Genomic DNA, 55825 nt, shown 5'->3' with positions numbered 1-55825 from the left:
GCTCGATCTTCCAGTTCATTCATGCCGATGGGGTAAAGACCTGTCAGCTTGTCGTCGGCATGACGCAGCTTGCCCCCGGTTCCGTCTGGAACACCATGCCATGCCATGTGCATGACCGGCGCATGGAGGCCTATCTCTATTTCGACCTGCCGGAGGCGGCGCGGGTGGTTCACCTCATGGGCGAGCCGGACGAAACGCGCCATCTCGTCATGCGCAACGAGGAGGCGGTGCTGTCGCCGGGATGGTCGATCCATTCGGGCGCCGGCACCTCCAACTACGCCTTCATCTGGGCGATGGCCGGCGATAATGTCGACTATACCGATGTCGACCTGGTGGCGATGGAGGAGCTCAAGTGAGCGATCTCTCGGCCTTCAGCCTTGCCGGCAAGCGCATCCTCGTCACCGGCGCCAATACCGGCATCGGCCAGGGCATCGCCGTGTCGATCGCCCGCGCAGGCGGCGCGGTCGTCGGCGTCGGCCGGTCGGCGATGGACGAGACGGCGGAGAAGATTGCGGCTGTCGGCGGCCGCTTCGAGGCGGTCCGCTGCGACCTTGGTGATGATGCAGCTGCCCAGGCGATGCTTGACCGCGTCTGGGACGGCACCGGACCGCTCGATGGCCTGGTCAACAATGCGGGCATCATCCGGCGTGCCGATGCGGTCGACCTGACCGAAGCCGACTGGGATGACGTCTTGGGCGTCAATCTGAAGACGGTGTTCTTCCTCAGCCAGAGTTTTGCCAGGCGCGTGCTTGCCGAATCTGGACGGCGTGGCAAGATCGTCAACATCGCTTCGGTGCTGAGCTTTCAGGGCGGCATTCGCGTCGCCTCCTACACCGCCTCCAAACACGGCGTGCTCGGCATCACCCGCCTGCTGGCATGTGAATGGGCGGCAAAGGGCATCAATGTCAACGGCATTGCGCCGGGCTATATCGAGACCAACAACACCGAGGCGCTGCGCACCGATCCCGACCGCAGCGCTTCGATCCTGGCGCGCATTCCGGCCGGCCGCTGGGGCGCGCCGGAAGACATCGGCGACGCAGCCGTCTTCCTGCTGGCGCCAGCGTCCAACTACATGCACGGCGCGGTGGTGCCGGTGGACGGCGGCTGGCTGGCACGATGAACAACAAAAGGTGAGAGTTTGGCGATGACCGGAACCAAAATCTTCTCGCATGCCGGCGAGGCTGCGTGGACGCCGACGCCGGATGGCAACCGCAGGCGCGTGCTCCTGCACACGGATGAGCTGATGATGGTCGAATTCGGTTTCGACAAGGGTGGCGTCGGCGCGCTGCACTCGCACCCGCACGTCCAGGCGAGCTATGTCGCCGAAGGCCGCTTCGAAGTCACCATCGACGGCAGGACCGAAATCCTGGAAGCCGGAAGCAGCTTCATCGTCCCGTCCAACCTTGTCCATGGCGTCAAGGCGCTGGAGGCGGGACGGCTGGTCGACAGCTTTACGCCGCACCGCGCCGATTTCCTCGACTGAGCTGCGGGCCTGAAGATCAGGTAGCCGGTTCTCGGAACAAAAAACCCGCGCCTCCGGAGAGACGCGGGCGTGTTGCCTGGGCGCTTGTGGCGCCGCGGTACTCAAAACATCACCGCAGAACCTGAACCTGCCAAATGATGGTGAAGATAGGATTAACCGCTCCGAAGCGGTGCGATATTCACAGCCAAGGCGAATAGGGGCTGGAACGACGGCCTCATATCGGCCAATGAGAGAGAAGTTCGCCTCAGGCGGTGCCGCGGACAGGACCAGAGGGGTCGATAAATGTTCGAATCTGCTGTCCAGGCAATCACCTGGCGATTCGCCGCGGCATTTCGGCAGGTCGTATCCCCGAAAGTTCTGTAATGCAGGTAGCAGCGAGCATCCCTGCAGAGGATTCCAAACGGCGCGTCCTCAGGGATGTATTCGGCTTCGATGATTTTCGTCTCGGCCAGGCGGCCGTGATGGAGGCGCTGCTGGCCGGGCATCATGTGCTGGCCGTCATGCCGACCGGCGCCGGCAAATCGCTCTGCTACCAGGTCCCGGCGCTGGTGCTGGGCGGGCTCACCATTGTCGTTTCGCCGCTGGTGGCCCTGATGCAGGATCAGGTCGCCGCATTGCGCCTTGCCGGCGTGGCGGCCGATACGATCAATTCCTCGCTCGACCGCGATGCCAATGTCGCTGCATGGCGCCGTGTCGCGGCAGGCCAGACGCGCCTGCTCTATCTTGCACCGGAGCGGCTAATGACGGTGCGAATGCTCGAGGCTTTGACCAAGCTCGATGTCCGGCTGATCGCCATCGACGAGGCACATTGCATCTCCCAATGGGGACCGGCGTTCCGGCGCGAATACGAAGAATTGTCGAGACTACGTGATATCTTCCCGAAAGTGCCGATCATTGCGTTGACGGCGACGGCGGACGAGACGACGCGCACCGACATTGCCGCGCAACTGTTCGACGGGCGCGTCGATACCGTGGTGCTCGGCTTCGACCGGCCGAACATCAAACTAGGCATCGAGCCCAAGCAGGACAGCAAGCGCCAACTGCTCGGCTTCGTGCAGCGCCATGCGGGCCGCAGCGGGATCGTCTATTGCCTGTCACGCAAAAAGACCGAAGAGATGGCGGCGTTCCTCGAGCGGAACGGCGTACGCGCGCTGGCCTATCATGCCGGCATGAGCAAGGACGCGCGTGAAGCGAATCAAAACGCTTTCATGACCTTGTCCGGCGTGGTGATGGTGGCGACCATCGCCTTCGGCATGGGGATCGACAAGCCGGACGTCGCCTATGTCTTCCACACCGACCTGCCGGGCAGCTTGGAGGCCTATTATCAGGAAATCGGGCGGGCGGGCCGCGACGGGCGGGCGGCCGAGGCACATATGCTGTTCGGTCTCGGCGATATACGCATGCGCCGGCTTTTCATCGAAGACGAGGATGCGCCGGCTGAGCACAAAAGGCGCGCGCATGGCCGGCTCGAAACGCTGATCGGTTATTGCGAGACGACGCAGTGCCGGCGTCAGATCCTGCTTGGCTATTTCGGCGAAAACGCCTCGCCTTGCGGCAATTGCGACAACTGCCTTGATCAGGCGCCGCATGCGGATGGCGAGGCGGAGGCGCGGATCATCCTGGCGGCGATCGCACAGACCGGCGAGCGCTTCGGCGTCGCCCATGTCGTCGATGTCCTGCTCGGCCATGAGACCGAGAAGGTCCTGGACAGGAACCACCACAGGCTTGCCAGCTTCGGCACCGGTGTCGCGCATAAAAGGAGTTTCTTGCTGTCGCTGCTCCGCCAACTCGTCGCGGGAGGGTTCCTGACATTGGACTCAGCCGGCCATGGCGGCCTCGCCATTGCCGAGAAGGGCCGTGCGCTGGCTCGGGGCGAGGCCTCATTCCGGTATCGCGTGGACGCGCGCCAGTCATCGCGAGGCAAGATACGCAACATACAGGATACCGCAGCAGGCACGCAAGGTCTGGATTCGGTGCTGCTGGCCGCGCTCAAGGCTGTACGGCTGCGTCTTGCCCGGGAACGCCAGGTGCCGGCCTTCGTGATCTTTTCGGATCGTACACTGATCGATATGGCCGAACGCTGCCCGCGTGATCTGGACGCCTTCGCCGCGGTCAACGGCGTCGGCGCCGCCAAGCTCAAGGATTTCGGCGAGATATTCCTCGGCGCGATCGCTGCGCATCAATCCGGTGTGTCGGCGTGAGGGTAGCCAAAAATCAAACTCGCAATTGCGCGACACTGTAACAGGTTAGTTTGCCAGGCAGCATTTCTTTGCTTTCTTGCCGCTTCCACAGGGACACGGATCATTGCGTCCGACATGGCGCCAAGGATTTGTGACCGGCGCTGTCAATCTCGATAACTCGTCGAGCCAAGTTTGTTCCGGCAAGGGCGATTGCCAATCTTCCTCGCCAAAATACTCAAGGTGGCTGGTCCATTCCAACGCTTCAAGCACGTCGTCGATATAGCCGAGAGCGGCGCGCTCGAATCGATCGATGTCGTTTGGGCTTTGCTCGGCGGCCAGGAGATCGTCTTCGAAATCGCGGCGGTCGATTACCCCTTCGGGGATGCGGCCGTCGTTCCATGCGCTGTGAACAAGTGACGCCAGATCGCGCAAGCCAAGCAGGGCGATCGCCCCCAGCCAGGCGATCCAGGCGAAATCGTCGTCATCGGCCAGCCTCTCGGTGTGGAACCGCTCGAGAAAATCTCGCATTCGGTCACGCTCGATGCGGCCTTCCCAGGTCAGGAAGGTCGCTGCGCCCAAAACTGCATCGCGGACGAATTCATCGACGGAGCGGTCGCTGATCAAGCTGAACAAAGCGCCGGCGTCGCCATCAAATACGCCGGCGACGATACGCGCCATGCTCTCGGTCACCACGTCGCCGAGCAGGTCATCGAGGTCGCGTCCCGGCCGGCGCAGCAGGCGCAACAAGGGCCCGAACGTTCTAGTGTCGCGAGCGCCGCCCAGAATGTAGATGCCTCGCAAGAGCAGCATCTGATCATCCCGCGACAGAGCCTCTCCTTCGGCCGCTCTTGTGACGACGGCACGCAGCGCGGGAGCCGATTCTTCAATCCTCGCTATGCAGTGAATGATTGCGACATCCGGCAATTGCTGCTCGTTTGCCACGGCATGTAGTTGATCTTCTATCGGACCGAGATCGAAGCCGGGCTTGCCCCGGCCAAGGACGGAGTCCAGTTCTTCCTTCTTCATGGCATCCTCGCTGCCGTTCGCGCTTGCCAAATCTACGACAGGCCGGCTGCCTTTCAACAGTTCATCCGCACAAACGGCAAATTCCTGTGCAGAAAGTGCCAGACGGGGCGAGTTCGATCTCGACACAGCTCTATCCTGAACTGACCTGTGGGACGAGGATCGGCCAGCAGCCAAGCAAGCATGAGCGAATATCAATACTACGAGTTTCGGGCGGTCGACCGCCCACTCAGCGAAGCGGATCGCCGGGACTTGCGCGATGTGTCGACGCGGGCGCGGATTACGGCCACGAGCTTCACGAATTTCTACGAGTGGGGCGACTTCAAAGGCGATCCGGTCGCGTTGATGCGGCGTTGGTTCGATCTTCATCTCTATTTGGCGAATTGGGGCACCCACCGGCTGATGATCCGGTTTCCAGCGCGATTAATCGACCGGCAGCGTCTCGAGGGATTCCTGCATGCGGTCGATTGCCTCGAGATCAGCACGTCCGGCGAGAACCTGATCGTCGATATCCTGTGCGAAGAACTGGAACCTGCGGACGATTGGGATAATTGGGACGACGACTCGCACTGGCTCGAAGCACTGGCGCCGCTGCGCGCCGACGTGCTCGGCGGCGATCTGAGGCTTTTCTACCTGCTGTGGCTGAAGGCGGCCGAGATCGGTTCCGTCAAGCCGGACGAGGCGGAGCCTTTGCCGGGGATCGGCCCGATGACGCCCGCGCTCGACGCTTTCGCGCGCTTCTTTCAGCTCGACGCCGACCTCGTCGCTGCGGCGGCCGAGCGTCCCGCCGGCACGACAATGGAATTGTCGCCGGATATGGTCCGGCGTTCAGTCGGCGCCTTGTCCGATCATGAAAAGACGACGCTGCTCGTTCGTCTCGTCGACGGCGATCGGCATGTTGAAAACGAGCTTCGGGCGTTCGTCCGGAATCGCTCGATGTTGAAAGTCTCTGTTGGAAGCCCCATGGCCACTGTTCCCCGCTCGGCCGGCGAACTGCGAGCCCGTGCCGAGGCGATCCGTCAGGCCCGCGAGCGCGCGCAGGAGGAGCAACGAGAGGCTGAAAGAAAACGGCAGGCGGCGGAAGAGGCGCGCGCCCGCCGTATTCGGCTCGATGCGCTCTCGCGGCGCGGCGAAAGCGTCTGGCGTGAGGTGGAGAGCGAGATCGAACGCCGCAACCCTCCCGGCTACGATGAGGCCGCCAGCCTTCTGCTCGACCTCAAGGCAATCGCCGAGGAATGTGGCACGACCCACGATTTTGCTCGCAGGCTGCAGGCGATCCGCGTTCGGCATATCCATAAGAGGCGTTTTATCGAACGGCTAAGAGACGATTAGCACCGGCTTCGTCTCGCCGCGGCAATCGCAGCCTCCTGCTGCCGCAAGCGCTCGATCTTCGCACTCTGGCGGGCAGCCACGGTCGAGGCGACACGCTGCCCTCCCAACAGCCAGCCCGGAATGTTGGTGTGGACGACTTTGCCACGAGCGATGGCTGTCGCCGACATTTCGTCGGCGACCGCGCCTATCGCCACGTTGAGCTCGACGCAACTCATCTTGTCGTATTTCGCAGCATCAAAGGATGCCGGCAAAGGCGATGCGCAACTTCCGACAAACATGAGGCTGCATATCAGAGGCGTGGCCGTGGAGATCGCCTTCATTCCCTTATCAAGCACGTTGATGCCGGACGGGCGGATTTTCGGAGGGTTCTCGATTTAGGGCCGCGAAGCGCTCGCGAGGTTCCGCGTAACTGAAGCATGTGACCTCTACAATACTCTGTGCTGACCGACCTGTTTGTCTTCAAAGAATTCCGAGAGAGCCGCTGCCGTCTTGTCGGGGTGCTCTTCCGGGAAAAAGTGCCCGCCTTGGACAGCGCGTCCTGCCACTCTGTCGGCCCATTTCCTCCAGATGGCCAGCGGCCCGCCTTCTTGCGCATACCAGTTCTCCAGGGCGCCTTCGCCACTCCATAGCGCCAGTAGCGGACAGTCGATGCGACGACCGTTTGCGTGGTCCAACGCGTCATGTTCACGATCGATCGTCGCAGCGGCGCGATACTCTTCGCAGATGGCATGAATATGCGCGGGATCGCGAAGCGCATCAACATAGGCGTTCCTGACCTCTTTGGAGACCATTTTCGCTGACGATCCCCACTGCGTTATTGCATCGTCGACGACAGCATCGGGAGCCGCGCCGATCAGACGCTCCGGTAGGGGCTCCGGCTGGGCAAGAAGGTTCCAGGGCCAGAAGCCAAGCGCCAGTCTGGCATCCGCCCGATCCCATGTTGCGGCGGTGGGGATGATGTCGAGGACGGCGATTTTGAGCACTTTGTCGGGATGGTCCAGCGCCAGGCGATAGGCAACCCGCCCGCCACGATCATGCCCGGCAACCATGAACCGCTCAAAACCCACTTGCTTCATGGCCTGAACCATGTCGCCGGCCATGGCGCGTTTGGCGTATGGGCTATGATCGGCAGAGGAAATCGGACATCCGCTTTGCCCATAGCCTCGAAGGTCGGCGGCGACCACCGTGAAGCGGAGCGCCAAGGCTGCGGCGATATCCCTCCACATCAGATGCGTTTCTGGAAAACCGTGAAGAAGCAGCAGCGGCGGACCGGTGCCTCCGACCCTTGCGAAAATCGTCGTATCGTCCAGTCGTAGGCTGGTGGCTCTGAAACCTGCAAACACCGTCAGCCTCCTCCGCGCCCTTAGGAAAGCTCCCTAAGGGCGCTAACGGCCGCCTGGGGCGAAAACCCCGGCCGCGATGGCCAGGGTTCAAGCCGGCCAGTTGCTAGAATCGAAACCAGACCCAAACGCGCCTGCGGAAGCACCGCCTGCGCCGATAGCCATTTCGCCAGTAAACGCGACAGACCCTTCTCCAAGCGCGCCGGCGGCGCCGGCGCGGCCGGTGCCACCGGCGATGATAGACTGGTTGCAACTCTGCTTGAGTTTCGTCGTCGTCGAAGGTCTCGACATCCGGCGCCTCGAGTTCATCGAGAATGCCGCTTCTGGCAGTTGGAACGCCGGCCACTGCGTTGATTGGCCGAACTGTGCTTGCAAGGGCCGCGGCCCCGGCAATGCCAAACATTCCTGTCAAAAATAGCCGCCGATCCATGGAAACCTCCCAGTCTTCAACCAGCGATAGAACAAGCTAACTATGGGGAGATAGCGCAGTCGGTGCAAACGCCTAGTGCCGCACGGCGATTAGCGGTGGTCCGGTCGGCCGGAGGGTGTTGCCTCGTCCTCGAAGTGGGATGGCTACCTCGATCGACAAACACCCGGAGCTTTCTGAATGGATGACGGGCCGAAAACAATGAAGATCGAATGACGTCTACGCCATAGCCACGCAATTTCACGCTACTCGCGGTGCAAGGAGGCTTGACTGCCATCCTACCAGAAGGTAGGTAAAAGCATGAGCAACTTGTCTACCACCTCTGATGCCATCCTGGCTTGTGCACGTTCACTGATCGTCGCTGGCGGCTATAACGGTTTCAGTTATGCCGACATTGCTGAAGTGGTCGGGATCCGTAAGGCGAGCATCCATCACCATTTCCCAAGCAAGGTCGATCTGGTTCGGACGCTGGTTGCGCAGTATCGCGAAGAAACTGAAGCGGGGATGGCAAATGTCGAACTTCACGAATCCGATCCGCTCGAACAGTTGCGGATCTATGCCGGGTATTGGGAAGCCTGCATCGCGAACGCCAGCGCCCCGTTTTGTATCTGCGCGCTGTTGGCAAGCGAGCTCCCCGTGCTGCCCGAGGAAGTTGGCCTTGAGGTCCGGGCGCATTTCCGCTCGCTGTCGGCTTGGCTGACATCGGTGATGGAGCGCGGTGCGCGGCACGGCCAATTTCGACTGATGAGTACCCCTCGTGCCGAGGCTGAAGCGTTCATGGCGACCGTTCACGGCGCGATGCTTTCGGCACGGGCCTATGGCGATCCGAAGATATTCGCCGTCGTGACGGGCCCGCTCCTGGAGCGGCTCCGCGCTTCCCCCCGGATACGAGCCTAGATCTCAACTAACCATACTAGCAATCACTCTGCGACGTTCGTCGAGAGTCCCTACCTACTAGTCGAAAGGACGATCCAATGACGGTTCACAGTGGCGATCTTTCCCGCGCCAGCCAGGAACAATGGCTCAAGCTCTATTACTTCGCTCGGACGGCGTTCTCGGCTGTCTGGGTGGCGGCTGCCTTTACGATGGGACAGCATTCCGGGGTGGTCGCGGCGGTGTTACTCGTGGCTTATCCTGCATGGGATGCCTTGGCCAATTTTGTCGACGCATCGCGCAGCGGAGGATTGGGACAGAATCGCACCCAGACCATCAACGTCGTGGTCAGTGTGGCGACAACGCTCGCGGTCGTTTTTGCGCTGAAGATGAGCATGAATTGGGTGCTGGGCGTGTTCGGCCTATGGGCGATCCTGTCCGGCCTGCTTCAACTCGGCACCGCCGTCCGCCGTTGGAAGAGCTCTGGTGCGCAGTGGGCGATGGTCCTGAGCGGAGGGCAATCGGCACTGGCAGGCACGTTTTTCATCGCGCAGGCGCGGATGCCGATGCCGCCATCGATCTCCAACGTGGCCGGCTATGCCGCAGTAGGCGCCCTCTACTTCCTTGTTTCGGCGGTGTGGCTGAGCGTGAGCCAATTGCGGCGGAAGGCTGCATAGGCCCGCGATCTTAAGCCATTACCGGCGCGATGAGAGATGCTGTTACCTATGGGTCCGGAATGGACCATTCCGAAGTGGCGGAGAGGGAGGGATTCGAACCCCCGATGGGCTTGCACCCATGCCGCATTTCGAGTGCGGTGCATTCGACCACTCTGCCACCTCTCCGCGGTCATGGTCCGCCGTTGCCGGCGCGGCGCACTAGATAACGGCTGGACAGGCAGGTTACAAGGGCCAATCTGCCCCGGCACCGCAGCTTCTGTCCGTGCTTCCTTGAGGCTCCGGTGGCCGTTGCTCGATATTTGCAAGGACTGGGCTCAACCCGTTCGCAGCTTGCCCGCGGCGCTTGCCTTGACTCAAGCCGAACCTTCGGTTAGGGACAGCGCGCAATCGGCGTGGAGGGATCTTCCGCGCCGCTTGTTTTTTGAACCCGCAGACTGACAAAAAGACGGCCGAACCGCCTGTGGCGGTTCATCAAGGCCGACCGAACAGCGAAAGGCAAAAAATGTTCGCAGTCATCAAAACGGGCGGCAAGCAGTATCGCGTTGCCGCCAACGATCTCCTGAAGATCGAAAAACTCGAAGCCAATGTCGGCGACATCGTCGAGATCGGTAATGTGCTCGCGCATGGCGAAGGCGAAAACGTCACGTTCGGCGCGCCGTTCGTGGATGGTGCGATGGTCACCGCCGAAGTCGTCGAGCAAGGCAAGAACCGCACCGTCATCGCCTTCAAGAAGCGCCGCCGGCAGAATTCGCGCCGCAAGATCGGCCATCGCCAGCTTTTGACCACCGTCAGGATTGCCGAAATCCTGCTGGGTGGCGCCAAGCCGGCGAAGAAGGCCGCCGCCAAGACCGAAGCGAAGGCCGAAGTTGCAGCCAAGACCGAGGCGAAGGCTGAAGCCGCGCCGAAGGCAGCAGCGAAGGCAGAGGCTGCGCCGAAGAAGGAAGCCAAAGCCGAGACGACCGAGGACAAGGCTGCCGAAGCCGCCGCGCCGTTGTTCAAGGCGCCGAAGGGCGAGCCGGACGACCTGACCGTGATCAAGGGCATCGGCCCGGTCGCCGCCGGCCAGCTCAACGAACAGGGCATCACCACCTTTGCCCAGATCGCCAAGCTGTCCGACAAGGACGTCGCCAAGATCGACGAGCACATGCCGTTCAGCGCCGACCAGATCAAGGACTGGCGCGAGCAGGCCAAGGAATTGGCGAAGAAGTAGAACGAACCGGCGCAATCGGCGCCGGATCGGACTTGAAACGGAACGCGAACGCGTTCATAAGATCGTTTAGGCGCCTCGCGGCGCATCGGAGTAGTTAGATGGCACACAAGAAAGCTGGCGGATCGTCGCGCAATGGTCGCGACTCCCATTCCAAGCGGCTCGGCGTGAAGAAGTTCGGTGGCGAAGCCGTGATTCCGGGCAACATCATCATTCGTCAGCGTGGCACGACGTGGCATCCCGGCACCAATGTCGGCATTGGCACGGACCACACGCTGTTTGCGCTCGAAGCTGGCGCAGTCACCTTCAACAAAAAAGCCAATGGCCGAACCTACGTATCGGTGAACCCGATGACGAAGGCAGCGGAGTAGCCGGTTCCGCACGAGAACACCGGCACCCATCTCGGGACCGGTGTCTGGCCAAGCCAGGAAATGGATCAGGGGAGATGGGTTTCCATCTCCCTTTTTTCTTGCCTGGAGGACTGACATGGTTGCCGAAGCGGAAGCGACAGACGACGAAAGTTACACGATAGATTGCCCGGTGCTCGCGACCGAGCGGCTGGTCATGCGTGCCCCGCGTGAAAGCGACATCGAGCAATTGGTGGCGCTCGCCGACAACCGCCATGTCGCGGAAATGCTGGCTCGCATGCCGCATCCCTATGGCGAGGCGGAGGCACGCGCTTTCCTGGCCATGACGGCATCGCGCCGGGCCGGAATCGCCTATGCGTTGACGCTGGCCGGCACCGAGACCTTCGTCGGCTGTGCCGGGCTCAACACTACGGATCGTGGGCTGGAGCTCGGCTACTGGATCGGCGAGCCGTACTGGAAACGCGGCTACGCGACGGAAGCAGCGCACGCACTGGTCGATCTTGCCTTCCAGAGAACCACGATCCAGGTGCTGCACGCCTCGACCCGGGTTATCAATCCGGCCTCGCGCCGGGTCATCCACAAATGCGGCTTCCAGTATGCCGGCCAGGGCATGCTGAACTCGATCGTTGCCGGTCAGGTGCCGGTCGAGCGCTACCGCCTCGATCGCAAGACCTGGACCAGCCTGCGGAACTGGGTGCATTTTTGATGGATGCGGCTCACGTCATCTCGAGCCAGACCGGCAAGTGGTCCGAACCGGCCGCTTGCCGGTCGACCCACAGGCGCCTCAGCGATTTGGCAAGCGAGGCGCTGGTGAAGACGTAGTCGATGCGCTTGTAGCGGCTGGTATCGCCCGGCCGCTTGGGGTCGACCCAGGTGACGAGATCGGCGCCGGCGGCGCCGAGGCGCGTGGCGGCATCGACGGCGAGGTCAGCGGTCACCGGCATGCCGAATTCATGGTCAGCCTGGCCGGCGAGTTCGACATGTTCCGGCGATCCGGCCAGCATGTTGAAGTCGCCCATGACGACGAAGGCTTCGGGACAAGGCAGGTCCGGCAAGCCGATCTCGGCGACGCCGGAGAGCCCGCCGCCCTCGAGCGGGTATTTCAACAGGCGCTGGCGCAGAAAGCGGATCTGGCTCAGCCGTTCAACCGGGCTGCGGTGGTCGAGATGGGTGGAATAGAAGCGGATCGGACCAAGCGGCGTTTCGATCAGCGCCTCCAGCGCGCCGCGCTGGAAGTTCATCGCCTCGACACTGCGGCTGCGCGGCAAAAGGAGATTGCGCGACAGATGGATCGGCGTCCTCGACAGCACCATGTTGCCGAGCTGGAAGGTGGTCGTGATGGCACGGCCGTTCTCCAGGCGCGAGCCGGCGTCGGCCTCGAAATTGCTGCCGTAGACGACGAAATAGTCGGGCAGCGCCTCGCCGAGCTCGGCCACCATGTCGCGGCCGCCATTCTTCGGGTTGGCGCGGGTGACCTCCTGCAGCGCGATCACGTCGGCGCCGCGCACGGCATCGGCGATACGGCCGACATCATAGCGGGCGTCGAGGCCGACGCCGTAGTGGATATTGTAAGTTACCAGCTTCATTCCGACATCTCGCGCTTGGAAGCCGAGGATCGATTTATGGCAAGGGTCAACCAAATGGTACGCGTCCAGAGCTACGCGCGACGTTACAGTAGCAAAAACGGCCCTCGCCCTTCGACCCGCCTTGGTTTAGAGCAATCCCGCAAAGCCAATAGCAGAAACCATACAATCCGATGAAATTTCTCGATCAAGCCAAGGTCTACATCCGCTCCGGCGACGGCGGCGCCGGTTCGGTGTCGTTCCGGCGCGAAAAGTTCATCGAGTTCGGCGGCCCGGACGGCGGCGACGGCGGTCGCGGCGGCGATGTATGGGTCGAGGCGGTCGATGGGCTGAACACGCTGATCGACTATCGTTACCAGCAGCATTTCAAGGCCAAGACCGGGACGCACGGCATGGGCCGCAACATGACCGGCGCCAAGGGTGCCGACGTAACGCTGAAAGTGCCGGCCGGAACACAGGTCTTTGCCGAGGACAATGAGACGCTGATCTGCGATCTGACGGTCGTCGGCCAGCGCTTTCTGTTGGCCAAGGGCGGCAATGGCGGTTTCGGCAACCAGCACTTCAAGACCTCGACCAACCAGGCGCCGCGCCGCGCCAATCCCGGACTGCCGGGCGAAGAGCTCAACATCTGGCTCAGGCTGAAGCTGATCGCCGATGCCGGCCTTGTCGGGCTGCCCAACGCCGGCAAGTCGACCTTCCTGGCGGCGGTCACCGCGGCCAAGCCGAAGATCGCCGACTATCCCTTCACCACGCTGCATCCGGGCCTTGGCGTGGCCCGCATCGACGGTCGCGAATTCGTCATTGCCGATATTCCGGGCCTGATCGAAGGCGCGCATGAAGGTGTCGGCATCGGCGACCGCTTCCTTGGCCATGTCGAGCGCACGCGTGTCCTTCTGCATCTTGTCTCGGCGCAGGAAGAAAATCCGACCAATGCCTACAAGACCGTGCGTGCCGAGCTCGAAGCCTACGGCAATGGGCTGACCGACAAGGTCGAAATCGTCGCGCTTTCCCAGGTCGACATACTCGATGCCGACGCACGCAAGAAAAAGACCGCCTCGCTGAAACGTGCCGCCGGCCGCGCGCCGATGCTGCTTTCGGCGGTCACCGGCGAAGGCGTCGAGGCGGTGTTGCGCGCGCTGATCGCTGTGGTGGCCGATGCACGCGAGGCTGTCGCTGCGCCGGTCGAGACGCGCTGGAACACATAGCCATGGCCGCGCAATCGCTGAAAAATTATCGGCGCATTGCCGTCAAGATCGGCTCGGCGCTGCTTGTCGACCGCACGACGGGCCTGAAGCGCGACTGGCTGGCCTCGCTTGCGGACGACATCGCCGTGCTGGCCAATGGCGGCGCCGAAATTCTCGTCGTGTCTTCGGGCGCGATTGCACTTGGCCGCACCATTCTCGGCCTCGGCAAGCGGGCGCTGAAGCTCGAGGAGAGTCAGGCGGCGGCCGCCGTCGGGCAAATCGCGCTGGCCGGCGCCTGGTCGGATGCGCTCGGCAAGAATGGCTTGAAATCGGGCCAGATCCTGCTGACGCTCGGCGACACCGAAGAGCGCCGCCGCTATCTCAACGCGCGGGCGACGATTTCGACACTGCTCAAGATGAAGGCGGTGCCGGTCATCAACGAGAACGATACGGTGGCCACCTCCGAAATCCGCTATGGCGACAACGACCGGCTGGCGGCGCGCGTCGCCACCATGATGGGCGCCGACCTTTTGGTGCTGCTCTCCGACGTTGACGGGCTCTACACGGCACCGCCGGCGCGTGACCCGCAAGCTCGATTCATTCAGGTCGTCGACCGCATCACCCCCGACATCGAAGCGATGGCGGGTGCCGCTGCTTCGGAATTGTCGCGCGGCGGCATGCGCACCAAGCTCGACGCCGGCAAGATCGCGACCGCCGCCGGCACCGCCATGATCATCACATCGGGCACGCGGCTGTCGCCGCTGCTGGCAATCGAGCGCGGCGAGCGTGCCACCTTCTTCCGGCCGAGCGCCAATCCGGTCAAGGGCTACAAGACCTGGATCGCCGGGCAGCTCGAACCGGCCGGCCGGCTGACCGTCGATGCCGGCGCCATCGGCGCGCTGCTCTCCGGCAAGTCGCTGCTGCCGGCCGGGGTCAAACTGGTCAGCGGCAATTTTGCGCGTGGCGACACGGTGGCGATCCTGTCGCCCGAGGGCCGCGAGATCGCGCGCGGGCTGGTTGCCTATGATGCCGCTGATGCCGTAAGGATCGCTGGCCTGAAGACGGCCGAGATCGAAACCGTGCTCGGCTACGAGGCGCGTTCGGCGATGATCCACCGCGACGATCTTGTGGTGAGCCATGCCGGTGGCGAGCAAGTAGTCGGTGACCAGGTTACATAGCGGAGGATGAGCCATGCTGACGCTGCATGAAAAATCCCGGGATGATACCGTGGCGCTGATGGCCGATATCGGCCGCCGCGCGCGTGCCGCGGCCCGCCCGCTGGCCATAGCTGCGGCCGAGCGCAAGCACGCGGCGCTGATCGGCATGGCTCAGGCGATCCTTCGGCATGAGCAGGACATCCTCGACGCCAATGCCATCGACATCAGAAATGGCAGGGAGGCTGGCCTATCGGCAGCGTCGATGGATCGGCTGAAGCTCGATCCCGCCCGCATCCGCGCCATGGCAGACGGTATCAGCGAGATCGCCGGGTTACGCGATCCGGTCGGCGATGTCATTGCCGCATGGGACCGGCCGAACGGGTTGCATATCGAACGGGTGCGCACGCCGCTCGGCGTCGTCGGCGTCATCTATGAGAGCCGGCCTAACGTGACCGCCGATGCCGGCGCGCTCTGCCTCAAGGCGGGCAATCCGGTGATCCTGCGCGGCGGCTCGGATTCGGCGAATTCTTCCGCCGCTATCCATGCCTGCCTGGTCGAGGGGCTGAAGGCAGCCGGGCTGCCGGAGGATGCCATACAATTGGTGCCGACCACCGATCGCGCCGCCGTCGGCGAAATGCTGAAAGGACTTTCCGGCAATCTCGAGGTCATCATTCCGCGCGGCGGCCGCAGCCTGGTCGAGCGTGTGCAGAACGAGGCACGGGTGCCGGTCTTCGCGCATCTCGAGGGCATCTGCCATCTCTATATCGACCGATCGGCCGATCTCGACATGGCGGTCAAGATCGCGGTCAATGCCAAGATGCGGCGCACCGGGGTGTGCGGTGCTGCCGAGACGCTGCTGGTCGACCGTGCCGCCGCCGGCACGCACCTGGTGCCGATCCTCGAGGCCTTGCGGGCGGCAGGCTGCGAGATCCATGCCGATGCCGAGGCGCTGAGGCTTTATGCCGATGCCCAGCCCGCGACCGATGCAGACTGGGTGACCGAGTATCTCGATGCCATCATTGCGGTGAAGCTGGTCGACGGCATTGGCGGCGCCATCGAGCATATCGAGACGTTTTCCTCGCATCACACCGAGGCGATCATCGCCGAGGACGCCACAGCGGTCGACCGGTTCTTCAACGAGGTCGATTCGGCGATTCTTCTGCACAACGCCTCGACCCAGTTTGCCGATGGCGGTGAGTTCGGCATGGGCGCCGAGATCGGCATCGCCACCGGCAAGATGCATGCACGCGGGCCGGTCGGCGTCGAGCAACTGACCTCGTTCAAATATCGCGTGCGCGGGTCGGGACAGGTGAGGCCTTGAAACTGTTCTCAGTCAGAGCCTGAGACGTGCGCCCAGCCACCCCCCTCTGTCCTGCCGGACCCGGCCCTTCGCTGTCGCTCCGGGCGTTCGTCGTTCGGAAAGCCAAGCAATTGGCTTTCCGTCCGCTACGCGGACCACGCCTCACCCCCCTCAGGGGGGGAGATTGGCTGTCATTTCTGATTTCGCCAATCGGCGGCGTTGCAAGATTTGCGCCTGCGATGAAGCTGACAATCTCCCCCCTTGAGGAGGAGACGCCCGGCGCGGCAGAGGGGGGTGCTTGACGCATGCTTGCCTTGTCCGAACATGCCATATCCTCCCGCTATCTCAAGATGCCGCATGCCGGGAAAGGCGTGGCGGTCGGGCTGTTCGGCGGTTCGTTCAACCCGCCGCATGCCGGCCATGCGCTGGTCGCCGAGATCGCACTCAGACGCCTTGCGCTCGATCAGCTGTGGTGGATGGTGACGCCCGGCAATCCGCTCAAGAATGCCGGAGACCTGGCGCCGCTGGCCGAGCGGCTGCAGCTATCCGAAAAGATCGCGAAGAACCCGAAGATCAAGGTCACCGCATTCGAGGCGGCCCACCGCGTCCGCTTCACCGCCGACACGCTGGCGCTGGTCAAGGCGCGTAACCCGGGCGTCGATTTTGTCTGGATCATGGGCGCCGACTCGCTTCGCGACTTCCACCGCTGGCAGCGCTGGCGCCGCATCGTGATGACGTTTCCGATCGCGGTGGTCGACCGGCCAGGTGCGACGCTGTCGTTCCTGTCGTCGGTGGTCGCCAAGACCTTCGACTATGCCCGCGTCGACGAAGGCGACGCACCGCGGCTCGCCCGCATGACGGCGCCGGCCTGGACCTTCATCCACGGCCCGCGTTCGTCGCTGTCGTCGAGCGCGATCCGCAAGGTGGCAAAGGGATAGGAGTCTCCTTTTCCCCCTGTGGGTCCCCTTGTGGGAGAAGGTGGCCGAGCGAAGCTCGGTCGGATGAGGGTTGCTGGAATGATCGCTATCTTGAAGAACTAAGCACTTAAAATCCCTCGGTCTTTTTACGCTGCATTTCTTCCAGCACCCCTCATCCGTCTCGGCGCTACGCGCCGATCCACCTTCTCCCACAAGGGGAGAAGGTAAGTCCGGTGATGTCGCTTTTGCCGCTGCCTTGACCTGCTTGATGGGCGATCCTCGGTCATGACGATTCTCGAGCGCGACCAGGACAAGAACGGTCTAGGGCAGCCGGCGCCGTCGATCGCCATTGCCAGCATCCTTTTGTCGATGGCGCTGATCGCCGTCGGCAATGGGCTGATGTTCGCCTATATCCCAGTCCGGCTCGGCGCCGAGGGCTTCGATCCGACATGGGCGGGGCTGATCGTCACCGGCCTTTCGGCTGGCGGCCTCGCCGGCTGCATCCTGACGGGGCCGCTGGTGCGGCGTGTCGGCCATGCCCGCGTGTTCATGGTGCTGTCGGCGCTGATCGTGCTGTCCAACGCCGCCGTCGGCGCCGGGCCGCACCCATTGCCATGGATCGCTGCACGGGCACTCTACGGCTTTGCCATATGCGGCCTGTTCATTGTCGCGCAGAGCTGGCTGAACGATGTCGTCGCCAACGCCATCCGCGGCCGGGTCATGGCTATCTTCTACGTTGCCTATGTCGCCGGACTGGGCGTCGGCTACTCGACGCTGGCGTTGATCGATATCCGCGCGGCCGACGCGCCGCTGATCGGCATTGCCTTCACCGCGCTGTCGATCCTTCCCGTCGGGCTGACGCGGCTTGCGCAGCCGCCGGCGCCGCAAGCGGCGTCCGTGGCGCTTGGCCGCGCCTGGCGGATCTCCCCGGTCGGCGTTGCCGGTATGCTTGCCGTCGGCGGCCTGTCGATGACGATCTCGGGTTTTGCGCCGATCCATGCCACGGCCAAGGGCTACAGCCAGGCCGACGTCGCCTTGCTGCTTTCGGCAATGCCGGTCGGCACGCTGATCCTGCAGATTCCGCTCGGCTGGATTTCCGACCGCACCGACCGGCGCTTTGTGCTGATCGCGGCGTCGGCGCTTGCCGCCGCGGCGGGCCTGTTTGCCCTCGGTTTCGACGGCGGCGCGCTGGCGGCGCTGCTCGTCATCTATGTGGTCTGGGACGGCGCCTCGGAATCGATCTATTCGCTTGCCAGCGCCCATGCCGGCGACCGCGCCGGCAAGGACGACATGGTGGCGTTGTCGAGCTCGCTTTTGTTTGCCTGGTCGCTATCCGGCTTCGTCGTACCCGGCATTGTGACCGGACTTTCCGCCGTCTACGGCACGCAGGCCTTCATCTATGTGGCAATCGTCATTGCCACCACCTACTGCCTGTTCGTTCTCTGGCGCGTCGTCATGGTCCGGCCGGTGCCCGCCACCGAGACCGGCAGTTTCGCGCCAATGACGGCGCAGGCGCCGTTGCCTGTCGATCTCGCCTTCGCGCCCGAAGATCAGCGCGGGCGCGGAGAGCTTTGAGGGCCATCTGCCGGCCGGGTTCAAATGCTCTATTGCTGCGTGGCTGAGGCCTCCGGCTGCGGCACTTGCGGCGCCGGTGCCGGGATTGAAAGGCCTTCGGCATCGAACGCTTGCTTGACGCTCTTGGTGAGGTCGATCTGGGCGGCGAAGAAATCGGCAGCCGCCGTCCAGTAGCGCAAGGTGATGGCGACGGTGCTGTCGCCGACGGTCGCGACAAAGGCGATCGGCGCCGGCTGCCGCCTGACGCGCCGGTCGGCGGCGGCGACACCGAGCATGGTCTTCTGCGCAAAATCGATGTCGTTCCAGGAGCCGATGCTGAGCGTGATGTCGCCGCGGCGCACACCGTTGCGGGTGAAATTGCGGACCGGCTGGTTCCACAGGGTCGAGTTGGGTGCAAGCACGTAGACGCCTTCGACCGTCCTCAGCGTTGTGGCAAACAGCCCGATCTCCTCGACGGTGCCGGATATCGCGCCGACTTCGACATATTCGCCGATGCGGAACGGCCGCAGCGCCAGGAGCATGATGCCGGCGGCAATGTTCTGCAGCGTGCCTTGCAGCGCCAGGCCGATGGCCAGGCCGGCGGCACCGATAGCGGCAATGATCGAAGCCGTCTGCACGCCGAACTGGCCGAGAACCATGATCACGACCAGTCCCAGGATGGCGTAGCGGACGACCTGCGAGAAGAAATGGCGGAGCGTTTCGTCGAAGCCGCTGATATGGCCGAGGCCGGCATAGATCGAACGCTCGGCGAGGCCGGCGACGATGTAGCCGATGACCAGCAGGATGACGGCGCCGACCGCCGAAAGCGAGTAGGAGACGATCAGCGTGCTGAGTTGCGCCAGGCCGGATTGCACGGTGAGGAGGGCGTTCTGGGGATCGATCGGCATGTCGGGATTCCGGTTCGTGGATGAGCCGATAACCGCTGCGGGGCGAGGCGGTTCCGATTTTCTGGCCCGAAAAGCCGGATATTCGGCCGCTGCCGGGTGCCTGCTTGCGAGCGGTGTCTTGAAACTGCAACCTAACTCTGCCTATCTAAGCAGTGTCACCTGATTTCAGAGGTGATTTGGTTGTTCTTGCTGCGAAAGGAAATACACTGAGAACAGCACTGCGGAAGAAGGCCGACATCGTGCCTTCGCCGGCCGGGATCAGCGTAAACGACGCCGTGTCCCGCGCCATCAAGACAGTCCTTGCCAGTCTGGAAGACTCCAAGGCCGAAAACATCGTCTCAATCGATATTCAGGGGAAATCGAGCCTCGGCGACTACATGGTCGTCGCATCGGGCCGATCGCACCGTCATGTCTCGGCTGTTGCCGATCATCTCCTCAAGGCGCTGAAGGATGCCGGGCTCGGCACGGCGCGCGTCGAGGGGCTGGCTGGCGCCGACTGGGTCCTGATCGATTCGGGCGACATCATCGTCCATGTCTTCCGTCCCGAGGTCCGCGACTTCTACAATCTCGAAAAGATGTGGCAGGCGCCCGATCTCGAGGAGGAGACCCTCCACTGAGCCGTATTCGTCTTGATGTATGTCGTTGTTCGACATGCATCAGCGGCTCTTCGAGGCAGGGATGAAGATTACGGTTCATGCCGTGGGCCGAATGAAAGCCGGCCCCGAGAAGCAGTTGGCCGACCGCTATTTCGAGCGTTTTGCCAGGAGCGGTCCTGCCGTAGGCTTCGAATTCGCCGGGATCGTCGAGATTGCGGAAGGTCGCGCGCAGACGGCCAATGAGCGCCGGCGCGAGGAAGGCCAGAAGCTGCAGACGCACTTGCAACCGGGCACGGCGCTGATGCTGCTGGATGAGCGCGGCAAGAACCTTTCCTCCGAGGATTTCGCCGGCCGCATAGGTTCGCTGCGCGATGGCGGGCGCAAGGCGCTGGTGATCGCCATTGGCGGCGCCGACGGCCATGACCAGTCACTGCGCGACCTGGCTGATCTGACGGTGTCGCTCGGCGCGCTGACCTGGCCGCATCAGCTGGTCCGCGTGATGCTGGGCGAGCAGCTTTACCGGGCGGCCACGATCCTTTCCGGTCACCCCTACCATCGTTCATGAAGTCGGCTCCGTCGGCGAATTGATGCCAGCCGCCCGGATTTTTGCCCCAATGCTCATCGACAGTTTGGGCTCATGGGGTTTGCGGATGGCGGCCGGGGCTCGAACATGGTTGATGGTTCGTTAACGAAGCCGCGCATAGAGTTAGGCTTCAATGTCTGAAGACCGGAAATCACGAATGGGCTCCTGGCGCGTGCGCTACGGCATCGCCGTGGCGACGATCGCGCTTTCGCTCGGCGTCGCGCGGGCCGAGAACACGCTCGACCTGGCGCCCGACCCGGACCAGAGCCGCGCCGAATACGAAAAAGTATCGAAAGAGATCACGCTGTCGTCCGAGCGGCTGGCCAAGCTCGCCGCCGACATAGCGGCTGTCAAGAAGGACCACGCCTCGATCACCGCGGCGCTGATCCAGTCGGCGATGACCGAGCAGAAGCTCGGCCAGGACATCGAGGACATTGGCGGCAAGCTGGAAGGGCTGAAGGCGCAGGAGCAGAAGATCCGCGCCTCACTGGCCGCCAGACGCGACGTTCTGGCCGAAGTGCTCGGCGCGCTGCAGCGCATGGGGCTCAATCCGCCGCCGGCGATCCTGGTCAAGCCGGAGGACGCATTGTCGTCGGTGCGCAGCGCCATCCTGCTCGGTGCCGTGGTGCCGGAACTGCGCCAGCAGACCGACATGTTGCTGGCCGACCTCAAGGAGCAGTCGCGGGTGACGGCCTCGATCGAGGCCGAACGGGCGCGGCTGACGGCAGCTGTCGGCGAGCAGGCGGCGGAAAAAAAGCGGCTCGGCATGCTGCTCGAAGCCAAGCAGAAGCTCGCCGCCGATACGCAAACCGCGCTGGCCGCCGAAAAGCAGCGGTCCGCGACGCTGGCGGCCAAGGCCGGCAGCCTGAAAGAACTGATCGCCTCGCTCGAGGCCGACAGAGCCCGCAAGGCGGCGGATGCGGCCAAGGCAGCCGAGCAAAAGACGGCCGACGCCGACAAGGGCCCGGCATCGGCTGCGGCGCCGACGGAATTGGCCTCGCTGCCGGTGCCGGAGAGCAACAGGCTCACCGCTGCCGCGCCGTTTTCCGCGCTTCAAGGGCAGATCGCGCTGCCGGTCACCGGCAGGATCAAGCGGCGCTTCGGCGCCAACGATGGTAACGGCGCGGTGATGCTCGGTGACATGGTTGCGACACAATCGGGAGCCATCGTCACAGCGCCGGCGGATGGAAATGTGCTTTATGCGGGGCCTTTCCGCTCTTACGGTCAACTCTTGATCCTGAATGCGGGTGACGGCTATCATGTCGTCCTGGCGGGGATGAGCAGAATCAGCGTCGCGTCTGGCCAGTCGGTGCTCGCAGGTGAGCCGGTCGGCGCGATGGGAGAGGCCCGGGTGGCGAGCACCTCGGCATCGAAGAATGGAAATGCCACGCCGGAGCTCTATGTCGAGTTCCGCAAGGATGGAAAACCCGTCGATCCGGCCCCATGGTGGGCGGACCGTTTTTCTGGAAGGACGTGAATGATGCGGAAACTGTCGCTTCTGTTTGCCGGTGCGCTGATGGGTGCATCGGCGATGAGCCTGGTCTATGGCGCGCCCGGCTCGACAGCGAAGGCTGCGGGCTCCGAGACCTATAAGCAACTGGCGATCTTCGGCGATATCTTCGAACGGGTACGGGCGAATTATGTGACGCCGCCCGACGACAAGTCGCTGGTTGAAAATGCCATCAACGGCATGCTGTCGTCGCTCGACCCACACTCCTCCTACATGAATGCCGAAGAAGCGCAGGACATGCGCGTGCAGACCAAGGGCGAATTCGGCGGCCTCGGCATCGAGGTCACCATGGAGAACGACCTGGTCAAGGTGATCACGCCGATCGACGATACGCCGGCCGCCAAGGCAGGCGTGCTCGCCGGCGACTATATCGCCAAGATCGACGGCGAGGAGGTCCGCGGCCTGACGCTCAACGACGCTGTCGAGAAGATGCGCGGGCTGGTCAATACGCCGATCAAGCTCACCATCCTGCGCCAGGGCGCCGACAAGCCGATCGAACTGACCGTCGTGCGCGATATCATCAAGGTCAAGGCGGTCAAGTTCCGGGTCGAAAACGACATCGGCTACATGAAGATCACCTCCTTTACCGAAAAAACCTATGACGACCTCGAGAATGCCATCGACACCATCAAGAAGCAGGTGCCGAACGACAAGCTCAAGGGCTACGTGCTCGACCTGCGCCTCAATCCGGGCGGTTTGCTCGACCAGGCGGTGAGCGTGTCGGATGCCTTCCTCGACCGTGGCGAGATCGTCTCGACGCGCGGCCGCGACCCGAAGGACGTCACCCGCTTCGACGCGCGGGCCGGCGACGACATCGGCGGCAAGCCGCTGATCGTGCTCGTCAATGGCGGCTCGGCCAGCGCATCGGAAATCGTTGCCGGCGCGCTGCAGGATCTGCGCCGCGCCACCGTGGTCGGCACGCAGTCCTTCGGCAAGGGTTCGGTGCAGACCATCATTCCGCTCGGCGAGAACGGGGCACTGCGGTTGACGACGGCGCTCTATTACACGCCGTCCGGCAAGTCGATCCAGGGCAAGGGCATCACGCCCGACATCAAGGTCGACCAGCCGCTGCCGGCGGAACTGCAGGGCAGGGACCTGACGCGCGGCGAATCGGACCTCAAGGGCCATATCAAGGGCGCCGACGAAAGCACGACCGGTTCGGGCTCGGCCGCCTATGTGCCGCCGGAACCCAAGGACGATTTGCAGCTCATCTATGCCGAGCAACTGCTGCGCGGCCAGAAGACCGATCCGGCGTTCCCGCCGAATCCGCAAAAGGCCGTGTTGAACCAGTAAGGGCGGGCAAGCCGGGCCAAACAGGTCTGGCTGCCTGAGCGAAGCGATGCGATGCTGCCGGGGCCGCGAGGCTCCGGCAGTTTGATTCGGGGGCCGCGGCCGGCATGCTGCGCGTCCAGTGAAGCAAGGGGACGCGCCGACATTTTGGATTTTGCGCCTCCGGAGAAGGTTTACTTCGGGGATGCACGCCGGGGGGTGCGGGCTTGGCTGATATCGGCAAGGACATAGAACGACCTCTCGGACAGGCGATCCGGCTGCCGCGCTCAGGCAGCGGGATCAGCGCCGGTGCGGTCGCGGCCGCGCTTGTCGTGCTGTCCGTGGTCGGCGTCTCCAGCGCCATCGCCTTGCGAGACAAGCCGTTCCGGAAGCTGCAAGAAGTAGCCGTTTCGACGCCGAAGACGCCGGCGGCGGATACCGCCGCCGCGCCCGCCAAGGCGACGCCCGAAATGGCTGCGCCAAGCAACGCAAGTGGGGCCAACGTAAGCGGGCCGAAGATGGGCGGTCCGCAGATCATCCATGTCCAGACCGAGGGGGGCGACGGTCCACCCGAGGCCATAGTCATCCGCGACCCTTCGACGATCGGCCAGAACCTCAGGATCGCGCACATTCCCGACAAGGCGCTGGTCGAGGCCAGCGAAACCGGTCCGTTGCCGATCCGCGCCGCCGACGGCAGGCGCCCGTTCGATGTCTATGCGCGGCCGTGGTCCGGGGCTCGCGGTGCACGCGTCGCGCTCGTCATCGGCGGGCTTGCCGTGTCGCAGACCGGCACGCAGGCAGCCATCGCCAAGCTGCCGGCGGAGGTGACGCTGGCTTTCGCGCCGCAAGGCAACAGTATCGGCCGCTGGATGCAGGTGGCGCGGCAGAGCGGCCATGAGGTCATCATGCAGGTACCGCTTGAGCCGTTCGACTATCCGAACGTCAATCCCGGCCGTAACACGCTGACCGTGGCTGCAACGCCGGACGAGAATTTGAAGAATTTACGCTGGGCGCTGTCGCGAACGACCAACTACACCGGCGTCATGAACTATATGGGCGCCCGCTTTTCGGCCGACGCGACGGCGATGGGGCCGTTGATGGCCGAGCTTGGCAAGCGTGGTCTGGCCTATGTCGACGACGGTTCGTCGGCGCGCAGCCTGGCACCCGAACTGGCGCTGAAGGACGGCGTGCCGTTCGTCGGCGGCGATACGGCGATCGATGCGGTGCAGGACCGCGGCGCCATATTGAAGAAACTGGATGGGCTGGAAGCGACGGCACGGGCGAAAGGGTTTGCCGTCGGCATCGGCTCGGCTTTCGACCTGACGGTGGATACCGTGTCTTCCTGGGTGACCGAGGCCAAGAAGCGTGGCATCGAGATCGTGCCGGTTTCGGCGGTGGCCATAGATCCGGAAAAAGGCCGAGATGGCAAAGAACAAGCTCGTTGACCCCGAGACGCTGCCCTACCGGCCCTGCGTAGGAGTGATGGTCCTCAATGAGGCCGGCCTGGTCTGGGTCGGCCGTCGCATTGCCGAGCCGGACAGCGAATTCGCTGGAACGACGCAGCTCTGGCAGATGCCGCAGGGCGGCATCGATGATGGCGAGGAGCCGCTGCCCGCGGCGGCGCGTGAACTTTACGAAGAGACCGGCATGCGCTCGGTGTCGCTGCTGGCCGAGGCGCCGCACTGGATCAAATACGACCTGCCGGCGCATCTGGTCGGCGTCGCCTTCAAGGGACGATATCGCGGCCAGACGCAGAAATGGTTTGCCTTCCGTTTCCACGGCGACGAAAGCGAGATCGCGATCAATCCGCCGCCGGGTGGCCACAAGGCCGAGTTCGACCGGTGGGCGTGGCGGCCGATGCTGGAATTGCCGGGCCTGATCGTGCCGTTCAAGCGCAAGGTCTACGAAGACGTGGTGGCGGCGTTCCGGCACCTGGTGGCGTAGCCGCCGGCCTTCCGTTAAAACAGGTCGGCATGAACGACATCTCCAGCAAATCTCTTCCGCCGACCGTCACCCTGGGCGAACCGATCAGCGAAGCCGCGGCAGGGGCGATCCTGACCATCGATCTCGGCGCCGTCCGTGAGAACTACCGGCGGCTGAAGGCGCGGCTGGGCGGCGTCGGCTGTGCTGGAGTGGTCAAGGCCGACGGCTATGGGATTGGCGCGGCGCCGGTGGCGGCGGCGCTGATGGGTGAGGGCTGTAATACCTTCTTTGTTGCGCATTTGGCCGGCGGCATCTTGCTGCGCAAGGCGCTCGGCTCAGACCCGGCCATTTATGTGCTGAACGGCATTCCGCCGGGTGCGGAAACGGAAGCGGTTGCGGCAGGGCTTTGCACCGTACTCAACAGCGCCAGCCAACTCGCGGCATGGCGCGAGATGGCCGGGCGGGTGGACCGTAAGTTGCCGGCCGCCCTCCAGGTCGACAGCGGCATGTCGCGGCTCGGCATGACGCCATCCGAGGTGAAGGCAGTCGCGCAGGATCCGCAGGCTTTCGACGGTGTCGAACTGACGTTCGTGATGAGCCATCTCGCCTGCGCCGATGAACCCGAGCAGCCGGCCAACGAGCGGCAGCGGCTGGAATTCGAACGGCTGCGCCGGATGCTGCCGGAAGCGCCGGCTTCCTTTGCCAATTCATCAGGCATTTTTCTCGGGCAGCGCTATCACTACGACCTCGTTCGTCCGGGTGCCGCTCTCTATGGCGTCAATCCGACGCCGGCGAAGGACAATCCGATGCTGCCGGTGGTGCGATTGCAAGCCAAGGTCATCCAGACGCGGATATTGGAGGCCGGCGCCGGTGTCGGCTACGGTCACACTTTCCACACCAAGGCTCCGCTTGCCGCGGCGACGATTTCGCTCGGCTATGGCGATGGCTGGCATCGACGCGCCGCTTCCTCCGCCTGGCTCGAAAATGTGCGGCTGCCCTTCGTCGGCCGGGTTTCGATGGATTCGATCATCCTCGACATTTCCGCATTGCCGCCCGGCAGGCTGAAGGCCGGCGACCTCGTCGAACTCATTGGACCGTCGTCGCAGACGGTGGACCAGGTAGCCGGCCAAGCCGGCACCATCGGCTATGAGGTCTTGACCAGCCTCGGCCACCGTTTCCACCGGCGCTATGTGAATGGCTAGGACGCAAGGTTGTTGTCCTCACGCATGTCTTTTCCCTAAGCATCGGCACTTGGCTGACGCCACAGAATCCGGCAGACATGAGGCGGCGATGATCCCGGTCTCGAATCCCGACGAGATGCCGCCGCGGAGAACCAACGATGAAGATCTTCGTGCTGGGCGGCGGCGTGATCGGGGTCACCACCGCCTATTTTCTTGCCGAGGCCGGTCATCAGGTGACGGTGATCGATCGCCAGAAAGGCCCGGCGCTGGAAACCAGCTTTGCCAATGCCGGCGAGATCTCGCCCGGCTATGCCTCGCCCTGGGCCGGGCCCGGCGTTCCGCTGAAGGCCATCAAATGGCTTTTGATGAAGCACGGTCCACTGGTGGTGCGACCGGCCCTCGATCCGCATATGTGGATGTGGCTGGTCAAGATGCTGCGCAATTGCACGGCTGAACGCTACGCGCTGAACAAGGCGCGCATGGTGCCGCTGGCCGAGTACAGCCGCGACACGCTGAAGGCGCTGCGCGAGGCGACCGGCATCGCCTATGACGAGCGCGCCAAGGGCACGCTGCAGCTCTTCCGAACGCAAAAGCAGATCGACGGCGTCGGCGGCGATGTCGAGGTGCTGAAGGCCTATGGCGTCCCCTACGAGGTCCTCGACCCCGACGGCTGCATTGCGGCCGAGCCTGGGCTGGCCGGCGTGCGCGAAAAATTCGTCGGTGGCCTGCGGTTGCCCGGCGACGAAACCGGCGACTGCAAGATGTTCACCGACAGGCTTGCCAAGCTTTGCGCGGTACGCGGCGTCACCTTCGAATACGACACGGAGATACGGCGCGTCGTCAAGAAGCGCGATCGCATCACCAACGTCAGCACCAGCAAGGGCTGGATGGTCGCTGATGCCTATGTGATGGCGATGGGCAGCTATTCGGCACGGTTCATGCGCATGCTGAAGCGGCCCATCCCGGTCTACCCGGTCAAGGGCTATTCGATCACCCTGCCGATCAAGGACGCCGCCGCCGCACCGGTCTCGACCGTGATGGACGAGAGCTACAAAGTAGCGATCACCCGGCTCGGCGACCGTATCCGGGTCGGCGGCACGGCGGAGATTTCCGGCTTCGACCTGCGGCTGCACGAATCGCGGCGGCGCACGCTCGAACATTCGGTCGGCGACCTGTTTCCGGGCAGCGGCGACATGCGATCGGCGACCTTCTGGTGCGGGCTGCGGCCGATGACACCCGACGGGCCGCCGCTGATCGGCCGCACCGATTTCTCCAATCTCTATCTCAACACCGGCCATGGCACACTCGGCTGGACCATGGCCTGCGGCTCGGCCAAAGTTCTGGCCGACATCATCTCCAGCCGGGTGCCGGACATCGACGTCGGCGATCTCGGGCCCGGACGATACGCCAAGTAAGACGCCCACCAGCTAAGACAGCCAGCGGCCGGCAGGCTCACGCAAACAAACCCCTGTCCCGTTCGACGGCCTTGGTAATGAAGCTCGCGACGACCTGGACGCGGCGCAGCGGCCTGACCGATTCATGATAGACCAGCCAGTAGGCGCGGCGTATGGGTGCGACGATATCGAGAGGCACCAGCTCCGGCATCGAGCGGGCAACGAAGGTGTGCAGGACGCCGATGCCGGCGCCGGAACGCACTGCTTCGGCCTGGCCGAGCGCGGAGGAAATAGCGAAGCTGGTGCGCCAGTCGGGGCTGAATTCGGCCGCGTAGTCGAGCGAGCGACTGACGATCAGGTCCGGCACGTAGCCGATCAGCGTATGCTGGCCTAGCTCGGCGGCGGTTCCGGGCAGGCCATGGGTGTCGGCGTAGGCCCGCGACGCGAACAGGCCGAGCGTGTAGTCGACCAGCTTTCCCGCCACCAGGCGGCCTTCCGTCGGCCGTTCGACGGTGATGGCAATGTCGGCCTCGCGCCGGGACAAAGAGAAGGAGCGTGGCACCGGCACCAGCTGGATGGTGAGCTCACGGTGCAGAGCGGTCAGCGCGCCGAGGCGCCTGGCCAGGAAGGCGACGCCAAAGCCATCCGGCGCGCCGATGCGCACGGTGCCCGAGACGTCGTCGCCTTCGCCTGAAACGGTCGAGCGCGCGGCGATCATGTCGCCCTCCATGCGTTCGGCAATCTCGAGGAAACGCTCGCCCGCCGGCGTCAGCTCGCTGCCGGTGGTAAGCCGGCGAAACAGTTTTGTCCTGAGCGCATCCTCGAGGGCGGCAATGCGGCGCGAGACGGTCGCGTGATTAAGCTCCAGCCGCCTGGCGGCGCCGAGGATCTGGCCGGCCCGCGCTACGGCAAGGAAGATACGGGCATCATCCCAGTTCATGAGGGTGGTCCTGGCGATAACGATCAAAACCGCGTTCCTTCGCGCCCCCCTCTGTCCTGCCGGACATCTCCCCCTCAAGGGGGGAGATTGGCAGTTTCGCCGCAGGCGTCTTTCTTGCCGCGGTGAAGATTTCCGAAGGCGGGCGTGACAGCCAATCTCCCCCCTTGAGGGGGAGATGTCCGGCAGGACAGAGGGGGGCGGTGAAGGAACTCAATCTCAATCCTTGCTGCTGGGGACCTGCATTCTTCCTATTTGCGAGAATTGATGCTCTGCCGTCAACCGCTATCTATTCTCCGCACAACGGTTGCGTTTTCGCTCGCGTTGCCATCGCTCCCGCAAAGGCGGACAATGCCTCATCACGAACCAGGGAGAGAGACCATGATCGAATACGGTCATTTCATCGGCGGCAAGCGCGTCGCCGGAACCAGCGGCCGCAAGCAGGACGTCATGCAGCCGATGGACGGCACGGTGCGCGGCACGGTGGCGCTGGCTTCGCAGGCGGAATTGCGCGCGGCGGTCGAAAACGCCAAGGCCGCACAGCCCGGCTGGGCGGCGACCAATCCGCAGCGACGCGTACGCGTCCTGATGCGGTTCCTCGAGCTGGTCGCCAAGGAGTATGACGCGCTGGCCGAGATATTGGCGCGCGAACACGGCAAGACCATCGCCGACGCCAAGGGCGACATCCAGCGCGGCCTCGAAGTGGTCGAGGTCTGCATCGGTGCGCCGCATATGATGAAGGGCGAGTTCACCGATGGCGCCGGCCCCGGCATCGACGTCTATTCGATGCGCCAGCCGCTCGGCGTGGTCGCCGGCATCACGCCGTTCAATTTTCCGGCGATGATCCCGTTGTGGAAGATCGCGCCGGCCATCGCCTGCGGCAATGCCTACATCCTCAAGCCGTCGGAGCGCGATCCGGGCGTGCCGATGCGGATTGCCGAACTGTTCATCGAGGCCGGTCTGCCGGCGGGCATCCTCAATGTCGTCAACGGCGACAAGGAAGTGGTCGACGCCATCCTCGACGATCCCGACATCAAGGCCATCGGTTTCGTAGGCTCGACACCGATCGCCCAGTACATCTATTCGCGCGGCTGCGCGGCCGGCAAGCGCGTGCAGTGCTTCGGCGGCGCCAAGAATCACATGATCATCATGCCGGATGCCGACATGGACCAGACCGTCGACGCGCTGATCGGCGCCGGCTACGGCTCGGCCGGCGAGCGCTGCATGGCGATCTCGGTGGCCGTCCCGGTCGGCAACGACACCGCCAACCGGCTGATGGAAAGACTGGTGCCGCGCGTCGAGAGCCTGAAGGTCGGTCCGTCGACGGATTCTTCCGCCGATTTCGGCCCGCTGGTCACGGCGCAGGCGCTGGAGCGGGTCAAGTCCTATGTCGACACCGGCGTCAAGGAAGGCGCCAAGCTGGTCGTCGACGGCCGCGGCTTTTCCATGCAGGGCTACGAGAACGGCTACTATATGGGCGGCTGCCTGTTCGACAATGTGACCGCCGACATGCGCATCTACAAGGAAGAGATCTTCGGGCCGGTGCTCTCGGTCGTTCGCGCACCGACCTACGAGAACGCCATCAAGCTCGCCAACGAGCACGAGATGGGCAATGGCGTCGCCATCTTCACCCGCGACGGCGACGCGGCGCGCGACTTCGCCTCGCGGGTTCAGGTCGGCATGGTCGGCATCAACGTGCCGATCCCGGTGCCGATCGCCTACTACACCTTCGGCGGCTGGAAGGCGTCCTCCTTCGGCGACCTCAACCAGCACGGGCCGGACGCGTTCCGCTTCTACACCAAGACCAAGACGGTGACGTCGCGCTGGCCGTCCGGTGTGAAGGACGGTGCCGAGTTCGTCATCCCGACGATGAACTGATCCAGATCGCAAACACTGAACGAGGCCTGGGCTCGGACCCGGGCCTTTTCGTTTGAACGTTAATGTGATGGAACCAAGAAGGCAGCAATCTTCTTAGGTTGCAGTCCTGCCGCGAAGGAGACGCTGGCAGATCAACCAACGGCGCTGGTGACGGCTCCGGGGGAAATGTCCGGCGCAAAGGAGGTGTCAGATGACACGTCTCATGGCGACTATAGCTTGCGCTGCGATGGCCCTTTCCGCCGTCCCGGCAATGGCTGCCGAGCAATGCGCGGCTCGCGCCGATATGGTCAAGGCGCTCGGCGAGAAGTTTCATGAAAACCCGAGCGCGGTCGGCGTCGTCAATCCGAATGTGGTGCTTGAAGTCTTCGTTTCCGACAAGGGCACCTGGACCATCCTCGCCAGCGACACAAAAGGTCAAAGCTGCGTGATTTCAGTCGGCGAAGGCTGGGAAAGCGCGATGACGACAGCGGCGCTGCCAGGCATCTGAACGATTTATCACGGGTCTGCGCGCCTCGGCATGGCCGCGCGGCCTGTGGCCCATTCTTTCGGCGACAACCGTAAAACGGATCTGCAGGCGCCCGCTTGGGCGCCTGCTTGCGCTTTTCCATTGCCGATACCATATATCGAGAACATAATGGGAACATCTGGAATCGTTCCCACCAATGGCAGACCGGAACACAGAAAGGAACGACGCGATGATGATGACGTCGGAACCGGCCTGGATCGCTCCGGCAAAATGAGGCAATCAAACCCCTCCTTTGCCGGAACGTGATGGCAAAGGAGGTGCCCTATGGCACGCAAATCGCTGTTGAGATGGGTGAAAACCCTGGTTTTTGCTGGCGCATTGGCGGTGGGTACGAACACCGCAGGCGCGCAATATCAATACTGCGTTGAACATGGCGAGATCGTCGCCCATTTGAGCGAGAAGTTCCAGGAAAGGCAGTTTGCTTTGGGGCTGATCGGTCATGAGGCGGTCATGGAAGTCTTTGTCGCCGAGACCGGAACCTGGACCATCGTCGTCACCGATATCGCTGGCAGAAGCTGCATCGTCGCGGCCGGCGACAATTGGGAAAACGTGATGGCCCTGCCCGGCCAGGGCGCATGACGAAATGGCAGGCTCAGCGCGTAGCAGCCGCCTCGGCATGGCCGCGCAAAAGCGCCATCAGCCGCTTGGCGTCCTTGGCCGCGGCCTCTTCGTCGCCGGCGAGGATCGAACGGATCAGCGCGACATGATGCTCGGCCGATTCGGCCAATCCGGTATCGGCCTTGTAGCGGAACCAGAAGCGACGGCTGTGGGTTTGCAAGGGTGCCGCCAGGCGCGCGGCGAACGGGTTGTCGGCAGCCAGCGCCAGCGCCTCGTCGAGCGCCTTGTCGGCCTGGATGAAGTAGAACACATTTTCCGAAATCACTGCCTTTTGCATGACAAGGGCAGCGTCATGGAACAGGTCGGCGGCCTCGCGGGTAACGAAGCGGGCGGCCGAGCGGGCAAGCACCACCTCGACGCCACGGCGGGCGTCGAGGACACGCAGCCAGTCGCCGGGGTGGAGCGGCGCGATGGCGATGCCGGCGCGCGGCCGGACCTCGAGCAGCCCCTCCCAGGCCAGCCGCTGGATTGCTTCGCGAACCGGGGTGCGGCCGAGGCCGAGCCTGTCGATCAGCGCCCCCTCGGTGATGAAGCTCGCCGGCGCCAGTTCGAGAGTTACGATCATGTGCTCGAGCCTGCGGTAGGCCTTCGCGGTCGCCGGCTCGGAGCCCGGTCTGTCATATACCAATGCGACTTCTCCTGATATATTGTTGATATATCATATCAGATTCAATGTTGACAGCCGGCTTCTTAAGAAATATACGGCTGATATATCAGATGGAGTGATCGACATGTGGGCCGGAGTCTTCCCCGCCGTTACGACCAAATTCACCAAGGACGACGGCCTCGACCATGCCGAGATGGAGCGCTGCTTTGCGCTGCAGATGGAGGCCGGCTGTGACGGCATCATCGTCTGCGGGTCGCTCGGCGAAGGCCCGATGCTGTCGCACGACGAGAAGATCGCGGTGCTGAAGACCGCGCAGAAGATCGCCGGCAAGAAACCGGTGCTGTTGACGGTCAACGAGGCCGGTACACGCGAGGCGGCGGCGATCGCGCGCCGCGCTGCCAAGGCAGGCGCCAACGGTTTGATGGTGGTGCCGAGTCCGATCTACCATACCAATGCCGAAGAGACGGTCGCGGCACTCAGCGCCGCCGCCGCGGCCGGCGACCTGCCGGTGATGATCTACTCCAACCGGCTTGCCTACCGCGTCGACGTCACCGTCGACCAGATGGAGGAGTTGGCGAAGGACCAACGCTTCGTCGCCATAAAAGAGTCCTCCGACGACATCCGCCGCTCGACCGAGATCATCAACCGCCTCGGCGACCGCTACGATTTGTTCACCGGCGTAGACAATCTCGCCTTCGAGGCGCTGTCGGTCGGCGCCATCGGCTGGGTGGCGGGCCTGGTCACCGCGTTCCCGCGCGAGACCGTCGCCATCTACCAACTGATGAGACAGGGCCGCCGCGAGGAGGCGTTGAAGATCTACCGCTGGTTCCGGCCGCTGCTCGACCTCGACGTCTCGACCTATCTGGTGCAGAACATCAAGCTCGCCGAAGTGTTGGCGATCAACACCAACGACCGCGTGCGCATGCCGCGCCAGCCATTGTCGGGCGAGCGGCGCAAGGCAGTCGAAAAGATCGTCAGGGATGCGCTGGCGGTGCGGCCAGAGCTGCCGACATTCTGATCCAGTCGCTTTGAAGGCATTTGCAGATGTGCAGCGCGGCGCATGGCAATGAATGATAATGCTACGCTCGATGTCGCCATCATTGGTGGCGGCATCATCGGCATCTGCGCCGCCGCCTTTCTGGCAGAGGCGGGCCAAAATGTCACGATCTTCGATCGGACGGGGATCTGTGAGGAAACCAGCTCCGGCAATGCCGCTGCCTTTGCCTTCTCCGATGTGCTGCCGCTCGCCCACAAGGGCATGATCAAGCAGTTGCCGAAATGGCTCGCCGACCCGCTCGGCCCGCTCAGCATCCCACCCGCGTATCTGCCGAAGCTGCTGCCCTGGCTGGTCCGCTTCTGGCGCGCCGGCCGAAGCGACCGCTATGAAGCCGGCCTTGCCGCGCAGGCCGCGATGATGAAGCTCGCCGAGGCGGAATGGATGGGCTTGCTCGACCGTTCCGGCACACGGCCGATGCTGCATGAGGACGGCTCGCTCGAACTCTACGACAGCGAGGCCGAGTTCAAGGCCTCGCTGACCGGCTGGGCGGCAAGGCAGCGCTTCGGCATCGGCTTCAGCCATGTCGACGGGAGCGCTCTCACAGCCCTGCAGCCCGGTCTGTCGCCGCGCTTCGTCAAGGGAACGTTCGTGCCGGGGTGGAAAACCGTTGCCGATCCCAAACTGCTTGGAAAGGCCTTGTGGGCCTATGCCGAGAGGTTGGGCGCCGGGTTCGAAAGGGCCCGGATCGAGCGTGTCAAGGCGGGACAGGACGGCGCGATCTTGACCACGGCCGACGGCACGCGGCGACGGGCGAAGCACGTCGTCATCGCTGCCGGGGCCTGGTCGCATCTGCTGGCGAGACATCTCGGCGACGGAATCCCGCTGGAGACCGAGCGTGGCTACAACACGACGTTGCCGAAGACTGCCTTCGACGTAAAGCGGCAATTGATCTTCTCCGGGCATGGCTTCGTCATCACGCCGCTCGAGACGGGCCTGCGCGTCGGCGGCGCGGTCGAACTCGGCGGCCTTGAGAGGCCGCCCAATTATGCGCGCTCGAAAGCGCTGCTCGAAAAGGCGCAGAAATTCCTGCCGGGACTGGATCCGGCCAATGGACGCGAATGGATGGGGTTCCGGCCGTCGCTGCCGGATTCGCTGCCGGTGATCGGGCGGTCGCAACAAACGCCGTCGGTGGTGTATGGTTTCGGCCACGGTCACCTCGGCCTGACCCAGGCTGCGGCGACCGGGCGCTTGATCCGCGAGCTCGTTCTCGGGCAGAATCCATCGCTCGATCTCGGCCCGTTCAGCCCGCAACGGTTTTGAGTTCGAAGACATTCAGTTGGGAGCCGGCATGGCCAAGAATTCCTTCTTCTGCATAGACGGCCACACCTGCGGCAATCCGGTGCGGCTGGTCGCCGGCGGTGGGCCTTTGCTCAAGGGCTCAACGATGATGGAGCGGCGAGCGCATTTCCTGGCCGAATATGACTGGATCCGCACCGGGCTGATGTTCGAGCCGCGCGGCCATGACGTGATGTCCGGCTCGATCCTCTATCCGCCGACGCGTGAAGATTGCGACATCGCCATCCTGTTCATCGAAACCTCGGGCTGCTTGCCGATGTGCGGCCACGGCACCATCGGCACGGTAACTTTTGCCGTCGAGCATGGGCTGATCAAGCCGAAGACACCGGGCGTGCTCAGGCTGGATACGCCGGCGGGCGTGGTCGTAGCGGAGTACAGCCAAGTCGGCGACTATGTCGAGGAGGTGCGCATCACCAATGTGCCTTCCTTCCTCTATGCCGAGGCACTGACGGTCGAATGCCCCGGGCTCGGCGAGATCAGCGTCGATGTCGCCTATGGCGGCAATTTCTACGCCATCGTCGAACCGCAAAAGACCTATCGCGACATGGCCGACCATTCGGCCGGCGAACTGATCGCCTGGAGCCCGGTGGTGCGGCAGCGGCTCAACGAAAAATATACCTTCGTGCATCCGGAGAATCCCGGCATCAATACGCTGTCGCACATATTGTGGACCGGCGCGCCGACCAACCCGCAAGCCGATGCCCGCAACGCCGTCTTCTACGGCGACAAGGCAATCGACCGGTCGCCCTGCGGCACCGGCACCTCGGCGCGTATGGCGCAGCTTCACGCCAAGGGCAAGCTTGGGGTTGGCGACGACTTCGTCCACGAATCGATCATTGGTTCGCTGTTCAAGGGCAGGGTCGAGGAAGAGGTCACCGTCGCCGGCAAGCCGGCAATCATTCCCTCGATCGGCGGCTGGGCACGAATGACCGGATTGAACACGATCTTCATCGACGACCGCGACCCGTTCGCGCACGGCTTCGTCGTCAAATAGAAAAAACACTGACGCAAGGGAAAGAGAGAGCGCAAGCGGATTGACGTCAACGGCGCAACGATCCCGCTCATCAACTTATTTTGACGGCGATTTCTTCGAAATGGAGCGCATGCTGCGATTGAATCGTCAAAGACATTGCGTTAGGCCAATGGTAGGGTCCGCGATGGTCCAGGGGGCGGACGGGAACAAAACGGGCAATCGAACGGCGTGCGGCGAAAACACGCATAATGATCGAAAAATCACGTTGCAATCCGGGCTCGAAACTTTACGACTAGGGGAAATACGAAAAGGAATGCGTCTGCATGGGCGACATTCCAGGGGAGCCACGACAGCATGCAGTATTTTGTCCAGCAGCTTATCAATGGGCTGACGCTGGGATCGATCTATGGGCTGATCGCGATCGGCTATACGATGGTCTACGGCATCATCGGCATGATCAATTTCGCCCATGGCGACATTTTCATGATCGGCGCTTTCACCGCGCTCATCGTTTTCCTTATCCTCGGTGCGTTGTTCTATTCGCTGCCGATCGTCGTTGCGCTGCTGATCATGATGATCGTCGCGATGCTGCTGACCAGCCTGTATAATTGGACGATCGAGAAGGTGGCCTACCGGCCTTTGCGCGGTTCATTCCGGCTGGCGCCGCTGATCACCGCGATTGGCATGTCGATTGCGCTGTCCAATTTCGTCCAGGTGACCCAAGGGCCGCGCAACAAGCCGGTCCCGCCAATGGTGTCCAAGGTCTACAACATCGAAGGCATCAGCGTCTCGCTGAAGCAGATCATCATCGTCCTGGTCACCATAGTCCTGCTGGCGCTGTTCTGGTACCTGGTCAACAAGACCTCGCTCGGTCGGGCGCAGCGCGCCTGCGAGCAGGACCGCAAGATGGCCGCACTGCTTGGCATCGACGTCGACCGCACCATCTCGATCACCTTCATCATGGGCGCCGCCCTTGCCGCCGTCGCCGGCACGTTGTTCCTGATGTACTACGGTGTGGTGGTGTTTTCCGACGGCTTTACGCCCGGTGTGAAGGCATTTACTGCCGCGGTGCTCGGCGGCATCGGCTCACTGCCCGGCGCCGTGCTCGGCGGGCTGATGATTGGCTTCATCGAAAGCATGTGGTCGGCTTATTTCTCGATCGATTACAAGGACGTCGCCGCCTTTTCCATCCTGGCGATCGTGCTGATCTTCCTGCCTTCCGGCATTCTCGGCCGGCCAGAAGTCGAAAAGGTCTGAGATCATGGCGGTTACCGTGTCTCCGGAAAGCACCGTCGTCGCCACCCCGGTCCAGCGCGCTTTTCGCGAAGCGCTCTATGCCGGCGCCATCTCGCTTGGCCTGTTCGTGCTGTTCATCGGCCTGAAGACCGACCAGAACATCTCCAACGAACTGATCCTGGTGCAGCGCTGGGGCTTGCTCGCCGGCGTCGTGATCGCCACCATGGCCGGACGCTTCCTTTACGTCGCCTATGGCCAACCCTTCCTGGCGAACCAGAAGATCGTCGACGTCGCCACCGGCCTGCTGCCGGTCAGCCTGGCTTCGCGATTCTTCCGCTTTCCCGCGTTCATCGTGGCGCTCGCCGTCGCCGTTATTCTGCTCGCGCTCAGCGGCTTTCTGACCGACGCCTTAGGGCCGGAACTTTCCGATTTCGTGCGGTTCGTGCGGGCGCTTGCAATCATCTATGCGCTGGCCTGGCTGATTTATCATTTCCGGGCCTTCATTCATGCTCATTTCTCGGCATTGGGCATAACTGCACTGGCGCTCTACCCGATCGTGGTGGTGTTGGTGCTGGCGCTATATGCCGGGTCGATGGCCGCCGGTTTCCAGGGCTCGCTGAAATATGTCGACAATTACGGCATCCAGATCCTGATCTACGTGATGCTGGCCTGGGGGCTGAATATCGTTATCGGCTTGGCCGGCCTGCTCGATCTCGGCTATGTCGCCTTCTACGCCGTCGGTGCCTACGCCTATGCGCTGCTCGGCACGCATTTCGGCCTCTCCTTCTGGATCCTGCTGCCCGCCGCCGGCCTGATGGCTGCGTTTTGGGGGGTGATGCTAGGCTTCCCGGTGCTGCGCTTGCGCGGTGACTATCTGGCGATCGTGACGCTCGCCTTCGGCGAAATCATAAGGCTGGTGATCATCAACTGGCGCGAGGTGACCAACGGCTCGGCCGGCATTTCCGGCATCCCGAAGGTGTCTTTCTTCGGCCTGATGTCGTTCAACGTCTCCGATCCGAACTACATCTCGAAGGTGCTCGGCATCGCCCAATCGGGTGCCTACTACAAGATATTCCTCTACTATTTGATCCTCGGGCTCTGCCTGCTGACGGCCTTCGTCACCGTGAGGCTCAGGCGGATGCCGGTCGGCCGTGCCTGGGAAGCGCTGCGCGAGGACGAGATCGCCTGCCGTTCGCTCGGCATCAACACCACCACCACCAAGCTCACCGCCTTTGCCACGGGCGCGATGTTCGGCGGCTTCGCTGGCTCGTTCTTTGCCGCGCGGCAAGGCTTCGTCAGCCCGGAATCCTTCGTCTTCCTGGAATCGGCGATCATCCTCGCCATCGTCGTGCTTGGCGGCATGGGCTCGCTGGTCGGCATTGCCGTCGCCGCCATGGTGATGATCGGCGGCACCGAAGTCCTGCGCGAACTGGATTTCCTCAAGACCGGCCTCAGGTGGGGCAACACTACGGTCATACCCGGTTTCGGGTCCGGCTTCACGCCGGAACTGTACCGCATGCTGCTGTTCGGCATGGCGATGGTCATCGTCATGCTGTGGAAGCCGCGCGGCTTCGTCGGCAGCCGCGAGCCGACAGCTTTCCTCAAGGTGCGCAGGGCGGTGTCTGGGTCCTTCACCAAGGAGGGACACGGCTGATGAACGCGAGCCCCTCCGTGAACAATGCCATCCTGCAGGTCGAGCATTTGTCGATGAAGTTCGGCGGTCTCGTCGCCATCGGCGACCTTTCCTTCCAGGCCAAGCGCGGCGAGATCACCGCCCTGATCGGTCCCAACGGCGCCGGCAAGACCACCGTGTTCAATTGCATCACCGGTTTCTACAAGCCGTCGGAAGGCATGATCACGCTCAACCGGCGCGACGGCTCCACGTTCCTGCTTGAACGCTTGCCGAACCATGAGATCCCGGCGCGCGCCAAGGTGGCGCGCACCTTCCAGAACATCCGCCTGTTCTCGGGCATGACGCTACTGGAGAACCTTCTGGTCGCTCAGCACAACAAGCTGATGAAGGCCTCCGGTTACACCATTCTCGGCCTGTTCGGCTACAGCGGCTACAGACAGGCTTCGGCGGAATCGGTTGAACTGGCCGAGCACTGGCTGGAGAAGGCCGACCTTGTCGACCGCGCCGACGATCCGGCCGGCGATCTGCCCTATGGCGCGCAGCGGCGGCTCGAAATCGCTCGCGCCATGTGCACCGGGCCTGAGCTTCTGTGCCTCGACGAGCCGGCCGCTGGTCTCAATCCGAAAGAATCGGCGGGGCTCAATGCGCTGCTGATGGACATCAAGGACAACACCGGCACGTCGATCCTTTTGATCGAGCACGACATGGCGGTGGTGATGCAGATTTCCGATCACGTCGTGGTGCTCGAATACGGGCGCAAAATCTCGGACGGCAACCCGCAATCGGTGCGGACCGACCCGCGCGTCATCGCCGCTTATCTTGGCGTCGACGACGAGGAGGTCGAGACGGTGCTCACCGAAGTCGGCGACGAAGATGTCATCGAGCAATTGGATACGGGCCCGGATGCCGCCCACGGCCCAGGCACATCGGCTTCGTATCTCGCCGGACCGGTTGCCGACACGGTCGGCCACAGCGAGGGCGAGCGCGTCACCGTGTCGAAAGGTGCCTCGAAAGCCGGGCAGTTCGATGCGAGGTCGAGTGCAGCAGCAAGCAAGGCGGCAGCGCAGGCCAAAGCCAAACCGACGGCGAAATCTTCTGCCGCGAAATCCTCTGCAGCAAAGCCGGCCACCAAGGCTCCGGTGAAGCCGAAGACGCCGCGCGTCTCCAATCGGCGCGGAGGGCGTAAATGATGGCCGGTACAACGCTGCTCGATATCAAGGGCGTCCAGACCTACTACGGCAACATCAGGGCGCTGAACGGCGTCGATGTCACGGTCAAGCAAGGTGAGATCGTAGCGCTGATCGGTGCCAACGGCGCCGGCAAGTCGACGCTGATGATGACCATCTTCGGTGCTCCCCGCGCCCGCGCGGGTACCATCACATTCGCCGGTACCGACATCACCCAACTGCCGACCCACGAGATCGCGCGCATGCGCATCGCCCAGTCGCCGGAAGGGCGCCGCATTTTCCCGCGCATGACGGTGATGGAAAACCTGCAAATGGGCGCCAGCCTCGACAACCTCGAGCATTATGACGAGGACGTCGAGAAGGTGTTCACGCTGTTTCCACGCCTGAAGGAACGCATTGCCCAGCGTGGCGGCACGCTGTCCGGCGGCGAGCAGCAGATGCTGTCGATCGGGCGCGCGCTGATGGCGCGGCCGAAGCTGCTTTTGCTCGACGAGCCGTCGCTCGGCCTGGCGCCGCTGATCGTCAAGCAGATATTCGACGCAATCCGCGAGTTGAACCGGACTCAAGGCCTGACCGTGTTCCTGGTCGAGCAGAACGCCTTCGGCGCGCTGAAGCTCGCCACGCGCGGCTATGTCATGGTCAACGGCAATGTGACGATGAGCGGCACCGGCAAGGAGTTGCTCGCCAATCCGGAAGTGCGCGCCGCCTATCTCGAAGGCGGCCATCACTGAGTTTCAGGAGACATCAATCATGCAGGGCATTCTCTATGAGGAACCCTCGATCTGGCAGTTCTTCTTCGTCACCTGCCTGCTCGGCGGCTGGGCGGCGTGGATGACGGGGAAGGCGTGTGCGCAGACGTGGCGCAGCTTCGCCCAGTTGTTCGCCTTCATGCTGGGGCTCGGCATCGGCATAAGGTTCATTCATCACGCGCTGTTCGGCGGAACGATGTTCTCGCTGCATTACTACATCGTCGATACCATTGTGCTGATGATCTTGGGCTTCATCGGCTACCAATACACGCGCACCAACCAGATGGTAACGCAGTATAATTGGCTTTACGAAAGAGCCTCTCTTTTGAGCTGGAAACCAAAAGGTTGACATTTATCATTAACGGCGTTTCAGGGATGAATCGGCGTGACAAGTGCCTGAAAATCGGCAAAGTACTCTTTCTGCGAGCAAGAGTGGGCATCGCATGAAAGCAACATCCACGCCCACTCGGTAAATGGGAGCGTTTCAATGAAAAAGTCACTTTTGTCTGCCGTCGCCCTGACCGCGCTTGTCGCGTTCAGCGGCAACGCGTGGGCTGACATCCTGATCGGCGTCGCCGGTCCGATCACCGGTCCGAACGCAGCGTTCGGCGCCCAGCTTCAGAAGGGTGCCGAACAGGCAGTCGCCGATATCAATGCGGCGGGCGGCGTTCTTGGCCAGCAGCTCAAGCTTGAAGTCGGCGACGACGTCTCCGATCCCAAGCAAGGCATCTCGGTCGCCAACAAGTTCGTCGCCGACGGCGTCAAGTACGTCGATGGCCACTTCAACTCCGGCGTCTCGATCCCGGCGTCGGAAGTCTACGCCGAGAACGGCATCCTTGAGATCACGCCGGCCGCGACCAATCCGAAGTTGACGGAACGTGGCATGTGGAACACCTTCCGCACCTGCGGACGCGACGATCAGCAGGGCAAGGTCGCTGGCGACTATCTCGCCGCGAACTTTAAGGATGCCAAGATCGCTGTCATCCATGACAAGACGCCTTATGGCCAGGGCCTCGCCGACGAAACCAAGAAGGCGCTCGCAGCCAACGGCGTGACTGAGGCCATGTATGAAGGCATCAATGTCGGCGACAAAGATTTCTCGGCCCTCATCGCCAAGATGAAGGACGCGGGCGTCTCGGTCGTCTACTATGGCGGCCTGCACACCGAAGCCGGCCTGATCATACGCCAGCTCGCTGACCAGGGCCTCAAGGCAACCTTCATGTCCGGCGACGGCATCGTGTCGAACGAATTGGCCTCCATCGCCGGCGACGCCGTCGAGGGCACGCTGATGACGTTCGCTCCGGATCCGCGCAAGAATCCGAACGCCAAGGAACTCGTCGAGAAGTTCCGTGCGGCCGGCTTCGAGCCCGAGGCCTATACCCTCTATTCCTACGCAGCGATGGAAATCATCGCGGCCGCCATCACCAAGACCGGTTCAGCCGATGACGCTCAGAAGGTAGCCGAGACCATCAAGTCGGCCGGCCCCTGGAAGACCGCGATCGGCGAGATCGGCTACGACGCGAAGGGCGATATCACCCGTCCTGACTACGTCATGTACACCTGGAAGAAGGGTGACGACGGCAAGTACACCTATGTCGAGAACGCACCCGGCAAATAACCGGACGTTGCTACATGAGAATGCCCGGCGCCTCGCGCCGGGCATTTTTTATGAGAGTTCCCGAAAGCCTGGATCGGAACTGCCCAGGCGTTCTTCGGATCGACACGCAATGTGTCAGCGCGATAGATCAAATTAAATCGGTTTAATCCTCTTTTCGATTTTGTTTGCACTGCAGCATTTTCGCGCTAATCATGTCCGGCAGTCCCCTTCCCCGCGTCCGGAGCCCTGTCCTTGGCAATCTCGAAGATCCTTGTCGCCAACCGCTCCGAAATAGCCATCCGCGTCTTCCGCGCGGCAAACGAGCTCGGCCTCAAAACCGTGGCGATCTGGGCAGAGGAGGACAAATACTCCCTGCATCGCTTCAAGGCCGACGAAAGCTACCAGGTCGGGCGCGGGCCGCATTTGGCCAGGGATATGGGGCCGATCGAAAGCTATCTGTCGATCGAGGAGGTTATCCGCGTCGCCAGGCTATCGGGCGCCGATGCCATCCATCCAGGGTACGGCCTGCTGTCGGAAAGCCCGGAATTCGCCGAAGCCTGCGCCAAGGCCGGCATCATCTTCATCGGGCCAAAGCCGGATACGATGCGCAGGCTGGGCAACAAGGTCGCCGCCCGCAATCTCGCAATCGAAGTCGGTGTGCCGGTAATTCCCGCTACCGATCCCTTGCCGGACGACATGGCGGCGGTAAAGGAACTCGCCAAGACGATCGGCTACCCCGTGATGCTCAAGGCGTCCTGGGGCGGCGGCGGCCGCGGCATGCGCGCCATCCGCTCCGAGGCCGATCTCGCGCGCGAGGTGATGGAAGGCAAGCGTGAGGCGAAGGCGGCTTTCGGCAAGGACGAAGTCTATCTCGAAAAGCTGATCGAGCGCGCGCGCCATGTCGAGGTGCAGGTGCTGGGCGACACACATGGCAACGCCGTGCACCTGTTCGAGCGCGATTGTTCGATCCAGCGCCGCAACCAGAAAGTGGTCGAGCGGGCGCCGGCGCCCTACCTCGAAATGTCACAGCGCGAGGAGCTTTGCGGCTACGCGCTGAGGATCGCGCGCGAGACCAGCTATATCGGCGCCGGCACAGTCGAGTTCCTGCAGGATGCCGATACCGAAAAATTCTATTTCATCGAGGTCAATCCGCGCATCCAGGTCGAGCACACCGTCACCGAACAGGTGACCGGCATCGACATCGTCAAGGCGCAGATCCACATCCTCGACGGCTTTGCCATCGGCACGGCGGAATCGGGCGTGCCGGCGCAAAAGGACATCAGGCTGAACGGCCACGCGCTGCAGTGCCGCATCACTACCGAAGATCCCGAGCATAATTTCATCCCGGACTATGGCCGCATCACCGCCTATCGCGGCGCCACCGGCTTCGGCATCCGCCTCGACGGCGGCACCGCTTATTCGGGCGCGGTCATCACCCGCTTCTACGACCCGCTGCTGGAGAAGGTGACGGCATGGGCGCCGACGCCGGCCGAGACCATTGCCCGCATGAACCGGGCGCTGCGCGAGTTCCGCATCCGCGGCGTGGCGACCAACCTCACGTTCCTCGAGGCGATCATCAATCACTCGAGCTTCGCCGACAATTCCTACACCACCAAGTTCATCGACACGACGCCGGAACTGTTCGCCAGTGTGAAGCGGCAGGACCGCGCGACCAAGCTGCTCAACTACCTTGCCGACGTTTCGGTCAATGGTCATCCCGAGACGCGCGGCCGGCCGCAGCCAAAGGCCGATGCGGCGCCACCGGTGGTGCCATATCTCAACGGCAATGTGCCTCAAGGCAGCAAGCAGAAGCTCGACGTGCTCGGGCCGGAGAAATTCGCCGCGTGGATGCGCGAGCAAAAAGAGGTGCTGGTCACCGACACGACAATGCGCGACGGGCATCAGTCGCTGCTCGCCACAAGGGTACGCACCTATGACATCGCCGGCATTGCCGGCACTTATGCGCGCGCGCTGCCACAGCTTTTGTCGCTCGAATGCTGGGGCGGCGCCACATTCGACGTCGCCATGCGCTTTCTCACCGAAGACCCATGGGAGCGGCTGTCGCTGGTGCGCGAGGCAGCACCCAACCTTGTGCTGCAGATGCTCCTGCGCGGTGCCAACGGCGTTGGCTATACCAACTATCCCGACAACGTCGTCCAGCATTTCGTCCGCCAGGCCGCTGCCGGCGGCATCGACCTGTTCCGCGTCTTCGACTGCCTGAACTGGGTCGAGAACATGCGCGTCGCCATGGATGCGGTCGGCGCCGAGGGCAGACTGATCGAAGCGGCGATCTGTTATACCGGCGACATACTCGATCCGGCGCGGGCCAAATACGATCTGAAATACTATGTCGGCCTGGCCAGGGAATTGCAGGCGGCAGGCGCCCATATCATCGCCGTCAAGGACATGGCTGGGCTTCTAAAGCCGAGCGCTGCCCGCGTGCTGTTCAAGGCGCTGCGCGAGGCGACGGACCTGCCGATCCACTTCCACACCCACGACACATCCGGCCTGTCGGCGGCAACCGTGCTGGCGGCGGTCGAGAGCGGCGTCGACGCCATCGACGCGGCGATGGATTCGCTATCCGGCAACACCTCGCAGCCGTGCCTCGGTTCGATCGTGGAGGCGCTGAAGGGCACCGAGCGCGATCCGGGCCTCGACCCGCAGTGGATCAGGAACATCTCGTTCTACTGGGAGGCGGTGCGCAACCAGTATTCAGCCTTCGAAAGCGACCTGAAGGGGCCGGCATCGGAGGTCTATCTGCACGAAATGCCGGGCGGTCAGTTCACCAACCTCAAGGAACAGGCGCGCTCGCTCGGGCTGGAGACACGCTGGCACGAAGTGGCGCAGACCTATCACGACGTCAATCTGATGTTCGGCGACATCGTCAAGGTGACGCCGTCGTCCAAGGTCGTCGGCGACATGGCGCTGATGATGGTGAGCCAGGACCTGACCGTCGCCGACGTCGAGAATCCGGCGAGGGACATCGCCTTCCCGGATTCGGTGGTGTCGATGTTGCGCGGCGATCTCGGCCAGTCGCCGGGCGGCTGGCCAAAGCCATTGCAGAAGAAGGTGCTGAAGGGCGAAAAGCCGATCACGGTGCGGCCGGGTTCGCTGCTCAAACCGGCGGACCTCAAGGCCAGTCGCACGGAGGTCGAGGAAAAGCTCGAGCGCAAGCTCAGTGAGTTCGAGTTCGCGTCGTGGCTGATGTATCCGAAGGTGTTTTCCGATTTTGCCGCCGCGCAGGAGACCTACGGGCCGGTCAGCGTGCTGCCGACGCCGACCTATTTCTACGGCATGAAGCCGGAAGACGAGATTTTCGTCGACATCGAAAAAGGCAAGACGCTGGTGGTGCGCTGCCTTGCCATGGGCGATGTCGACGAAAAAGGCATGGTCACCGTGTTCTTCGAGCTCAACGGGCAGCCGCGCCGGGTGAAGGTGCCGGACCGGGCGCATGGCGCCTCCGCCGCCAAGGCACGGCGCAAGGCGGAGCCGGGCAATGAGGCGCATGTCGGCGCGCCGATGCCTGGCGTCGTCTCGGCGCTTTCGGTGGCTGCCGGCCAGCCGGTGAAGGCGGGTGACGTGCTGCTGTCGATCGAAGCGATGAAGATGGAAACGGCGCTGCATGCCGAACGCGACGGCACCATAGCCGAGGTGCTGGTCAAGGCCGGCGACCAGATCGATGCCAAGGATCTGCTGATCGCGTTCGGGTGAAATAGGCCGGCATCAGACAGCCTTGTCGGCGCCTGGCAGCAACCCTTCATGCCGCATCGATAGCACCTTGACCCGCCGCGCCCGGTCGGGCATCGAACCGCTGCAATTCGCCGCTCGGGTCACCCCGAGTCGCGGTGAGAAAACGACGCGGAGAGAAGACTATGGCCGACGACATCATCGAGACCAGCCAGACTGTTGCCGCCGGCCAGCTGCGCGCCTTCATCGAACGCATCGAGCGGCTCGAGGAAGAGAAAAAGACGATTGCCGACGACATCAAGGAAGTGTTCGCAGAGGCCAAGGGCACCGGCTTCGACACCAAGGCGATGCGGTCGATTATCCGGCTGCGCAAGAAGGACCAGGCCGAGCGGCAGGAAGAGGAATCCATCCTCGATCTGTACAAGGCTGCGCTCGGCATGGTGTAAAGGCCGGCCTCGGCGCCGGAGACGATCGCGGGAGAAGCGGTTCTGACCATGGATTCCAGCCATGAGCGAATTCGATTTTGGCGCCCGCCGCGCCTCTGAATTCCGCCAACGCAGCTTCTGGACGCTGTTCGCGGAACGGCATCCGGATGAAAGGGCTCTGCTGGCGAGGCGCGGACCGTGGTTCTGGCAGCGTGGGCTGCCCGATTTCGCATTGGTCCTTTCCATGTACGTCGCGCCTGCGCAGAATCATGTCGGCGTCTTCTTCGGCCGCAACGAGAAGTTCGGTGCCACGCAAGCCTGGTCGCGGTTGAAGCCGTTCCAGCCGGCCATCGAAGACAGGCTGAAGCTCAGGCCAGAACAAAGTTGCGACGGCCTCGGCATCAATTCGATGTGGCGGGTGAATTGTCTTGCCGAAGACAATTGGCCGGCGATGACCGACTGGCTGGTGACGGAAGCCTCGCGTTTCGAGCGCGCGATTGCCGAAGTTCTGGGTCGGGAATAAAGCAGGGTTTCCAGACGCAATCCTTAGAATCGCTCTGGTGAGCAGAGCGAGGGAGCCGGTCGATCGATGACGATCATGTCGCGCGTTGCCGCCTTCTTCCGCTCACGCTGGTTCGGCGGCGTGCCGCTCGATCGGCTGTTCTGGCGCGACCTGGTCGTTGTCGGCACAGCGATCAACGTCGCGTCGTCGGTGGCGGCACTCATTCTGCTCGGGCTGAAGCTGCCGCTTGCGCTAGTCCTGGCGGTGCATTTCGCGCCGGTGCCCTACAATATCTTCCTGACCTTTGCCGTTTGGCGAACTGCCGGAAAATCGAGTGGCGTCATGGCCTCGCTGATGACGCTTGGCGCCACGTTGTGGCTGATCCTGGTGGTTGTGGCCTGACGATCAGGCGGCCGGATCGAATTTGAGCGCCACGCCGTTGATGCAATAGCGCAGACCGGTCGGCGGCGGGCCGTCGTCGAAGACATGGCCGAGATGGCTGCCGCAGCGGGCGCAATGGCACTCGGTGCGGACCATGCCATAGCTGCGGTCGACGGTGGTCTCGAGCGAACCCGGCACTGGGTCGTTGAAGCTCGGCCAACCGGTGCCGCTCTCGAATTTCAGCTTGGATTCAAACAAGGGCTGGTCGCAGCCGACGCAGGAGAAGGTGCCGGCGCGCTTCTCGTGCAGCAGGGCGCAGCTTCCCGGCCGCTCGGTGCCGTGGTTGCGCATCACCGCATATTGCTCGGGCGTCAGCCGGGCGCGCCATTCGGCATCGGTGCGGGTAACGGGGTAGGTGTGGCTGTCCATTTTTTCCTCTTAGCTTATCTCGCTATTTGGGTTGCCTTCCCAACTTCGCCTGAAATAGGCATTTGTTACGGCGTTTGCCCGTATTTCCTATCCCGTTGCAAAGAATTCCTCAGGCGATGGCCGCGAGATAGCGCGCAACCGATGCTGAAAATGCCGCCTTTGCATCTCCGATGACGTTCTGGTTCCACCATGCGCCGTAGATATGGTCGAACGCGAAAGGCTCCAGCGCGGCCTTGATGCCGTGCACCTTCGTCGCGTTGAGCGGGATATAGTTCGGATAGCTGTACATGAAGCTGACATGACGGCGGGTCGGCGTCACCTGCAGGATGTCGCCGGCCAGGATGGCATTGCCGGCATCGCGCTTCCAGTGCAGCACCTGGCCACCGGCAAAGTGGCCGCCGCAGCGGATGAGCGTCAGCGACGGGTTTATGGCGCGCATCTCGCCCTCCCAACTGATGATTGCCGGATGCGGCCGCATGATCCACTGACGATCATCGGCGTGCAGATAAATCGGCACGCCGCCAAACGCCGCGCTCCATTCGACCATTGCCGAATAATAATGGCAGTGCGAAATGGCGATGGCGGCCAGGCCGCCCCGGCGGTTGATCTCCGCCACCGCCTCGTCGCTTACCATTGAGATGCAGTCCCACAGCACATTGCCGTGCGGCGTTTGCGCCAGCAATGCGCGCTGGCCGATGGCGAAGCGCGGCTCGATGCCGAAGGCGAGCACGCCGGCATCATCCTTGATCACGAGCCGATGCCCGGCGGCGAGCTCTTCCGGCGTGGTCCAGGCCTGGCCCTCCCAGCGCACATATTGCCGCTCGTCCTCGCAGATCGGGCAATGTCGCGGCGGCGTCGCTGTCGCCGCGAACTGGACACCGCATTGCAGGCAAAGGAAACAGGTCGACCGTCCTGTTTTGCGTGGATCCATTCAGTGCTTCCTTGAAAGTTGCTTCGTCGCGGCTTCGAGGCCGGCGAGCGTCAGCGGAAACATGCGGCCGCCAAAGATATCGCGGATCATGGCAATCGAATGGGTATAGCCCCAGTTCTTCGCGTCTTCCGGATTGAGCCAAATGGCGTTCGGCCATTGCTGCAGCAGCCTGTCGAGCCAGACGGCACCGGCCTCCTTGTTCCAATGCTCGACCGAGCCGCCGGGTTGGGCGATCTCATAGGGGCTCATCGAGGCGTCGCCGACGACGATCACCTTGTAGTCGGGGCCATATTTATGGAGGAGATCGAAGGTCGGAATCACCTCGGCATGGCGGCGGCGATTGTCCTTCCACACGCCTTCGTAGAGGCAGTTGTGGAAATAGAAATATTCGAGCTGGCGGAACTCGGCGCGGGCGGCCGAAAACAGCTCCTCGACGCTCCTGACATGGTCGTCCATCGAGCCGCCGACATCGAAGAACATCAGCAGCTTCACGGCATTGCGACGTTCGGGTTGTGTCTTAACGTCAAGATAACCGTGCTCGGCGGTGGCGTGGATGGTGCCGGGCAGGTCGAACTCCTCTTCGGCGCCTTCGCGCATCCAGCGGCGCAAGCGCTTCAGCGCGACCTTGATGTTGCGGGTGCCGAGTTCGACGGCATCGTCGAAATTCCTGAACTCGCGCCTGTCCCAGATTTTTACCGCGCGGCGGTTGCGGCTCTCGTGCTGGCCGATGCGCACGCCTTCGGGATTGTAGCCATAGGCGCCGAAGGGCGAGGTGCCGCCGGTGCCGATCCATTTCGAACCACCCTGATGTCGGCCCTTCTGCTCCTCCAGCCGCTTCTTCAGCGTCTCCATCAACTTTTCGAAGCCGCCCAGCGCCTCGATCAGCTTCTTCTCCTCATCGGTCAGGTGCTTTTCGGCGAGCCTCCGCAGCCATTCCTCCGGGATGTTTGCGACATCGACCGGGTTTTTGCCAGCCTGCGCCTCGACACCTTTGAAGATGTGCGAAAAGACCTGGTCGAAGCGGTCGATGTGGCGCTCGTCCTTCACCAGAGCGGCGCGGGCGAGATAGTAAAAGCCCTCGACATCATAGTCGACCAGCCCGGCTTCCAGCCCCTCCAGCAGCGACAGATATTCGCGGAGCGAGACCGGAACCCGCGCTGCCTTCAGTTCGAGGAAGAAGGGGATGAACATCTCACCGTCTACAGCAGATCGTACTCGATGAAGCCGGTCCTGCGCGCCACGTGGTCGTAGAGCTTGCGTGCGGTGGTGTTGGTCTCGTGGGTCATCCAGTAGACGTTCTTGACACCGATCTTGCCGGCTTCCTGTTTGACCGCTTCGATCAGGGCGGCGCCGACGCCCTTGCCGCGCACATCGGGGTCGGCGAACAGGTCCTGCAGATAACAGTTGTTTATCTGCGACCAGCAGGAGCGGTGGTAGAGATAGTGCGTCAGGCCGACGGCCTTGCCGTCGAGGGTGGCGATGAAACCCTTTGGCTCGAACTCGCCCGCCGTGAACAGCCGCTTCCAGGTGACGGCATAAACCGCTTCCGGCAGCTTGGTTTCGTAAAAGGTGAGATAGGCGGTCCACAGACGCCGCCAATTGGTATGGTCAGATTGCGCCAATGGGCGGACGGTGATCTCGGTCATTTCGTTTCCCTCTGAAGTCGGCAACCTGAAGCTGCCTCCGTGCCCGGCTAGAGGCAACGGTCCAGCACCGGGAAAGCGCTGTCCGGTGACTTCGTGGGCTTCCGGCCGACCGGCCCCTCACCCCTGCCGTCTCGCCATGAAGGCCAGGCGCTCGAACAGATGCACGTCCTGTTCGTTCTTCAGCAAGGCGCCGTGCAGTTTGGGCAGCGCGTTCTTCGGGTCGGCGCGCAGGTCCTCGGGCGCGATGTCGTCGGCGACCAGCAGGCGGATCCAGTCGAGTGCCTCGGAGGTCGACGGCTTCTTCTTGAGGCCCGGCACGTCACGGATTTCATAGAATTGTGTGAGTGCGGCGCGCACCAGGTTCTGCTTGATGCCGGGATAGTGCACGTCGACGATTTTGTGCAGCGTCTCGACGTCGGGAAAGCGGATGTAGTGGAAGAAGCAGCGGCGCAGGAAGGCGTCCGGCAGCTCTTTTTCGTTGTTGGAGGTGATGATGACGATCGGCCGGACGGTGGCACGGATGGTCTCGCCGGTCTCGTAGACGAAGAACTCCATCCGATCCAGTTCCTGCAACAGATCGTTGGGGAACTCGATATCGGCCTTGTCGATCTCGTCGATCAGAAGCACGACTTTCTTGCCGGCAGCAAAGGCGTCCCACAGCTTGCCGCGCTTGATGTAATTGCGGATGTCGTTGAAGCGCTGGTCGCCGAGCTGGCTGTCGCGCAGCCGCGAGACGGCATCATATTCATAGAGGCCCTGCTGCGCCCGCGTGGTCGATTTGACGTGCCATTCGATCAGATCCAGGCCGAGCGCCGCCGCCACCTGGCGGGCAAGTTCGGTCTTGCCGGTACCGGGCTCGCCCTTGACCAGCAACGGCCGCTCCAGCGCGATCGCCGCGTTGACCGCCACCATCAGATCCTTGTCGGCAACATAGGCTGCCGTGCCTTCGAAACGCATTTTTGCTCCCGGATTCATCGCGCGACCCTAAGGACGCGGCCTTCGCTGTGCAAGGCGCTGCTGGCAAAGCGGGAATCTTGCCGGCGCGACCCTCGTCGAGCGGTTCTGCGTCGATTTAAGACTCGAAACATGTCGTCTCTCTGGCGCTTGGTCTGCCGTCTGCCTATATTGGCGGAGACGGTCTGCGCTTCCCGGCAGGAGAACATTTTCCCCGGGGCCTTAATGATCCCTAGGGAGCTGTCCCTGGGAAGACCCGTGGGTTTTCTCATACGGCGCCCACCTACTTTGTAGGTTCCCGGGATCGCTCTCTCCACCGGTTGTGTGGATCGTCACCTATCGAAAAGGCCATGTCTGGCGGATCTTGTCGTCGCGCCGCTTTGTGCGGTGCTCTCACGAACGAAAAGTTCGCCCCGCTCCTCCAAAACGTCGCTCGTAAAACTCCATCCAAATCTGACCTTTTCTAACGTCGGCGCATGACATCCCCAAAAGACCTGAAAAAAAATCTCCGCAACCAAGCCCTCGGGCGCCGCGCCGCGCTCGATCCGTTCTGGCGGGTGGAGGCAGCACTCGAAATGGCCGAGACGGCGCGCGACCGGATCACCGTCGCGCCGGGCCAGATCGTCTCAGGCTTCTGGCCGATGCGCTCGGAAGTCGACGTCCGGCCGCTGATGTTTGCCTTGCGCGAAAAGGGGGCAAGGCTCTGCCTGCCGGCCATTCTCGACAAAACCATCATCGTCTTTCGCGAACTGGTGCGCGGCGCGCCGATGGTCGACATGGGCTTCGGCACCGTCGGGCCACACGAGGAAGCCGAGGTGCTCGATCCCCAGCTGATGCTGGTGCCGCTTGCCGCCTTCGATGCGCGCGGCCACCGCATCGGCTATGGCGCCGGCTATTACGACCGGGCGATCGCGCGGCTGGTCGACAAGGGGCAGCAGCCGCGGCTGATCGGCATTGCCTTCGACTGCCAGGAGGTGGCCGTGGTGCCTGACGAGCCGCATGACGTGATCATTCCGGAAATACTCACCGAGAGCGGGTTGCGTCGCTTCGCGCCGAAATTGTAGATAAGTTCCTGGACGCATGGTCTTTTCCGAAAGTCATGCAGCTTGTTGCTTCGCTGACCTTCGGTTCGGGATCACGCTTATATGAGACTTCTCTTCCTCGGCGACATGGTCGGCAAGACAGGACGTACGGCGGTGTGGGAACAACTGCCTGGCCTGATCTCGGATTTCAAGCTCGACTTCGTCATCGTCAATGGCGAGAACGCCGCCGGCGGCTTCGGCATCACCGAGGAGATTTTTCGCGAGACGATCTCGGCCGGCGCCGATGTCGTCACCACCGGCAACCATGTCTGGGACCAGCGCGATGCGCTGATTTTCGCGCCGCGCGAAGAGCGCTTCCTGCGTCCGTCCAATTTCCCCAAGGGTACGCCGGGGCGCGGCTCAGGCGTCTACATCGCCAGGAACGGCGCGCGCGTGCTGGTCGCCAACATCATGGGCCGGGTGTTCATGCATCCCGAGCTCGACGATCCGTTCCAGGCCGGCGAGCGCGAACTTGCCGCTTGTCCGCTTGGCGAGCAGGCCGATGCGATCGTCATCGATTTCCATGCCGAGGCGACCTCGGAAAAAATGTGCTTCGCTCATTTCGTCGACGGCCGTGCCAGCCTTGTTGTCGGCACCCATACGCATCAGCCGACCGGCGACCACCAGATCCTCAATGGCGGCACCGGTTATATTTCCGATGCCGGCATGTGCGGCGATTACGATTCCTCGCTCGGCATGGACAAGGAGGAGCCGCTCAACCGATTCTTGTCCAAGGTGCCGAAAGGCCGCTTCGAGGCGTCGACCGGACCGGCGACATTGTGCGGCGTCGGCGTCGACATTTCCGACCGTAGCGGCCTGACCGAACGGATCGCGCCGTTTCGCCGCGGCCCGCGGCTGGAGGAAACGGCTCCATCCTTCTGGTCGTGACATTGATATAGACGCTTGCAATACCCAATTGCCGGCGAAACTGCTCTAGATCGTAGAGGGGACGACCTCCATGCAGCTAGTCGAATTCCTGGCGCCGCATTTCGCCTTTGTCTCCGACCCGACGGCATGGGTCGCGCTGCTGACGCTGATCGTGCTGGAGGTCGTGCTCGGCATCGATAATCTGATCTTCATCTCGATCCTGACCAACAAATTGCCGGTAGCGCAGCGGGCCCGCGCCCGGCGGCTCGGCATCTCGGCCGCGCTGGTGATGCGGCTGATCCTACTCGCCACCATCTCAATCATCGTCCAACTGACGACGCCGATATTCACCGCCTTCGGCCACGGCTTTTCATGGCGCGACCTGATCCTGATCGCCGGCGGCCTGTTTCTCGTCTGGAAGGCGACCAAGGAGATCCACCACACGGTCGATCTCGATGATCACCAGGACACCATGATGGGCGAGACGCTGCAGCTTTCGCTGGCCGGCGCGATTTTCCAGATATTGCTGCTCGACCTCGTCTTCTCGATCGACTCGATCATCACCGCCGTCGGCATGACCGACGAAATCGCGATCATGTACATCGCGGTGATCGTGGCGGTGAGCGTGATGATGCTGGCGGCCGGGCCGCTGGCCGACTTTATCGCCAGGAACCCCAGCATCGTCATGCTGGCCCTCGGCTTCCTGCTGATGATCGGCATGACGCTGATCGCCGACGGCATGGGTTACCACGTGCCGAAAGGCTACATCTACGCCGCCATGGGCTTTTCGGCACTGGTCGAAGGGCTCAACATGCTGGCGCGGCGGCGGAAGAAGGCAAAAGGCGGCGGGCACTGAGGATGGCCCACCGCGGCTGACCTAATTCCCCGGCACACCCTTCGGATGGCGGTCGCCGATCAGGCCGAGCATCACGCCTTGCTCCAGCCACGCCTTGGCGCCGGCGAGCACCAGCGCAAAACCGCCGGTCGAGCCGATCGCCTGCTTGACCTGCTCATCGGGGCTGCCGACAAAGCCGAAATTGCGGACCTCGACAAAGGTCGTGCCGCCCGGCATCTCGGCGAAAGTCCACACTACCGTGGTCGGCGGATCGCTCCATTGCATGACGATCTTCTTGTTATCGACGATCTCACTGACATTGACCGTCGTCGAGACGCCATACATGCGCCATTCCCAACTGATTTCCTTGCCGCTGTCCAACCTGTCGCTGCCATGGGTGAACCAGAATTTCGTCGTGATCGCCGGATCGACGAAGGCTTCGAATACGTCGGCGACCGGCCGCCTTATCAGCATGCCGGCTTCGGCGGTCGGTGTTTCACGGATTTTCATAGCGTCCTCCTTTCCACGGCGCCGCCCTGTTCACCAGGCATCGGGTTCGCGCACGAGGTGAATGATGTTGGCCGGATTGGTGATCCAGCCGCCGCGAAAGCCTTCACCCAGTGCCTCAATGGCATCGCAGCGCACGACGCCGGCCTCGGCGAGATGCTCCGCAGCGGCCGGAAAATCATCGGTGAACAGTTCCAGCCAGATCTCGGCCTGGCTCATCATCGGCGCCTCGTCGATCCACAGCCGATTGGGACCGAGTTCGAACCCGACGGCCGGCGATTTGGCCGTGAATGGCTTCAGGCCGATGACGTCGCGATAGAAGGCGATCGTTGCCTGGTATTGATGCGGCGGGACTTTCATCGCGATGTTGATGCCGCCGGTGATCTTCGCGGTCATTCTTACTCCATTGCTCTCAGATGTTGTTCTCGTTGGCCGGCTCGCCCTTCATCTCGCTGCGGTAATAGCCGTCGCGCAGATTGATGCCGTATTCGACATAGGCCTTCATGCAGGCCAGCATCTGCGACCAGCCCTCGCAATTGAGGTAGGATTTCTTCAGGCCGACCGCGTTCTCGTGCCAGCCGGTTTCGGCGATGGTGACGAAGGTGCCGCCATCGTCGAGCGGCTCGAAATTCATCTCGATGCGGGTCTTGTAGGCTGGCTTGCCGTCGGCGTCGGTGGCATCCCAGCGCAGCACGATGCGGCTGTCTTTCTTCACCTCGTCGACCTCGACGGGAACCTTGCCCCACCAGATGACGGTGGCGCCCGCCACCAGCAGTGCGCTGGCGCCGCCGATCGTGGTGAAGTAGCCGCTAAGTTTCTTCGGATTGACGACCGCATCGAAGACTTCGGCGACGGGTTTGCCGATGCGGCCAGAAACCCTGAATCCAAGAGACATATCCACAGCTCCTTCCTTGAATGGCTCAAGGATATGTTATAGATATATAACATGTCAAGCCAATCGCGAGACGACAATGTTTTCAAGGCGCTGGCGCATCCGCGCCGGCGTGCGTTGCTGGACCGGCTGAAGGATGCGCCGCAGACCACCGGCATGTTGTGCGATGCCTTCCCCGACATGGACCGCTGCACGGTCATGCTGCACCTGAAGGTGCTGGAGGAGGCCGACCTGGTCGTGGCGCGGCGCGAGGGGCGCGAACGCTGGAACCATCTCAACGCGCTGCCGATCAAGCACATCCACGACCGCTGGATCAGTCAATATGCCACGCACGCGATCAGCATCCTCGACCGGCTGAAATCCGATCTTGAGGGATGAAAGGTTTGCCGAAGCCTGCCGATTTTCGGATCTTGAAAGCCTTGCG

General features: G+C 62.9%; 57 protein-coding genes, 1 tRNA gene, 1 other RNA gene and 1 pseudogene (1 of these 60 only partly in view). 44 read left to right on the top strand and 16 right to left on the bottom strand.

Translation table 11 applies throughout. The features are described 5' to 3' along the window. The 4 genes from kduI to recQ all read left to right on the top strand — a co-directional run. Nucleotides 1–356 carry the 3' end of a 5-dehydro-4-deoxy-D-glucuronate isomerase gene (kduI, locus tag NKI58_RS02620; RefSeq protein ID WP_352574621.1) on the top strand. It extends 502 nt beyond the left edge of the window, so the window shows 356 of its 858 coding nt (coding positions 503–858); its start codon lies beyond the left edge, outside the window; it ends in the stop codon at nt 354–356. Beyond that, the gene (gene kduD / locus NKI58_RS02615; protein ID WP_352574622.1) at nt 353–1120 is read left to right on the top strand and encodes a 2-dehydro-3-deoxy-D-gluconate 5-dehydrogenase KduD; all 768 of its coding nucleotides are present in this window, start codon (nt 353–355) and stop codon (nt 1118–1120) included. Before kduI ends, kduD begins: the two co-directional genes overlap by 4 nt. A 24-nt stretch (nt 1121–1144) precedes the next feature. Next, nucleotides 1145–1483: a cupin domain-containing protein gene (locus NKI58_RS02610; RefSeq protein ID WP_352574624.1), complete on the top strand. Its 339-nt coding sequence runs from the start codon at nt 1145–1147 to the stop codon at nt 1481–1483. A 362-nt stretch (nt 1484–1845) separates the two neighbouring features. Continuing rightward, nucleotides 1846–3684, top strand: coding sequence for a DNA helicase RecQ (gene recQ, locus NKI58_RS02605; RefSeq protein WP_352824148.1), 1839 nt, complete (start codon nt 1846–1848; stop codon nt 3682–3684). A gap of 45 nt (nt 3685–3729) precedes the next feature. Here the strand turns inward: recQ and NKI58_RS02600 are convergent, their stop codons facing one another. Beyond that, nucleotides 3730–4815, bottom strand: coding sequence for a DUF1186 domain-containing protein (locus NKI58_RS02600; RefSeq protein ID WP_352824147.1), 1086 nt, complete (start codon nt 4813–4815; stop codon nt 3730–3732). Nucleotides 4816–4869: 54 nt separating this feature from the next. Here NKI58_RS02600 and NKI58_RS02595 point away from each other — a divergent pair, with 54 nt between their 5' ends. After that, nucleotides 4870–6018 (top strand): hypothetical protein, encoded by a 1149-nt coding sequence (locus NKI58_RS02595; protein ID WP_352824146.1) that lies wholly within the window; start codon nt 4870–4872, stop codon nt 6016–6018. Here the strand turns inward: NKI58_RS02595 and NKI58_RS02590 are convergent. After that, entirely contained in the window at nt 6015–6269 is a 255-nt protein-coding gene (locus NKI58_RS02590; protein WP_352594357.1) for a hypothetical protein, read from the bottom strand. The genes NKI58_RS02595 and NKI58_RS02590 overlap by 4 nt on opposite strands. 174 nt (nt 6270–6443) lie before the next feature. Next, nucleotides 6444–7361 carry an alpha/beta fold hydrolase gene (locus NKI58_RS02585; RefSeq protein ID WP_352574631.1) on the bottom strand — a complete coding sequence of 306 codons (918 nt, stop codon included), beginning with the start codon at nt 7359–7361 and terminating at the stop codon, nt 6444–6446. 724 nt (nt 7362–8085) lie between these two features. Here NKI58_RS02585 and NKI58_RS02580 point away from each other — a divergent pair. Further along, complete coding sequence (locus NKI58_RS02580) at nt 8086–8682, top strand: TetR/AcrR family transcriptional regulator (protein WP_352783036.1); 597 nt, start codon at nt 8086–8088, stop codon at nt 8680–8682. 77 nt (nt 8683–8759) lie between these two features. Then, complete coding sequence (locus NKI58_RS02575) at nt 8760–9335, top strand: DUF308 domain-containing protein (RefSeq protein WP_352636892.1); 576 nt, start codon at nt 8760–8762, stop codon at nt 9333–9335. A 75-nt stretch (nt 9336–9410) separates the two neighbouring features. Here NKI58_RS02575 and NKI58_RS02570 read toward each other — a convergent pair. Continuing rightward, nucleotides 9411–9500, bottom strand: a tRNA-Ser gene (locus NKI58_RS02570). Nucleotides 9501–9837: 337 nt separating this feature from the next. Here NKI58_RS02570 and NKI58_RS02565 point away from each other — a divergent pair. The 3 genes from NKI58_RS02565 to NKI58_RS02555 all read left to right on the top strand — a co-directional run bounded on the left by NKI58_RS02565 (nt 9838) and on the right by NKI58_RS02555 (nt 11616). Beyond that, nucleotides 9838–10545, top strand: a complete 708-nt coding sequence (locus NKI58_RS02565; RefSeq protein WP_352450883.1) for a 50S ribosomal protein L21 — start codon at nt 9838–9840, stop codon at nt 10543–10545. 98 nt (nt 10546–10643) lie between these two features. Next, a complete protein-coding gene (gene rpmA / locus NKI58_RS02560) occupies nt 10644–10913 on the top strand; it encodes a 50S ribosomal protein L27 (RefSeq protein WP_023678077.1) in 270 nt (89 codons plus the stop codon). Between the two features lie 115 nt (nt 10914–11028). After that, nucleotides 11029–11616, top strand: a complete 588-nt coding sequence (locus NKI58_RS02555) for a GNAT family N-acetyltransferase (protein WP_352471260.1) — start codon at nt 11029–11031, stop codon at nt 11614–11616. A 10-nt stretch (nt 11617–11626) separates the two neighbouring features. On the opposite strand, the gene NKI58_RS02550 is transcribed toward NKI58_RS02555, so the two are convergent. Beyond that, the gene (locus NKI58_RS02550) at nt 11627–12496 is read right to left on the bottom strand and encodes an endonuclease/exonuclease/phosphatase family protein (protein ID WP_352574637.1); all 870 of its coding nucleotides are present in this window, start codon (nt 12494–12496) and stop codon (nt 11627–11629) included. Nucleotides 12497–12666: 170 nt separating this feature from the next. On the opposite strand from NKI58_RS02550, the gene obgE reads away from it, so the two are divergent. From obgE to NKI58_RS02525, 5 genes are all read left to right on the top strand, one after another. Next, on the top strand, nt 12667–13698 hold the full coding sequence (obgE, locus tag NKI58_RS02545) for a GTPase ObgE (protein ID WP_352783040.1): 1032 nt from the start codon (nt 12667–12669) through the stop codon (nt 13696–13698). 2 nt (nt 13699–13700) lie between these two features. Continuing rightward, on the top strand, nt 13701–14855 hold the full coding sequence (gene proB, locus NKI58_RS02540; RefSeq protein WP_352454943.1) for a glutamate 5-kinase: 1155 nt from the start codon (nt 13701–13703) through the stop codon (nt 14853–14855). Between the two features lie 13 nt (nt 14856–14868). Continuing rightward, the gene (locus tag NKI58_RS02535) at nt 14869–16155 is read left to right on the top strand and encodes a glutamate-5-semialdehyde dehydrogenase (protein ID WP_352574641.1); all 1287 of its coding nucleotides are present in this window, start codon (nt 14869–14871) and stop codon (nt 16153–16155) included. Between the two features lie 329 nt (nt 16156–16484). Then, nucleotides 16485–17072 (top strand): nicotinate-nucleotide adenylyltransferase, encoded by a 588-nt coding sequence (locus tag NKI58_RS02530; RefSeq protein ID WP_031212055.1) that lies wholly within the window; start codon nt 16485–16487, stop codon nt 17070–17072. Between the two features lie 264 nt (nt 17073–17336). After that, on the top strand, nt 17337–18626 hold the full coding sequence (locus NKI58_RS02525; protein ID WP_352826486.1) for an MFS transporter: 1290 nt from the start codon (nt 17337–17339) through the stop codon (nt 18624–18626). A gap of 29 nt (nt 18627–18655) precedes the next feature. Here the strand turns inward: NKI58_RS02525 and NKI58_RS02520 are convergent, their stop codons facing one another. Further along, the gene (locus NKI58_RS02520) at nt 18656–19513 is read right to left on the bottom strand and encodes a mechanosensitive ion channel family protein (protein WP_023678069.1); all 858 of its coding nucleotides are present in this window, start codon (nt 19511–19513) and stop codon (nt 18656–18658) included. Between the two features lie 239 nt (nt 19514–19752). Between NKI58_RS02520 and rsfS the strand changes: the two genes are divergently transcribed. From rsfS to NKI58_RS02480, 8 genes are all read left to right on the top strand, one after another. Next, nucleotides 19753–20130 carry a ribosome silencing factor gene (gene rsfS, locus NKI58_RS02515; RefSeq protein ID WP_023678068.1) on the top strand — a complete coding sequence of 126 codons (378 nt, stop codon included), beginning with the start codon at nt 19753–19755 and terminating at the stop codon, nt 20128–20130. A 61-nt stretch (nt 20131–20191) separates the two neighbouring features. Further along, nucleotides 20192–20674, top strand: a complete 483-nt coding sequence (rlmH, locus tag NKI58_RS02510; protein ID WP_352574644.1) for a 23S rRNA (pseudouridine(1915)-N(3))-methyltransferase RlmH — start codon at nt 20192–20194, stop codon at nt 20672–20674. A 151-nt stretch (nt 20675–20825) separates the two neighbouring features. Then, nucleotides 20826–22169, top strand: coding sequence for a murein hydrolase activator EnvC family protein (locus NKI58_RS02505; RefSeq protein WP_502898804.1), 1344 nt, complete (start codon nt 20826–20828; stop codon nt 22167–22169). Continuing rightward, a complete protein-coding gene (locus NKI58_RS02500) occupies nt 22170–23495 on the top strand; it encodes a S41 family peptidase (protein ID WP_023678065.1) in 1326 nt (441 codons plus the stop codon). A gap of 203 nt (nt 23496–23698) precedes the next feature. Continuing rightward, the gene (locus tag NKI58_RS02495) at nt 23699–24916 is read left to right on the top strand and encodes a divergent polysaccharide deacetylase family protein (protein ID WP_352783049.1); all 1218 of its coding nucleotides are present in this window, start codon (nt 23699–23701) and stop codon (nt 24914–24916) included. Then, nucleotides 24894–25415: an RNA pyrophosphohydrolase gene (locus NKI58_RS02490; RefSeq protein WP_352783052.1), complete on the top strand. Its 522-nt coding sequence runs from the start codon at nt 24894–24896 to the stop codon at nt 25413–25415. The genes NKI58_RS02495 and NKI58_RS02490 overlap by 23 nt, the downstream gene beginning before the upstream one ends. Nucleotides 25416–25444: 29 nt before the next feature. Further along, on the top strand, nt 25445–26596 hold the full coding sequence (gene alr / locus NKI58_RS02485) for an alanine racemase (RefSeq protein WP_352783055.1): 1152 nt from the start codon (nt 25445–25447) through the stop codon (nt 26594–26596). A gap of 137 nt (nt 26597–26733) precedes the next feature. Continuing rightward, the gene (locus NKI58_RS02480; RefSeq protein ID WP_352783058.1) at nt 26734–27990 is read left to right on the top strand and encodes a D-amino acid dehydrogenase; all 1257 of its coding nucleotides are present in this window, start codon (nt 26734–26736) and stop codon (nt 27988–27990) included. A gap of 37 nt (nt 27991–28027) precedes the next feature. Here the strand turns inward: NKI58_RS02480 and NKI58_RS02475 are convergent, their stop codons facing one another. Further along, the gene (locus NKI58_RS02475) at nt 28028–28909 is read right to left on the bottom strand and encodes a LysR family transcriptional regulator (protein ID WP_352853041.1); all 882 of its coding nucleotides are present in this window, start codon (nt 28907–28909) and stop codon (nt 28028–28030) included. A gap of 378 nt (nt 28910–29287) precedes the next feature. On the opposite strand from NKI58_RS02475, the gene NKI58_RS02470 reads away from it, so the two are divergent. From NKI58_RS02470 to NKI58_RS02460, 3 genes are all read left to right on the top strand, one after another. Further along, nucleotides 29288–30784: a CoA-acylating methylmalonate-semialdehyde dehydrogenase gene (locus NKI58_RS02470; protein WP_023678059.1), complete on the top strand. Its 1497-nt coding sequence runs from the start codon at nt 29288–29290 to the stop codon at nt 30782–30784. A 190-nt stretch (nt 30785–30974) separates the two neighbouring features. Then, nucleotides 30975–31271: a hypothetical protein gene (locus NKI58_RS02465; protein WP_023678058.1), complete on the top strand. Its 297-nt coding sequence runs from the start codon at nt 30975–30977 to the stop codon at nt 31269–31271. Nucleotides 31272–31574: 303 nt separating this feature from the next. Beyond that, nucleotides 31575–31889, top strand: a complete 315-nt coding sequence (locus tag NKI58_RS02460; RefSeq protein ID WP_352569558.1) for a hypothetical protein — start codon at nt 31575–31577, stop codon at nt 31887–31889. 13 nt (nt 31890–31902) lie between these two features. Here NKI58_RS02460 and NKI58_RS02455 read toward each other — a convergent pair whose 3' ends face one another. Next, nucleotides 31903–32493: a GntR family transcriptional regulator gene (locus tag NKI58_RS02455; RefSeq protein WP_502896950.1), complete on the bottom strand. Its 591-nt coding sequence runs from the start codon at nt 32491–32493 to the stop codon at nt 31903–31905. Nucleotides 32494–32659: 166 nt separating this feature from the next. On the opposite strand from NKI58_RS02455, the gene NKI58_RS02450 reads away from it, so the two are divergent. The 13 genes and pseudogenes from NKI58_RS02450 (at nt 32660) to NKI58_RS02390 (ending at nt 47279) form a co-directional block, all read left to right on the top strand. After that, nucleotides 32660–33553 (top strand): dihydrodipicolinate synthase family protein, encoded by an 894-nt coding sequence (locus tag NKI58_RS02450; RefSeq protein ID WP_023678055.1) that lies wholly within the window; start codon nt 32660–32662, stop codon nt 33551–33553. Between the two features lie 48 nt (nt 33554–33601). After that, nucleotides 33602–34852, top strand: a complete 1251-nt coding sequence (locus tag NKI58_RS02445; RefSeq protein WP_023678054.1) for an NAD(P)/FAD-dependent oxidoreductase — start codon at nt 33602–33604, stop codon at nt 34850–34852. Nucleotides 34853–34880: 28 nt separating this feature from the next. Next, nucleotides 34881–35882 (top strand): 4-hydroxyproline epimerase, encoded by a 1002-nt coding sequence (locus NKI58_RS02440; RefSeq protein WP_023678053.1) that lies wholly within the window; start codon nt 34881–34883, stop codon nt 35880–35882. 333 nt (nt 35883–36215) lie between these two features. Further along, nucleotides 36216–37118 carry a branched-chain amino acid ABC transporter permease gene (locus NKI58_RS02435; protein ID WP_023678052.1) on the top strand — a complete coding sequence of 301 codons (903 nt, stop codon included), beginning with the start codon at nt 36216–36218 and terminating at the stop codon, nt 37116–37118. Between the two features lie 4 nt (nt 37119–37122). Further along, nucleotides 37123–38751: a high-affinity branched-chain amino acid ABC transporter permease LivM gene (livM, locus tag NKI58_RS02430; protein ID WP_023678051.1), complete on the top strand. Its 1629-nt coding sequence runs from the start codon at nt 37123–37125 to the stop codon at nt 38749–38751. After that, nucleotides 38751–39911: pseudogene (locus tag NKI58_RS02425) on the top strand (ABC transporter ATP-binding protein); the annotation flags it as partial. The gene livM and the pseudogene NKI58_RS02425, both read left to right, overlap by 1 nt. A gap of 8 nt (nt 39912–39919) precedes the next feature. Beyond that, complete coding sequence (locus NKI58_RS02420; RefSeq protein WP_023678049.1) at nt 39920–40648, top strand: ABC transporter ATP-binding protein; 729 nt, start codon at nt 39920–39922, stop codon at nt 40646–40648. A 19-nt stretch (nt 40649–40667) separates the two neighbouring features. After that, entirely contained in the window at nt 40668–41015 is a 348-nt protein-coding gene (locus NKI58_RS02415; RefSeq protein ID WP_023678048.1) for a DUF6867 family protein, read from the top strand. A gap of 138 nt (nt 41016–41153) precedes the next feature. Further along, entirely contained in the window at nt 41154–42284 is a 1131-nt protein-coding gene (locus tag NKI58_RS02410; protein ID WP_023678047.1) for a branched-chain amino acid ABC transporter substrate-binding protein, read from the top strand. Nucleotides 42285–42515: 231 nt separating this feature from the next. Then, complete coding sequence (pyc, locus tag NKI58_RS02405) at nt 42516–45974, top strand: pyruvate carboxylase (RefSeq protein ID WP_352783072.1); 3459 nt, start codon at nt 42516–42518, stop codon at nt 45972–45974. 161 nt (nt 45975–46135) lie between these two features. Then, nucleotides 46136–46396, top strand: coding sequence for a DUF2312 domain-containing protein (locus tag NKI58_RS02400; protein ID WP_023678045.1), 261 nt, complete (start codon nt 46136–46138; stop codon nt 46394–46396). Between the two features lie 61 nt (nt 46397–46457). Continuing rightward, nucleotides 46458–46898, top strand: a complete 441-nt coding sequence (locus tag NKI58_RS02395) for a hypothetical protein (protein WP_352644588.1) — start codon at nt 46458–46460, stop codon at nt 46896–46898. 66 nt (nt 46899–46964) lie between these two features. Beyond that, nucleotides 46965–47279 (top strand): hypothetical protein, encoded by a 315-nt coding sequence (locus tag NKI58_RS02390; protein ID WP_023678043.1) that lies wholly within the window; start codon nt 46965–46967, stop codon nt 47277–47279. Between the two features lie 3 nt (nt 47280–47282). Here the strand turns inward: NKI58_RS02390 and msrB are convergent, their stop codons facing one another. The 5 genes from msrB to NKI58_RS02365 all read right to left on the bottom strand — a co-directional run bounded on the left by msrB (nt 47283) and on the right by NKI58_RS02365 (nt 51221). Beyond that, nucleotides 47283–47687 carry a peptide-methionine (R)-S-oxide reductase MsrB gene (gene msrB, locus NKI58_RS02385; protein ID WP_352569565.1) on the bottom strand — a complete coding sequence of 135 codons (405 nt, stop codon included), beginning with the start codon at nt 47685–47687 and terminating at the stop codon, nt 47283–47285. Nucleotides 47688–47796: 109 nt separating this feature from the next. Beyond that, nucleotides 47797–48618, bottom strand: coding sequence for an MBL fold metallo-hydrolase (locus tag NKI58_RS02380; protein ID WP_352590027.1), 822 nt, complete (start codon nt 48616–48618; stop codon nt 47797–47799). Beyond that, nucleotides 48619–49809, bottom strand: coding sequence for a vWA domain-containing protein (locus NKI58_RS02375; protein ID WP_352783077.1), 1191 nt, complete (start codon nt 49807–49809; stop codon nt 48619–48621). 8 nt (nt 49810–49817) lie between these two features. Further along, a complete protein-coding gene (locus NKI58_RS02370) occupies nt 49818–50264 on the bottom strand; it encodes a GNAT family N-acetyltransferase (RefSeq protein ID WP_352634248.1) in 447 nt (148 codons plus the stop codon). A gap of 117 nt (nt 50265–50381) precedes the next feature. Next, the gene (locus NKI58_RS02365; RefSeq protein WP_352783081.1) at nt 50382–51221 is read right to left on the bottom strand and encodes an AAA family ATPase; all 840 of its coding nucleotides are present in this window, start codon (nt 51219–51221) and stop codon (nt 50382–50384) included. 176 nt (nt 51222–51397) lie between these two features. On the opposite strand from NKI58_RS02365, the gene ssrS reads away from it, so the two are divergent. The 4 genes from ssrS (at nt 51398) to NKI58_RS02345 (ending at nt 54023) form a co-directional block, all read left to right on the top strand. Further along, nucleotides 51398–51553: non-coding RNA, 6S RNA (ssrS, locus tag NKI58_RS02360), on the top strand. 141 nt (nt 51554–51694) lie between these two features. Continuing rightward, the gene (locus tag NKI58_RS02355) at nt 51695–52282 is read left to right on the top strand and encodes a 5-formyltetrahydrofolate cyclo-ligase (RefSeq protein WP_352783084.1); all 588 of its coding nucleotides are present in this window, start codon (nt 51695–51697) and stop codon (nt 52280–52282) included. 81 nt (nt 52283–52363) lie between these two features. Beyond that, nucleotides 52364–53188: a TIGR00282 family metallophosphoesterase gene (locus NKI58_RS02350; protein WP_023678036.1), complete on the top strand. Its 825-nt coding sequence runs from the start codon at nt 52364–52366 to the stop codon at nt 53186–53188. Nucleotides 53189–53258: 70 nt separating this feature from the next. Next, on the top strand, nt 53259–54023 hold the full coding sequence (locus tag NKI58_RS02345) for a TerC family protein (RefSeq protein WP_023678035.1): 765 nt from the start codon (nt 53259–53261) through the stop codon (nt 54021–54023). Nucleotides 54024–54044: 21 nt separating this feature from the next. Here the strand turns inward: NKI58_RS02345 and NKI58_RS02340 are convergent, their stop codons facing one another. Genes NKI58_RS02340 through NKI58_RS02330 form a run of 3 tightly spaced genes read right to left on the bottom strand, consistent with a single transcriptional unit; the run spans nt 54045 to nt 55404 of the window. Next, nucleotides 54045–54512, bottom strand: coding sequence for an SRPBCC family protein (locus tag NKI58_RS02340; protein ID WP_023678034.1), 468 nt, complete (start codon nt 54510–54512; stop codon nt 54045–54047). 30 nt (nt 54513–54542) lie between these two features. Further along, the gene (locus NKI58_RS02335) at nt 54543–54905 is read right to left on the bottom strand and encodes a VOC family protein (protein WP_023678033.1); all 363 of its coding nucleotides are present in this window, start codon (nt 54903–54905) and stop codon (nt 54543–54545) included. Between the two features lie 16 nt (nt 54906–54921). Continuing rightward, nucleotides 54922–55404, bottom strand: coding sequence for an SRPBCC domain-containing protein (locus NKI58_RS02330; protein ID WP_352574684.1), 483 nt, complete (start codon nt 55402–55404; stop codon nt 54922–54924). 51 nt (nt 55405–55455) lie between these two features. Between NKI58_RS02330 and NKI58_RS02325 the strand changes: the two genes are divergently transcribed. Next, complete coding sequence (locus NKI58_RS02325; RefSeq protein ID WP_023678030.1) at nt 55456–55779, top strand: ArsR/SmtB family transcription factor; 324 nt, start codon at nt 55456–55458, stop codon at nt 55777–55779. The last annotated feature ends 46 nt before the right edge of the window (nt 55780–55825 follow it).

The sequence above is a fragment of the Mesorhizobium sp. M0522 genome (assembly GCF_040321085.1).
GTDB lineage: Bacteria > Pseudomonadota > Alphaproteobacteria > Rhizobiales > Rhizobiaceae > Mesorhizobium.
Note: the sequence above shows the minus strand (reverse complement) of the source record. Positions and strands in the feature narration are given on the sequence as shown.

Bases quoted from the DNA above. Each gene is read 5' to 3' on its own strand.
- NKI58_RS02365 (WP_352783081.1), bottom strand. From the start codon at position 51,221: ATGCGTTTCGAAGGCACGGCAGCCTATGTTGCCGACAAGGATCTGATG.
- rlmH (WP_352574644.1), top strand. From the start codon at position 20,192: ATGAAGATTACGGTTCATGCCGTGGGCCGAATGAAAGCCGGCCCCGAG.
- NKI58_RS02520 (WP_023678069.1), bottom strand. From the start codon at position 19,513: ATGCCGATCGATCCCCAGAACGCCCTCCTCACCGTGCAATCCGGCCTG.
- NKI58_RS02330 (WP_352574684.1), bottom strand. From the start codon at position 55,404: ATGTCTCTTGGATTCAGGGTTTCTGGCCGCATCGGCAAACCCGTCGCC.
- NKI58_RS02350 (WP_023678036.1), top strand. From the start codon at position 52,364: ATGAGACTTCTCTTCCTCGGCGACATGGTCGGCAAGACAGGACGTACG.
- NKI58_RS02380 (WP_352590027.1), bottom strand. From the start codon at position 48,618: ATGGATCCACGCAAAACAGGACGGTCGACCTGTTTCCTTTGCCTGCAA.
- NKI58_RS02395 (WP_352644588.1), top strand. From the start codon at position 46,458: ATGAGCGAATTCGATTTTGGCGCCCGCCGCGCCTCTGAATTCCGCCAA.
- proB (WP_352454943.1), top strand. From the start codon at position 13,701: ATGGCCGCGCAATCGCTGAAAAATTATCGGCGCATTGCCGTCAAGATC.
- NKI58_RS02595 (WP_352824146.1), top strand. From the start codon at position 4,870: ATGAGCGAATATCAATACTACGAGTTTCGGGCGGTCGACCGCCCACTC.
- livM (WP_023678051.1), top strand. From the start codon at position 37,123: ATGGCGGTTACCGTGTCTCCGGAAAGCACCGTCGTCGCCACCCCGGTC.
- NKI58_RS02340 (WP_023678034.1), bottom strand. From the start codon at position 54,512: ATGAAAATCCGTGAAACACCGACCGCCGAAGCCGGCATGCTGATAAGG.
- alr (WP_352783055.1), top strand. From the start codon at position 25,445: ATGAACGACATCTCCAGCAAATCTCTTCCGCCGACCGTCACCCTGGGC.
- NKI58_RS02345 (WP_023678035.1), top strand. From the start codon at position 53,259: ATGCAGCTAGTCGAATTCCTGGCGCCGCATTTCGCCTTTGTCTCCGAC.
- NKI58_RS02335 (WP_023678033.1), bottom strand. From the start codon at position 54,905: ATGACCGCGAAGATCACCGGCGGCATCAACATCGCGATGAAAGTCCCG.
- NKI58_RS02390 (WP_023678043.1), top strand. From the start codon at position 46,965: ATGACGATCATGTCGCGCGTTGCCGCCTTCTTCCGCTCACGCTGGTTC.
- NKI58_RS02490 (WP_352783052.1), top strand. From the start codon at position 24,894: ATGGCAAAGAACAAGCTCGTTGACCCCGAGACGCTGCCCTACCGGCCC.
- msrB (WP_352569565.1), bottom strand. From the start codon at position 47,687: ATGGACAGCCACACCTACCCCGTTACCCGCACCGATGCCGAATGGCGC.
- NKI58_RS02505 (WP_502898804.1), top strand. From the start codon at position 20,826: ATGTCTGAAGACCGGAAATCACGAATGGGCTCCTGGCGCGTGCGCTAC.
- NKI58_RS02580 (WP_352783036.1), top strand. From the start codon at position 8,086: ATGAGCAACTTGTCTACCACCTCTGATGCCATCCTGGCTTGTGCACGT.
- NKI58_RS02440 (WP_023678053.1), top strand. From the start codon at position 34,881: ATGGCCAAGAATTCCTTCTTCTGCATAGACGGCCACACCTGCGGCAAT.
- NKI58_RS02460 (WP_352569558.1), top strand. From the start codon at position 31,575: ATGGCACGCAAATCGCTGTTGAGATGGGTGAAAACCCTGGTTTTTGCT.
- NKI58_RS02450 (WP_023678055.1), top strand. From the start codon at position 32,660: ATGTGGGCCGGAGTCTTCCCCGCCGTTACGACCAAATTCACCAAGGAC.
- NKI58_RS02420 (WP_023678049.1), top strand. From the start codon at position 39,920: ATGGCCGGTACAACGCTGCTCGATATCAAGGGCGTCCAGACCTACTAC.
- NKI58_RS02465 (WP_023678058.1), top strand. From the start codon at position 30,975: ATGACACGTCTCATGGCGACTATAGCTTGCGCTGCGATGGCCCTTTCC.
- NKI58_RS02555 (WP_352471260.1), top strand. From the start codon at position 11,029: ATGGTTGCCGAAGCGGAAGCGACAGACGACGAAAGTTACACGATAGAT.
- NKI58_RS02370 (WP_352634248.1), bottom strand. From the start codon at position 50,264: ATGACCGAGATCACCGTCCGCCCATTGGCGCAATCTGACCATACCAAT.
- NKI58_RS02375 (WP_352783077.1), bottom strand. From the start codon at position 49,809: ATGTTCATCCCCTTCTTCCTCGAACTGAAGGCAGCGCGGGTTCCGGTC.
- NKI58_RS02525 (WP_352826486.1), top strand. From the start codon at position 17,337: ATGACGATTCTCGAGCGCGACCAGGACAAGAACGGTCTAGGGCAGCCG.
- NKI58_RS02500 (WP_023678065.1), top strand. From the start codon at position 22,170: ATGATGCGGAAACTGTCGCTTCTGTTTGCCGGTGCGCTGATGGGTGCA.
- NKI58_RS02535 (WP_352574641.1), top strand. From the start codon at position 14,869: ATGCTGACGCTGCATGAAAAATCCCGGGATGATACCGTGGCGCTGATG.
- NKI58_RS02550 (WP_352574637.1), bottom strand. From the start codon at position 12,496: ATGAAGCTGGTAACTTACAATATCCACTACGGCGTCGGCCTCGACGCC.
- NKI58_RS02325 (WP_023678030.1), top strand. From the start codon at position 55,456: ATGTCAAGCCAATCGCGAGACGACAATGTTTTCAAGGCGCTGGCGCAT.
- rpmA (WP_023678077.1), top strand. From the start codon at position 10,644: ATGGCACACAAGAAAGCTGGCGGATCGTCGCGCAATGGTCGCGACTCC.
- NKI58_RS02455 (WP_502896950.1), bottom strand. From the start codon at position 32,493: ATGATCGTAACTCTCGAACTGGCGCCGGCGAGCTTCATCACCGAGGGG.
- NKI58_RS02610 (WP_352574624.1), top strand. From the start codon at position 1,145: ATGACCGGAACCAAAATCTTCTCGCATGCCGGCGAGGCTGCGTGGACG.
- NKI58_RS02475 (WP_352853041.1), bottom strand. From the start codon at position 28,909: ATGAACTGGGATGATGCCCGTATCTTCCTTGCCGTAGCGCGGGCCGGC.
- NKI58_RS02575 (WP_352636892.1), top strand. From the start codon at position 8,760: ATGACGGTTCACAGTGGCGATCTTTCCCGCGCCAGCCAGGAACAATGG.
- NKI58_RS02470 (WP_023678059.1), top strand. From the start codon at position 29,288: ATGATCGAATACGGTCATTTCATCGGCGGCAAGCGCGTCGCCGGAACC.
- NKI58_RS02435 (WP_023678052.1), top strand. From the start codon at position 36,216: ATGCAGTATTTTGTCCAGCAGCTTATCAATGGGCTGACGCTGGGATCG.
- NKI58_RS02480 (WP_352783058.1), top strand. From the start codon at position 26,734: ATGAAGATCTTCGTGCTGGGCGGCGGCGTGATCGGGGTCACCACCGCC.
- NKI58_RS02530 (WP_031212055.1), top strand. From the start codon at position 16,485: ATGCCGCATGCCGGGAAAGGCGTGGCGGTCGGGCTGTTCGGCGGTTCG.
- NKI58_RS02415 (WP_023678048.1), top strand. From the start codon at position 40,668: ATGCAGGGCATTCTCTATGAGGAACCCTCGATCTGGCAGTTCTTCTTC.
- NKI58_RS02355 (WP_352783084.1), top strand. From the start codon at position 51,695: ATGACATCCCCAAAAGACCTGAAAAAAAATCTCCGCAACCAAGCCCTC.
- NKI58_RS02400 (WP_023678045.1), top strand. From the start codon at position 46,136: ATGGCCGACGACATCATCGAGACCAGCCAGACTGTTGCCGCCGGCCAG.
- NKI58_RS02565 (WP_352450883.1), top strand. From the start codon at position 9,838: ATGTTCGCAGTCATCAAAACGGGCGGCAAGCAGTATCGCGTTGCCGCC.
- NKI58_RS02410 (WP_023678047.1), top strand. From the start codon at position 41,154: ATGAAAAAGTCACTTTTGTCTGCCGTCGCCCTGACCGCGCTTGTCGCG.
- recQ (WP_352824148.1), top strand. From the start codon at position 1,846: ATGCAGGTAGCAGCGAGCATCCCTGCAGAGGATTCCAAACGGCGCGTC.
- NKI58_RS02445 (WP_023678054.1), top strand. From the start codon at position 33,602: ATGAATGATAATGCTACGCTCGATGTCGCCATCATTGGTGGCGGCATC.
- obgE (WP_352783040.1), top strand. From the start codon at position 12,667: ATGAAATTTCTCGATCAAGCCAAGGTCTACATCCGCTCCGGCGACGGC.